Here is a 57465-nt window from a genome sequence, read left to right as displayed (position 1 = left end):
AGCAGGATCGAGGTTGTCGACCCGCCATACATCGCACCGTAATAGATGCCGGCGAAGAGAATGAAGGCTGCCGTCGGATCGACCTTGGTGGTGATCGGCAGGAGCAGGGCGATGGTCAGCGCCGGGCCGAGGCCGGGCAGAACCCCGATCGCTGTCCCGACCGCGACCCCGACAAGGCACCACATCAGGTTGATCGGCGTCAGGGCGATCGCAAAACCCTGGAGCAGCTGGGCGAGCGTATCCATCAGATCAGTCTTTCGATCATCCCGCTGCCGATCTGGTAGCCGAGCACCCGGTCGAAGCCGATATAGGCCACCAGCGCGAGCGCGAAGCCGATCAGGACATCACGGAGAAAGGCACGGCTGCCGAAGGCGCGCGCGGTGAAGCTGAAGACCACAGTCGACGCGATGATGAACCCGAATTGCGGGATCACCTGGGTTTCGCCGACGCGATATCCATCGATGAGGAAGAGGTTCATCCCCAGCCCGGCCAGCAGCCAGCCGAGGCCGCGCCAGTCGAAATCGATGCCGCGCTCATGCTCCCAGCCGCCGGTCAGGCCCTGAAGGGTCAGCAGCAGGCCGAAAAAGACAAGGCCGGCCGTGATCGCCCAAGGCACCACAGCAGGTCCGATCTTCGCATAGGCGGAGGAGGGAATGGCCGCCGTCGCGAAACCCACGACGACGGCAAACCCCACCATCCCGAGCCCGACCAGAAGTTCGGGCAGAGAAGGCTTCAGCACCATCGATCAGGCCGCGAGACCGAGATCTTTGAGAATGCCGGTAATGCGGGTGGTCTCGGTATCGATATACTTGGCGAAGGCATCGCCGCGCATATAGATGCCGGTCCAGTCGCGCTTGGTCAGTTCGGTCTTCCAGCCTTCCGAGATGACCAGCTTGTCAAACAGCGCGATCAGCGCATCCTGCTGGGCCTTGGTTGTACCGGGTGCGCCAAACACACCGCGCCAGTTGAACAGATCGACATCGACCCCGGCTTCCTTGAGCGTCGGGACATTGATGCCGGCCTGGCGCTTGTCGGCGGAGATCGCCAGCACGCGCAGCTTGCCGGCCTTCACCTGCTCGGCGAACTCGCCATAGCCCGAGACGCCGCAGGAAACCTGGTTGCCCAGGAGAGCCGCCGTGGCGGGACCACCGCCGGCATAGGCGACATAGGCCACCTTGCGCGGATCGACGCCAACCGCCTTGGCGATCATGCCGGCAAGGATATGGTCCGACCCGCCAGCCGAGCCGCCGGCCCAGGAAACCTTGCCCGGATCCGCCTTCAGCGCGGTGACAAGGTCACCCATCGTCTTGAACGGGCTCTCCGCCGGAACGACGACGGCGAGGAACTCGCCCGTCAGACGGCAGAGCGGAACGACATCGCTGAGTTTCAGCGGCGCCTTGTTGGCGATGATCGCCCCGACCATCACCATCCCGCCGATCATGATGGCGTTCGGCTGGCCCTTCTTGGTGGACATGAATTTCGGCAGGCCAACCACGCCACCGGCGCCCGGCGCATGCTCGAACTGGAAGTTGGCCATGATCTTTTCGGCCCGCATGACGCTTTCGATCGCGCGGCCGGTGCCATCCCAGCCGCCGCCCGGCGCTGCCGGTACGAAGATCTGCAGCGAAGTCAGGGCCTGGGCTTCGGCCGGGGTCAGCATGCCAAACGGAAGGGTTGCGGCGGCGCCGGCGGCGATACCCGATTTCAGGATTGTGCGACGAGTTGTCATGTCTTGGGCTCCCACATGTCTATAGTCTTGATTTGGCATCTTTTTCATATGCCCGCACCGCGTAGCGCCCGAACCTGTCACGAAACTGACAGACCGGATGCGTGTCGCGGTTGTCCCCCTGTCGGAAAGTCGCCGACAACGAGCTTTGCACCAGACTGGCAGACATTGGCAGGGGCGACAAGAACCCATCGGGAATATGTTTGGCTGCAGGGTGCGGATGCATGGATGCGGTTGTGATCCGCGCCCGCTCTCGTTAGAACGGCGCGGTCGGGCCGCTGGGCCCTGCCGTGAGGGAAGTGGATATCCGCATGACGAAGGCGATCGACGGGATCGGCCGCTTGCTGCTGGCCTCTGCCTCGCCGCGCCGGTTCCAGCTTCTGGAACAGATCGGCATCAGCCCCGACCATGTTCTCGCCACGTCGATCGATGAAACGCCGCGCCAGCGCGAAAGACCCCGGGTCTATGCAGAACGCCTCGCCCGGGAAAAGGCAGAGGCAGCCTACAAGGCGACGCGGCATGATCCGGCGATTTCGGCATGCCATGTGCTTTCGGCCGATACCGTTGTGGCGCTGGGCTCGCGCATTCTGCCCAAGACCGAACTGGCCGCCGAAGCCGCGCAATGCCTGCGCCTGCTTTCGGGCCGGGCCCATCGCGTCTATACCAGTGTCGTCGTCATGTTGCCTTCCGGCCGCCAGTCGCAACGGCTTGTCGAGGCCCGCGTCCGCTTCAAGCGCCTGTCGGGCGACGAGATAGACGCCTATCTCGCCAGCGGCGAATGGGAGGGCAAGGCCGGCGGCTATGCCATCCAGGGCATTGCCGGCGCCTTCGTCACCAAGATTATCGGCTCCTATTCGGCCATTGTCGGCTTGCCGCTCTATGAAACCGCGTCGCTTCTGGCCGGAACCGGGTACCCGGTCCATCTGCGCTGGCTCAATCAGGCGTGACGGCCATGGCGGAAGCGAAGGACCCGACCTTGATCCGTGCGCCGCGCTGCCCCATCTGCGAGCGTCTGACGATTCAGCAATTCCGGCCGTTCTGCTCGAAACGTTGTGCTGATGTTGATCTCTCGCGCTGGCTCAACGGCATCTATGCCGTGCCGGAGCGGGACGAGGACGAAGGCGACGGCCACCGTTCTGACGAACCCTATTCCTCCTGAACTCCCGCAAAGGACCTGAACATGCAGCGTCGCCCGCTTGGCCGCACCGGACTTGATGTTTCCCTCATCTGCCTCGGCACCATGACCTGGGGCCAGCAGAACACCGAGGCCGAGGGACATGCCCAGATGGATTACGCCCTCGACCGGGGCGTGAATTTCTTTGACACGGCCGAACTTTATTCCATCCCTCCGGCAGCAGAGACGCAGGGCTCGACCGAGTGCATTATCGGTTCGTGGTTCGCCAGCCGGAAGAACCGCGACAAGGTGATCCTTGCCACCAAGGTGATCGGCCGTTCCGACATGACATGGTTCCGCAAGGATGGCTCGAAGGGGCGCCTGATCCGCAGCCAGATGGAAGAGGCGCTCGATTCAAGCCTCAAGCGCCTTCAGACGGATTATGTCGATCTCTACCAGCTGCACTGGCCGGACCGGGCCATGCCCTGGGGCTCGAACCCGACGCGCTTCAACCCGGCAGACTACAGGACGTCTGGCGAGGAAACACCGTTCCATGAGGTCCTCGAGATCCTCGCCGGCTTCATCAAGGCCGGCAAGGTGCGGCATGTCGGCCTCTCGAACGAGAGCGCCTGGGGCACGATGCGCTTCCTCGCCGAGAGCGAGGCGAAGGGTCTGCCGCGCATGCAGTCGATCCAGAACGCCTACAACCTGCTGAACCGCACGTTCGAGACCGCTCTGGCCGAAATCTGGCTGCGAGAGGATGTCGGCCTGCTTGCCTATTCGCCGATCGCGCAGGGCTATCTTTCCGGCAAGTATCTTGACGGTGCCCGCCCGGCCGGCGCGCGCTCGACGCTTTTCAACCGGGGTCAGCGGTACGAGAAGCCGGGCGCCGAGGCCGCCGTGCGTGATTATGTCGGCCTCGCCCGCGAATACGGCCTCGACCCATCTGTAATGGCGAATGCCTTTGTCAATTCCCGGCCCTTCGTGACATCGAATATCATCGGCGCGACGACGATGGAGCAGCTCAAGCTGGCCATCGATTCCGAGGGCGTGACGCTGAGCCCCGAACTCCTCGGCAAGATCGACCTCATCCACCAGCTGCGCGGCAATCCCGCGCCCTGAACCCTGTCACGCCCACGCCGCCAGGGCCGCCTCCAGCGAGGGGTGGTCCGGCGGAAGGGCCATGTCGGATGGCGGCGCGGCAGAAAATCGCGGGGCGGCAGCCGGCTGGATGGCACCATTGGCCAAAATGAAGGCCCCGCGTGCCCGGTTATGGGGATGATCCGGCGCTTCTTCCAGTGTCAGCACCGGGGCGAGGCAGGCATCGGTTCCTGCAAAATGCGCAGTCCATTCGTCACGCGTCCGGGTGAGGAAGACAGCTGCAAACGCCGCGATCTGCTCCGGCCAGCGCGCCTTGTCCATCCGCTCGGCCTCCGGCAGCACCGGCAGTCCGAGGCCTTGGCATAACGCTGCATAAAAGGGGCGTTCCAGCGCGCCGACGGCAACAAAATGCCCGTCACGGCAGGCATAGGTCCTGTAGAAGGGCGCCGCGCCGTCGAGGATGTTGGCCTCGCGGCGGCCGGAATCCCAGCGACCCTGCGCAGCGAGATCGGAAAACATCGCCATCAGCGAGATCGTGCAATCGGAAATCGCGCAATCCACAACTTGCCCTTGCCCTGTCTGCCGCGCCCGCAGTAGGCCAGCGAGTATGCCCATGGCGAGATACAGCGCGCCACCGCCGAGATCACCGACAAGGTTCAACGGCGGCACGGGCCGTTCGGCCGGCCCGATCGCCGAAAGCGCGCCCGTTATGGCAATGTAGTTGATATCATGCCCGGCTGTCGGCGCGAGCGGTCCGTCCTGGCCCCAGCCGGTCATCCGCCCATAGATCAGGGCCGGATTTTCGGCCAGCAGCACCTCGGGCCCGAGGCCAAGCCGCTCCATGACGCCCGGGCGGAAGCCCTCAATCAATGCATCGGCCTGCCGGGCCAGCGCCTTGACCTGCGCGAGATCCTGCGGTGACTTGAGATCTGCCGTGACGCTGGTCCGGTTCCGTCGAACCACCTTGTCCGTCCACGGGTCAGCGCCGCCCGGCCGGTCAATCCGAAGGATGCGCGCACCCATATCGGCGAGCAGCATCGCGGCGAACGGGGCAGGGCCGATCCCAGCAAATTCGAGGATGCGGATTCCGGAAAGCGGAAGGGCTTTTCCCTTGTTCATCAGAAGCTTGGCTCCGGAAACGGAATCAGGTCCGCAACGTGTTGAATCGCCTCCTGAAGGCGATGAATCAGAATATCAGCAGGGCTTATGCAAGGCTGCGGGCGATCAGCATCCGCTGGATATCCGAGGCGCCCTCATAGATCTGGCAGACGCGGACATCGCGATAGATCCGCTCCACCGGGAAATCCGCCAGATAGCCATAGCCACCGAAAATCTGGATCGCGGTCGAAGCCACGCGTTCCGCCATTTCCGAGGCGAAGAGCTTGGCCATCGAGGCTTCGTTCAGCGCGGGCTTGCCGGATTCCCGCAGGGCCGCAGCATGCATCACCATCTGCCGGGCGGCATGGATCTGCACCAGCATGTCGGCCAGTTTGAAGGCGATGGCCTGATGCTCGAACAGCTTGCGGCCGAAGGTCTCGCGCTCCTTGGCATAGGCGGTTGCGGCATCCAGCGCCGCCTGCGCCATGCCCACGGCCTGCGAGGCAATGCCGATCCGCCCGCCCTCGAGATTGGACAGGGCGATCCGATAGCCTTCACCTTCCTCGCCCAGCCGGTATTCGGCGGGAATGCGCATATCCTCGAAGATGAGCTGGCATGTATCCGAGGCATGCTGGCCAAGCTTGTCCTCGACGCGCCCGATCGTGTAGCCCGGCGTATCCGTCGGCACGATGAAGGCCGAAATGCCCTTCTTGCCCGCATCGGGGTTTGTCACGGCGAAGACGATGACGACATTCGCGTTCTTGCCCGAGGTAATGAATTGCTTCGTCCCGCTGATGACGTAATGGGCGTTTCCATCCGCGCGGGCGCGGGTTTTCAGCGCGGAGGCGTCTGAACCGGCCTGCGGCTCGGTCAGCGCAAAGCCGCCGATCCATTGCCCGGAAGCCAGCGGTCGGAGGAACTGCTCCTTCTGTGCCGGCGTGCCGAACGTGGCAATCGGCTTGCAGCCAACCGAATTATGCACGCTCATGATGGTCGAGACCGAGCCATCTCCGGCCGCGATTTCCTCCAGAGCCATGGCATAGGCGACATCGCCTACGGCCGAGCCGCCCCATTCCTCCTCGACCAGCATGCCGAGAAAGCCCAATTCGCCCATGGCCGAGAGCGTCTCGCGCGGAAAGCGCTTCTCGCGGTCCCAATCGGCGGCGAAAGGCTTGATCTGCTCGCGCGCGAAATCGCGCGCCATGTCGCGGATCATGATCTGGTCGTCGGTCGGCAGCATGGAAGCCCTCTCGGCTGGCAGGATGCCAGGATCGAACATGGATGCCGGCGCGCTGACAAGTCTCCTGCCTGACAGAGCGGCGCGATTTCAGGGCTTCGGGCGCTGGAAGGTCTTCACCTCCGATACATCGCCACCGACAAAAGTGAGGCGGATCGTCGCGCTCTCGATATCCGGGCGGATCCGAAGGAAGGGGAGGGAATTCGATGGGATCGCATGCGGGTTGGCCTCGTCGCACGGCGGCAGCTCGATCGCCTGGGCCGGTGTGTCGCCATTGAACCCGATCTCCACCTTCCGGATCGCGCAGCGATAGCTCACGAGGTGGGTGTAGTAGAGCAGGTGCTGGTTATGCCCCGTCCCGAAGGCGAGCCAGCTGGTCGAGAACCGGTCGAGAATGTCGCGCATGCCCCGGATCAGGCTCTCGCGCGGGTCGAAGCGCTTCACGCTGACCGGGCTCGTGACACCATTGGCGTCGAGATAGCGCAGCGCGATATCCGTCGCGTTTTGGTTCGGCGGCATCTCGAAGCTCGGATTGGCCATCGGCTTGCCCGTGCGTGGATCGATATTCGCCAACATGCCGGTCGGCTTGAATTCCGACGCATTCCCCAGCTTGACCTCGATTCGGGAAGCCGCCTCGGGAACGGTGATGGTTGCGATCCACCCGGCATTGTGGCGCATGAAGATCAGGCCGGGCTGGTCGCGCCCGTCGGCGAAGAAGGCCTTGAGAACGGCCTCCCGCTTTTGGGCGCGTTCGATCCATTGCGCCAGAACGCTCTGGTCCAGGAAGAACGGCACCAGCTTGCCCTCGCGTTCGGCGAGCAGGAAACGCTCGGTGGCCGCCAACTCACGGCGCCGGTCATCGATCGTCTGCCCGTTCTGGCGGTCCTCGCCGAATTCCTGCGCGATAAGGGCATGGACGGGCGCGTAATCCGGGTTCGCTTCGGCAAAGGCGCCAAGGCGCGTCTGCCGCTCGACACCCTCGAACTGCAGGATATGGACCAGCGCTGCCGCCCGGCCCTTGCCCTTCGAGAGTTCAGCAAAAACTTCGCGCGCACCGGCCCGGCCATCCTGCGTGCGGATGAGGCTGGCCAGGCGCATCAGCGGATCGAGATGGTCTGTACCGAGGCCTGCAAAGGCGAGATAGTCCCGCCGCGCTGCCGCAGCTTCGCCGCGGGCCTCGAACGAGCGCGCATTATGATAGAGTTCCGGCGCCGTCTTTGGATCGCGGACGATCCCGCCGGATTTTGCCAGCCGGTCGAAAGCCTCGGCCGGCGTCAGGTTTTCCGTCACGACGACGCTTGCCTGTTGCTGCGGCTTCGGCGGTTCGGCTGATGGCGGAGGCGCTGCCGGAACGGGAGCCGGAACGGGCTGGGCGAGTTGCGGTGCAGGCGCCGGAGGGCTACCGCGGTCGCGCCCCATCAGGAAGGCGCCGGCCGCCACGCCGATGGCCAGGGCGGCCGCGCCGGCCACGAAGGCCCCGACGGGCAGGGTTGCCTTGTCTGCCTTGGGGGCCGACCGGGCAGCTGCAATGGCGGCCATCTTGTCGCGCGGGCCCATCTCGATCTGGAAGGCGTGGACGGGATGCGGCAGGTTCTTGACCTCGCGGCTGCCGAGATCGCGAAAGGGCACGGAGATCTTGTTCGTCACCGCCTCGTGCACGTTACGCGAGACGCAGATGCTCCCGGGTTCGGCAAGGCTCTGCAGCCGCGCGGCGATATTCACGCCATCACCCAGGAGGTCGCCGTCGCGCTCCACCACGTCGCCAATGGAGATGCCGATGCGGAAATGCATCTGCCGGCTGGCCGGGAAGGCCATGTTCCGTGTCCGCAGCGATTCCTGGATATCGATCGCACAGCGGGTTGCCTCGACCGCGCTCGGGAATTCGCACATCACGCCGTCGCCGGCCGTGTTGAAAATCCGGCCGCCGGCCCGCTTCACGAAATCATCGAAGACCGTGCGGTACGATTCGAGCCGCGCCAGCGTCTCTTCCTCGTCCTCCGAGATCAGGCGGGTATATTCGGCGACATCCGCCGCCATGATGGCTGTGATCTTGCGCTTCACGTTCCGCTGCTCCGCCATCGCCACATGTCATGGCGCTCAACGAGGGTTCAAGGTGCCACACCATGCGCCGGCGCACAAAGCGGTGCTGTGCGGCGGCGCACAGTTTCCTGCAGGCAAGCAGCCCCGGCCACCGCTGGCGTGGTTCGGCGCCCGGTTATGCACCCGTTTTGCCGGTTCGAACGGTTCATTCGCAGGTTCCGGAGAATCCGCTTGATTTTACCGGGGCAAAACGGTCGACTTGCGCTACCAACAGCCCGGCCGTTCTTCGCAGCGGCGGCCGGTGACAAGGGAGAGTTGTGATGAATCTTCGGAAATTTCTGCTGGCCGCCGGTGCGGCCATCGCGTTGTCGGTGGCTCTGTCGCCGGCTCATGCGGTGACACTTCGTTATGCCAATCAGGGCGACCTGAAGTCGCTCGACCCCTACACGCTCAACGAAACCACGGCGAATGCCCATCTTGGCCATGTCTATGAGGGCCTGACCTCGCGCGGCAAGGACCTGAAGATCGGCCCGGGACTGGCCGAGCGCTGGGAAGTGCTCGACGGTGCCAAGCGCTGGCGGTTCTATCTGCGCAAGGGCGTGAAGTTCCACAACGGCGAGCCCTTCACCGCTGACGACGTGATCTTCTCGGCGGAGCGCGTCCGCGCCAACGGCTCGAATTTCCAGACGCGCGTTCCCAAGGGCGCGAAGTTCGTGAAGATCGACGACCACACGGTTGAGGTCCAGCTCGAGGGTCCGAACCCGATCATGCATGCCCAGTGGGATACCTGGTACATCATGTCGAAGAAGTGGGCCGAGGCGAACAACGCCGTCACCCCGACGCCGGCTGCCGCGACCACACCGAGCCACGCCTCGCTCAATACCAACGGAACGGGCCCGTTCCGGATCGAGAGCCACCAGCCGGGCGTGAAGACCGTCTTCAAGGCGAACGCCGCCTGGTGGGGCAAGAAAGAGCACAATCTCGACGAGATCATCTTCACGCCGATTCCGAACGATGCCACCCGCGTGGCAGCGCTCCTGTCGGGTGAAGTCGATGTCATCGAGCCGGTTCCGGTGCAGGATATCGCCCGTGTGAATTCCTCCACCAGTGCAAAGGTTCTGGCCGGGCCGGAACTCCGCACGATCTTTCTCGGGTTCGACCAGATCCGCGATGAGCTCCTTGAATCGAACGTGAAGGGCAAGAACCCCTTCAAGGATGTCCGCGTCCGGCAGGCTTTCAACATGGCCGTCGACAAGGAGACCATCAAGACGCGCGTCATGCGCAACCTGTCGACCCCGTCGGCCTTGATGATTGCTCCGTCGCTTTTCACCCATTCGAAGGACTTCACCAGCCCGAAATTCGATCCGGAAGCAGCGAAGAAGCTCTTGGCCGATGCCGGCTATCCGAATGGCTTCGAAGTGGGGATGGATTGCCCGAACGACCGTTACGTCAATGACGGCCAGATCTGCCAGGCCGTCGTCGGCATGCTGGCCCGGATCGGCGTGAAGGTGAACCTGAATGCCCAGCCCAAGGCGCAATATTTCGCCAAGGTGCTGAAGTCGGGTGGCTACAAGACCTCGTTCTATCTGCTCGGCTGGACCCCGGGCACCTTCGATAGCCACAATGTCTTGCATGACATCCATGGCTGCCGTTCCGCTGGATCTCCGCGCGGCGAGGCCAATCTCGGCGGCTATTGCAACAAGAAAGTCGACGAGCTGACCGACAAGATCCTTGTCGAGAGCGATCCGGTGAAGCGCGACGCCATGATCAAGGAAGCCTTCCAGATCACGACCGGCGAGTTCGGCTATGTTCCGCTGCACCAGCAGGCCCTCAGCTGGGGCGTTTCCAACAAGGTCGAGCTGTCGCAGCGTGCCGACAACTCGGTCCTGCTCTACTGGGCGAAGAAGAACTGACCTGGTCAACCCGAGGGGCGGCCTTTTCCTGCCGCCCCTTTCTTTTTTGATCCAGGCCTTTCCGCAAGAATTGGAACCGTTGCATGCTCGCGTTCGTGATCCGGCGCATCATGCAATCGGCGGCCGTCATGCTGGCGGTCGCGCTGATTGCATTCCTGATGTTCCGCTTTGTCGGCGACCCGGTGAACCAGATGGTCGGCGTGGATACGCCGCAGGATGAGGTGGCGCGGCTGCGTGAATCCCTTGGCCTGAATGACCCCACCATTGTCCAGTTCGGGCGTTTCATCTGGAATGCCCTGCATTTCAATTTCGGTGTGTCCTATCAGTTCCGCCAGCCGGTGACGCAGCTTCTGGCAGAGCGGGCGCCTGCCACGCTGGAACTCGCCTTCACCGCTGCGGCTTTCGCCCTGTTTGTCGGGCTCATCATGGGTGTCTATTGCGCCCTGCGCCGGGATTCCTGGCTTGCCCAGATCTTTCAGGCGATCTCGCTGATCGGCGTCAGCCTGCCCACCTTCCTGATCGGCATCCTGCTGATCTACCTTTTCGCGGTCGTGCTCGGCTGGCTGCCGTCAAACGGACGCGGGCAGGTCGTGAAATTTGGCGACTGGTGGACAACCGGCTTTCTCACAACCTCCGGGTTGAGAGCCCTGATCCTGCCGGCGATCACGCTTGGTCTTTTCCAGATGACGCTGATCATGCGCCTGGTCCGGGCCGAGATGCTGGAAGTCATGCGGACCGACTATATCAAGTTCGCCAAGGCCCGCGGTCTTCGCACCCGGTCAATCCATTTCGGACATGCGCTGAAAAACACGCTGATCCCGGTCATCACGATTGCCGGGCTTCAGCTTGGCTCGATCATTGCTTTCGCCATTATCACCGAAACCGTCTTTAACTGGCCCGGCATGGGCCTGCTCTTCCTGAAGGCGGTGCAGAATGTCGATATCCCGATCATGGCGGCCTATCTCATGCTCATCGGCTTCCTTTTCGTCCTCATCAACCTGCTGGTCGATCTGACCTACGGGCTGGTGGATCCGCGCCTGCGCATCGCGATGAGGAGCTAAGTCATGCCCACACCCACGCCCGAGGAGGTGAAGGGGCTGGTTGGCGGCGGCGCCGGCTCGCCCGTGATCCGCAAGATCCTCGATTCCGATATCCTCCATAGCTTCCGCTCGTCAAAGCTCACCATGGTGGCGGCGACAATCGTCTTCCTGTGCTTTTTCGGTGCCCTCTTCGCACCGTTGATCGCGCCGTTCGACCCGTTCGATCCGGCCAAGGTGTTTCTCTCGGATGCCTCGATCCCGCCGGTATGGCAGCAGGGCGGGGACCCGCGCTTCGTGATTGGCACGGATGATCAGGGCCGCGACATGTTCTCCGCCATCCTCTACGGGCTGCGCGTCTCGCTGGCCGTCGGCGGGCTCGGCGTGCTGCTGGCTGCAGTCATCGGCATCACCCTCGGCCTCGTGGCGGGCTATATGGGTGGCCGGATCGACGCGATCATCATGCGCATCGCCGATGTCCAGCTGACGTTCCCCGCCATCCTCATCGCCCTGCTGATCGATGGGGTTGCGCAGGGCCTGTTCCGCGGCCTCCCGCGCGAGCAATCGGCCATTCCGGTGCTGGTCATCTCGATCGGACTCTCGTTCTGGGTGCAATATGCCCGCACGATCCGGGGCTCCACGCTGGTCGAGAAGAACAAGGATTATGTGCATGCCGCCCGGCTGGTTGGCCTGCCGGCGCCCATCATCATGCTGCGGCATGTTCTGCCGAACGTGATCGGGCCGGTTCTTGTCATCCTGACGATCAATCTCGGCCTCGCCGTGATCACCGAGGCGACCCTGTCCTTCCTCGGGGTCGGCCTGCCGCCGACCCAGCCCTCGCTCGGCACGCTGATCTCGATCGGCAACAGGTACCTGTTCTCCGGCGATTGGTGGATCGTCGCCTTCCCGGGCGCCACCCTCGCCATTCTTGTGCTGGCGGTGAACCTGCTGGGCGACTGGCTGCGCGATGCGCTCAACCCCAGGCTGAGGTGAGAAATGACCGAACCCGTCATTTCCGTCCGTGACCTCCGGGTCGAATTCGTCACGCGCAAGGGCATCCTCCGCGCGATCGATGGCGTCTCCTTCGATATCATGCCCGGCGAGGTTCTGGGCGTGGTCGGTGAATCCGGAGCCGGCAAGTCCGTCACCGGTTCGGCGATTATCGGCCTGATCGAACCGCCCGGCCGCATTGCCGGCGGCGAGATCCGCCTGCATGGCCAGCGAATCGACAATCTCGACCCGGAATCCCTGCGCCGCATCCGGGGCCGGAAGATCGCCATGATCTTCCAGGATCCGTTGACTTCGCTCAACCCGCTCTACCGGGTTGGCGAGCAACTGGTTGAGACGATCCTCACCCATACCGATCTCGGGCCCGCAGCGGCCCGCGCCCGGGCGATCGAACTCCTCAACGAGGTCGGCATTCCCGCGCCCGAGCGCCGGATCGACGGCTATCCGCATGAATTCTCCGGCGGCATGCGCCAGCGCGTGGTGATCGCGCTTGCCCTCTGCGCCGAGCCGGATTTCATCGTGGCGGACGAACCCACAACCGCGCTCGATGTGTCGGTTCAGGCCCAGATCATCGCGCTCATCCGCAAGCTCTGCCGCGAGCGCGGCACCGCCGTCATGCTGGTCACGCATGATATGGGCGTGATCGCCGAGACTGCGGATCGCGTGGCGGTCATGTATGCGGGTCGCGTCGCCGAGATCGGCCCGGTTCGGGATGTCGTCAAGCACCCGCTCCACCCCTATGCGAAGGGCCTGATGGGGGCCATCCCCACGCTCGAGGCCGAGGCGGATCGGTTGGTCCAGATCCCCGGATCGATGCCGCGCCTGTCGAATATCCCGCAGGGTTGCGCCTTCAATCCGCGCTGCGACCGCGTCTTCGACCGTTGCCGGGTCGAGCGTCCGGATCCGGATATTCCGCGTTTCGGGCTGGAAGGGGAGGCCCCGCTCATGCCCGGTCACCGCGTCGCCTGCCATCTTTATACCCGGAACCCTGTCGAGAACGCCTCATGATGGCGCAAACGAAGCCCAGTGAAACCTTTGTCGAAGTGCGCGATCTCAAGCGCGTCTTCGATGTCTCGCGCCCCTGGCTCAACCGGGTGATCGAACGCCAGCCGAAGGCTTTCCTCAAGGCCGTGGATGGCCTGTCCTTTGATATCCGCAGGGGCGAGACCTTTGCCCTTGTCGGGGAATCCGGCTCCGGAAAGTCCACCGTGGCCCGGATGGCCGTGGGGCTCCTGCCGGTCACTGCCGGTTCGGTGCTGATCGACGGCGTGTCGATGACGGATGTGAAGGACAGCCAGACGCGGCAGCAGTTGCGCAAGCGGATCCAGATGATCTTCCAGGATCCCTATGCCAGCCTCAACCCGCGCTGGCGCGTCGAGCGGATCATTGCAGAGCCGATCCACGCTTTCGGCCTGCTGAAGGGCGAACAGGTGACGGCCCGTGTCGGCGAGTTGCTCACGCTGGTCGGCCTCCACCCGGATGATGGCCGCAAATATCCGCATGAATTCTCGGGAGGCCAGCGCCAGCGCATTGCCATTGCCCGCGCGCTTGCCTCCAGCGCTGAATTCATTGTCTGCGACGAACCGACTTCCGCGCTCGATGTCTCGGTCCAGGCCCAGATCCTGAACCTGATGCGGGACCTGCAGAAGGAATTCGGCCTGACCTATCTCTTCATCTCGCATAACCTGGCCGTGGTACGGCATATGGCCGACCGGATCGGTGTGATGTATCTCGGCAGGCTGGTTGAGATCAGCGAGGGCAAGCGGCTCTTCTCGGCGCCGCGCCATCCCTACACGCGCATGCTTCTGGATGCCGTGCCTGACCTTGGCATGACCGGCCGTCAGCGCCAGATGGTGGCCGGGGAGATCCCGAATCCGATCAACCCGCCTTCGGGCTGCACCTTCCATCCGCGCTGCCCGCTCGCCAACGAGCGGTGCAAGCGCGAACCGCCGGCAATGCTTGACGGTGTTGCCTGCCATGCCGTGCAGGAGGGCAGGGTTTCCTGACTGACCTGCCGGGCGGTTAAGCTGACCAGTCAGTCAATGAATTTTGGCCCGGTTATGCTGCCGTCCGGGCCTTGGCAAGTTCGGTCCAGAACTGCATCCCGTAGGGCAGGACATCATCGTTGAAGTCATAGGCGGGGTGATGGAGCCCCGCACTGTCGCCGTTCCCGATGAAGACATAGGCGCCGGGCCGTTCGATCAGCATGAAGGAGAAATCCTCTCCGCCCATCATCGGCGCCACCTGCTCGTCAACGAATTCCTCGCCGAGCGCTTGGCGGGCGATATCGGCGGCATACCGGGTTTCCTCCGGATGGTTGATCGTGGCGGGATAGCCGCGCTCATAATCCACCGCGGCTTCGGCACCGAAGGTCCGGCACACCCCGGCGACGATATCCCGCAGCCTTTGCTCGGCGAGGTCGCGCATGCCCGGCTCCAGCGTCCGGACGGTGCCGGTCAGCTGGGCGCGCTGCGGAATGATGTTGAAGGCGCTACCGGCATGGAACATCGTGGCCGAGACGACGACCGATTTCAGCGGGTCGGCATTGCGCGAGGCGATGCTTTGCAGGGCCGTGACGATATGCGCGCCGACCAGCACCGGATCGACACCGAGATGCGGCGCGGCCGCATGGGCCCCGCGGCCCTCGATATCGATGATGAACCGGTCCGCCGCTGCCATGATCGGGCCCGGGCGAAGGGCGATCTTGCCCGGTGGCATGCCCGGCATGTTGTGCATGCCGTAGACCTCTTCGATCTTCCACCGCGTCATCAGCCCGTCCTCGACCATCGCCTTGCCGCCGGCTCCGCCTTCTTCAGCAGGCTGGAAGATCACGATGACGGTGCCCTCGAATTCCCGCGTGGCGGCGAGATGCTTGGCCGCACCCAGCAGCATAGAGGTATGGCCATCATGCCCGCAGGCATGCATTTTCCCCGGAACGGTCGAGCGATGGGGGAGGTTGGTTTCCTCCTCGATCGGCAGGGCGTCCATATCCGCCCGCAAGCCGACAACGCGGCCGCCGGCGCCGGTGCGGCCATGGATCACCCCGACCACGCCGGTCTGCCCGATCCCCTCGACCACCTCGTCGCAGCCGAAGGCCCGCAGCTTGTCGGCCACGATCTTCGCGGTGCGATGCACCTCGTAGAGGATCTCGGGATGGGCGTGGAAGTCACGGCGCCACGAGGAAACCTCGGACTTGAGCGCCAGGATGCGGGGGTCGATGCTCATCAGGTCATTCCCGGAAAGACAATGTTGTTGTCACCTTAGCGCCCGGAGCGGTCGCGCCAAGCCTTGAATTGCCACAGCACGGGCTTTCCTGGGGTCGGACCCCATTTCCTGATTGCGACGCACCGCGGCATGGTTGAAAACAGGGGCAACCCAGCGGCACGATTGCAGCCGTCGCACCCCATTCAAAGGACATTCCCTTGGCTAGCCCCGATGATTCCTGGACCGCCCGCAGCCTTGCTGTGCAGGCGATGGGCAAGATCGACGAACCGACCCGCGGCGTGGTTCCGCCAATCCATGTCACCACGACTTTCATCCGTGACCCGGACAACCAGTATCGCACCGGTAACATCTATGGCCGGCCGGACAACGAAACGGTTCGCGAAGCGGAATCCGTCATCGCGATGCTCGAGGATGCGCGCTCGGCCATGGTGTTCGGCTCCGGCATGTCGGCCGCTGTGGCTGTGTTCCTTGCGCTGAAGCCGGGCGATCATATCGTTGCGCCGAAGGTGATGTATTGGGCGCTGCGCAACTGGCTGATGAAGGACGCCGCCGAATGGGGCCTCGTCACTGATTTCGTCGATACCGCCGATCTCGCCGCCGTCGAGGCCGCCATCCGGCCCGGCATGACACGCCTGATCTGGCTGGAAACGCCTGCCAACCCGCTCTGGACGATCACTGACATTGCCGGCATTGCCGAAATCGCCCGTCGCCACAGCGTGCGGGTCGCGGTGGATTCCACCGGCGCAACGCCGATCCTGACGCGGCCGCTCGATTTCGGCGCCGATATCGTGATGCATTCGGCCACGAAATATCTCAACGGCCATTCCGATGTGCTGGCCGGCGCCCTCGCAACGCGGGCCGAGGATGATTTCTGGGCCCGCATCCGGCGTGTCCGCGCGATCCAGGGCCTGATCCTCGGACCGTTCGAGGCCTTCCTGCTCATCCGGGGCATGCGAACGCTGGGCCTTCGCGTGAAGGCGGCCTGCGAGAATGCCATGGCATTGGCCACGCGCTTCGCGAACCATGCCGACGTGCATGACGTGCTCTATCCCGGCCTGCCGAGCCATCCCGGCCACGCACTGGCAGCGCGCCAGATGACCGGTGGCTTCGGCGGCATGCTCTCGATCCGCCTGCGCGGCGGCGAGGCGCAGGCCGTTGCAGCGGCAGGCAGGGTGCGGCTCTGGAAGCGGGCGACCTCGCTGGGCGGCGTCGAGAGCCTGATCGAGCACCGCGCCTCGATCGAGGGCGAGGGCACACCATGCCCGACGGACCTGCTGCGCCTCTCGACCGGGATCGAGGATGTCGAGGATCTCTTCGCCGATCTCGATGCCGCGATCCGGGCCGCGCGGGGCTGATTTCAGACCGAGGTGACGCGCTGGCCCACCAGGGCCAGCCGCAGCCGCGACGAGACGAAATCGATCAGTGCCACCGTGGCCAGCACCATCAGGATGATGAAGGCCACCCGATCCCACTCGAAGGTCCGGATCATCTCGGCGAGATGCAGGCCGATCCCGCCGGCGCCGACAATCCCGATGATTGTTGCCGAGCGCGTGTTCGACTCGAAATAATAGAGCGTCTGGCTTATCAGCACCGGCAGCACCGCGGGGATGATGCCGAAGCGCACGGCGTGCAGGCTTGACCCGCCGGTCGAGATCACACCTTCCGAAGGCTTCCGGTCGACGGATTCGATCGCTTCCGAATAGAGCTTCGAGAAAGAGCCGATATCGCTCGTCATGATGGCGAGCACGCCCGCAAACGGGCCGAGCCCCACGACGTTGATCCAGATCAGCGCCCAGATCAGCGTGTCAACCCCGCGGATCGAATCCGAGAAGCGGCGCGTCATGAACTGGACGATCCGGTTGGTCATCACGTTGCGCGCCGCCAGGAACCCGATCGGGAACGAGATGATGGCCGCCAGCAGCGTGCCGAGGAAGGCGATCGCCACCGTCTCCGCCAGGGCCTTGCTGAACGTCGCAAGCTGCGTGCCGGGGGAGGGCGGGATCATCAGACCAAGGAAGGTGCCGAGCTGCACAAGGCCGCTGCCAAGACGGGCGAAGGAGAATTCGAGGCGGGTGATCGCGAGGATCGTCAGCGCCACCAGCAGGCCCATAATGGCCCAACCAATGACCTGCTCCCGGCGCGAACCGGCCATGATCGAGGGGTGGCGGGCCGAAATGGCGGCACGGTCGGGGAAGAGGTCACGCGAGGGGGTCATCGGCCCTGCTCCATGGTGGTGAGACGGTGGCGCAGGCGTTCCGTTCCGATATCGATGATCATCACGGTAGCGATGATCATCAGCAGGATCGCCGAGACGTCGGAATAGTAGAACTTCCGGATCGCCTCGATCAGGTCCTGCCCGATGCCGCCGGCGCCGACAAAGCCCATGACGGAGGCGCCGCGCACATTGATCTCAAAGCGGAGCAAGGCGTAGCTCGCGAAATTCGGAAGAACCTGTGGCAACACGCCATAGCGGATCGATTGCCAGCGTGTGCCGCCGCTTGCGATGATGCCCTCGACAGGCTTCATGTCGATGTTCTCGACAACTTCGGAGAAGAGCTTCCCGAGCGCGCCGATCGTGTGGATCATGATCGCCAGCACGCCCGGCACCGGGCCGAGACCGAAGGCGACGACAAAAATCAGTGCGAAGACGATTTCCGGAACGGTCCGGCAGAATTCAAGGTAGCGCCGGGCGGCAAAGCGGATGCCGGCCTTCGGCGTGAGGTTGATGGCGGCGGAAAAGCAGATCAGGAACGCGAAGATTGCCCCGAACAGGGTGCCGAGATAGGCGATCAGCAGCGTATCGACGAGCTGCTTCCCCCATTTCCAGAAGCCCCAGAACCATTCCCCGATATCGGAGAAGACCAGCGCGCCGTTATCCAGATAGAAGATCCGGCCGAAATAGCTGGTGAACTTCCCGATATTCTCGAACAGCACGCCCGGCCGGACTTCGGCGACAAAGCCGGACAGAAGCACGGCGAGTGCGAGAATGACGGCACCGATCAGGGTCATCTGCCGGCGCTTTGCAAGCTCCTGACGATACCCTGCAGAAAGCAGCTCGATCTGGTGATCGGGAAGACGGATCGTGGACTGGGTCATGGAAGGCGTCTCTCTCGGGGCAGAGATCGGACGGGCCAACCCGTCACGAAAACTGCCACGCCCATCGGGCGTGGCAGCGTCAGGCGGGCGCGAGGAAGGGCTTACGAGCCCTTCTTGCGCAGGTTGTCGACGAACTTCTGCAGTTCGATCGTCACCTGGTAGTCATTGTGCTTGGCTGGAGCAAAGCCGGGCGACTTGCCGTCCGACAGCTTCTTGAAAGCATCCGGCGCCTTGGTCGGAGCATCGAAGAAGGCCTTGGCAATCGCGGCCTTGAGGTCCGCCGGCATGTTCGTCAGGACGGCATAGGGCGAGCCCGGGATCTTGTCCGAACGGAACACGATCTTGAAATCTTCCTTCTTCACCATGCCCTTGTTGGCCATGCGCGCGAAGTTGGAATCCTCATCCGAGTTCCACCAGTTGAAAGCAACGTCGCAAGTGCCCTGCTGCACGGCCAGGATCGCATTCTCGTGGCTGCCGGCATTGACGACCTTCGAGAAGAACTTGGCAGGCTCGATGCCCATCTTGCTCATGGCGAACATCGGCACGTTAAAGCCGGACGTCGAGTTCGGATCGACGAGGCAGAGATTCTTGCCCTTGAAGTCTTCAAGCTTGGTGCCGGCGAACGACGACTTTGTATAGGCAACGGCGTAATAGCCGGTCGAGCCGTCGAAGGCGCGCATAGTGGCGAAGGCATCAACGCCGCCATTCGAGACGGTGTGGGCGCGGATGTAGGAGGACGGGCCGTAATCGCCGATATGGATCGTGCCGCCGCGCTGGCCTTCGATCACTGCCGCATAGTCAGCGGCGATGCGGAGCTTCACCGGAACGCCAAGTTCCTTGGAGAGATACTCCATGAACGGGCCAAAACGCTCGGTCACGCCCGAGGCATTCTCGGCCGGAACGGTCGCGTAGACGAGTTCCGGATACTTGGCTTTCCAGTCCTGCGCGAAAGCGCCGGTGGTCATCACGGTGCCGGCCACGAGGGCGAGCGTAAGGCGACGGGTCAACGTCATTTTCAATCTCCTGATGGAACGGATAGGAAGGATCACGAGCCCTTCTTGCGAAGGTTGTCGACGAACTTCTGGAGTTCGATGGTCGATCCGAAATCGGCATGCGAGGTCGGAACGAAACCTTTCGACTTGCCCTGGAACATCATGTCAAAGGCAGCCTTGTTTTTGGTCGGCATATCCATGAACGCCTTCCGGATGGCGGCCTTGAGATCCGGCGGGAGTGAGGCCGTCATGACATAGGGGTAGCCGGCGATCTTGTCCGACTTGAAGATCAGCTTGAAATCGTCCTTCTTGACCATCCCCTTGGTGGCCATGCGCTGCAGGTTGGAATCGTCATCCGAATTCCACCAGTTGAACGCAACATCGCAGGTGCCCTGCTGGACGGCGAGAACAGCATTCTCGTGGCTGCCGGCATTGACGACTTTAGCAAAGAACTTCGCCGGTTCGATGCCGACCTTGCTCATGGCAAACATCGGTACGTTGAAGCCCGAGGTCGAGTTCGGATCGACGAGGCAGAGATTCTTGCCCTTGAAATCTTCCAGCTTCGAGCCGGCATTCGAGGACTTGGTGTAAGCAACCGAATAGTATCCGGTGTTGCCGTTGGCATCGAGCGGCGTCACGAACGCTTCCACACCGCCGTTGGTAACCGTGTAGGCGCGGATATACGAAGACGGGCCATGCTCGGCGAAGTGAATGTTGCCAGCCTTGTGGCCTTCGATCACCGCCGCATAGTCGCTCGCGATGCGGATGGTGACTTTTACGCCAAGTTCGCGGCTCATGTACTCGATGAAGCCCTTGTGCTTTTCCAGCGTGCCGGAGGCATTTTCTGCCGGAACTGCAGCGAAGATCAGTTCGGGAAACTTGGCCTTCCAGTCCTGCGCAAACGCGCCGGTCGTCATCACGGTGCCGGCCACGAGGGCAAGCGTAAGGCGACGGGTCAACGTCATGTTTCTCTCCTGTTGGATAGGGTAGGGGCAGTCAGTCAGGCGGCGGCCGCTGCGGCAGTGTGCTGCAGGCCGGTAATCGGCTGGGAAGCGGGAATCATGGTCATGGCCTCGTCCGCTTCCAGTCCGTAAAGTTCGCGCGCGGCGCCTTCGGTCAGGCTGTCCGGCGTGCCATCAAACACCACGCGGCCCTGCGCCATGCCAACAAGGCGGCCGCAATAATCCTTGGCAATGTCGAGATCATGCAGGTTGCAGACGATCGTGATGCCGAAATCCTTGTTAAGGCGCAGCAGGGCATCCATCACGAGGCGCGTGTTGCGCGGGTCGAGCGAGGCGATCGGCTCATCCGCAAGAATGATGTCCGGCTCCTGCACCAGGGCGCGGCAGATGGCGACGCGCTGCTGCTGGCCGCCGGAAAGGCTCTCGGCACGCTGGCCGGCGAGGGCGGTCATGTCGAACTGGTCAAGTGCCGAGATCGCGATGGCCTTGTCCTCGGCGCGCCACATTTTCAGCAGCGAACGCGGTTCCGACATGTGGTTGAGGCGGCCCATCAGCACATTGGTCAGAACGTCCAGCCGACCGACAATGTTGAACTGCTGGAAAACCATGGCGCAGCGCATGCGCCAGGCACGCAACTCGGCGCCCTTGAGCTGGGTAACGTCGCGCCCGTTCCAGCGGATCGACCCTTCCGAAGGGTCCAGCAGGCGGTTGATCATGCGAAGCAGCGTCGACTTGCCGGCTCCGGACCGGCCGATCACCCCGACAAAGCTGCCGGGCTCGATCGAAAGTGACACATTGTCCACGGCGCGGTTCGCACCGAAACGTCGGGTCACCGAGTGCAGTTCGAGCATGGCCACATCCCTCTTGTTGAAGAAGCGCTAGCGGCGACATGCAACAGGCAGATGAAGAGCCGGCTTGTCATGAAACCGGGAGTGGCGCCCTCAGAGGTAGTCCACAGCCCTGTTTGCGAAGACGGCAGAGAGGCGGCCGATCTCGGCGGCATTCCCGGCATTGGCGGTGCCTCGCTGCGCGCGATAGGCGATGCCCTCGAAGATCGCCGCCCATCGGAACAGCGCGAATGCCATGTGGAAAGGCTGCAGGCTCAGGCCATGCGGGCTGGCCCGGCGGTAGGCCTCCTCGAACTCGGCCTGTCCGGGCAAGCCGAGCCGCGCGAGATCGAGCCCGAGCAGACCGCCATATTCATCCGGCGCGGTGACATAGGCCATCGAGAAATGCGCGAGATCCGCCAGAGGGTGGCCGAGTGTCGCCAGCTCCCAGTCAAGGATGGCGATCACGCGCGGCTCTTTCGGATGGAACATCATGTTTCCGATCCGGAAGTCGCCATGGACGATCGACTGCACCTCGCCGGGCGGGATATGCCGAGGCAGCCAGTCGATCAGCCGGTCCATCGCGGCGTCTTCGCGGGTGCGGTTCTCCTGCCATTGCCGTGACCAACGGCTGACCTGGCGAGCGAAATAGTCGCCTGGACGCCCGAAATCGCCGAGCCCCACGGCCTGCGGTTGCACCGAATGCAGGGCCGCCAACGCCTCCGCGACCGAGAGAACCATTGCCTGTCGGTGCCCGGCCGGCACGCCGGGCAGGGTGCAATCATGGAAGACACGGCCTTCCAGCCGTTCCATCAGGTAGAACGGTGTGCCGATGATCGCCCGATCCTCGCAGAAATGCAGCGCCTCGGGCACCGGAACACCGGTTCCGTCCAACGCGCGCAGCACGCGGAACTCGCGATCGATGGCATGGGCCGAGGGCAGCAGGATGCCCGGCGGCTGCTTGCGCAGCACAAGCCGCCGTTCGGGAAAGGTCACGAAATAGGTCGGGTTTGACTGCCCGCCCGAGATCCGCTCGACCTGCGGCAGGCCGGAACAGCCCGGCAGTACCTGCCAGAGATAGGCGGCGAGCGGCTCGACAGCCCAGTCGCCCGCGCTCATCGGAGTTTTTCCCCAGCCACTGGCCAATGCCAGAAATCCGGGCCCTCCTCGGCGAGGAAACGGTTGAGCACCATGCGATGGACCTCGTCCGCCCCGTCGACCAGCCGCGCCTGGCGGGCATAGCGGTAGATCCACTCAAGGACGGTATCCTTCGAATAGCCGCGCGCGCCGTTGATCTGGATGGCGATATCCGCCGCCTGATGGAGCGTATTCGCTGCCTGGATCTTCGCCATCGAAACTTCTTTCCGGGCGAAAGAGCCATGGTCGAGCGCGAAGGCGGCCTTCATCACCAGCAGCCGGCCGATCTCGATCTGCATGGCAAGGCCGCCCAGCATCAGCTGGATGCTCTCGCGATCGGCCAGCCGGACGCCGAAGCCGGTCCGCTCCCGGGCATAGGCGGTTGCGATCTCGACACAGCGCTTCGCCAGCCCGAGCCAGCGCATGCAATGCGTCAGCCGCGCCGGGCCCAGGCGGATCTGCGTCACCTTCATTCCCTGGCCCTCGCCGAGCAACACGGCGTCGGCGGGGATATGCAGCCCGTCGAAGACCAGTTCGCAATGGCCGCCATGTTCTTCCGGACCCATGATCGGGATGCGGCGCTCGATCTGCCAGCCCGGCTGGTCCTTGTGGAACAGGAAGGCGGTCAGCCCGTAGCGTGGATCATCCGAACTGCGCGCGATCAGGATGAAATGGCTCGCTTCGCCCGCGCCGGTAATGAACCATTTCCGGCCATGGATCCGCCAGGAGCCGTCCGGCTGCTTTTCGGCCCGCGTCTGGATCATCTGCGGGTCGGAGCCGCCCCCGGGATGGGGCTCCGTCATGGCGAAGGCGGAGCGCACCGCGCCGGAAACGATCGGCGCCAGCCAGCATGCCTTCTGGGCCGGGGTACCGATGGCCTCGAGCACCATCATGTTCCCGTCATCCGGCGCGGCGGAATTGAAGACCACCGGCCCGAAGATCGAGCGGTTCATCGCCTCGTAGCAGACCGCCATACCCATGCGGCCGATTCCAAGCCCGCCGCTCTCGGGTTTCAGTTGCAGGCACCACAGCCCCTCGGCCCGCGCCCTGGCGCGCATCGTTTCCAGCACCGGCAGCGCGATATTCTCATGGGCATCATAGCTGGCAGGATCTGCCTCCAGCGGCACGAGGTTCTCCGCGACAAATCCGGCAATGCGCTGGCGCAGCCGGTCGAGTTCGGGGCTGATCGTGAAATCCATCGTTCTTCCTCAGAGCGGGGCCAGCAGATGGCCGCCATCGACGGCCAGCGTCGTGCCGGTCATGTAGGCACCCGCCGGTCCGGCGAGCAGGAGCAGGGCACCGTCAAGATCGGCCATCTGGCCGAGCCGCCGCTGCGGAATGCGCTTGATGATCGCCTGCCCGGCCTCGGTGGCGAAGAAATCGCGGTTGATGTCGGTCTCGACATAGCCAGGGCAGAGCGCATTGACGCGGATGCCGAACCGCGCCCATTCGAGGGCCATCGACCGCGTCATCTGGACGAGGCCGGCTTTCGATACCGCATAGGGGCCGACCTGGCCGGTCACCCCGAGCCCGAGGATCGAAGCGATATTTACAATGCTCGCCGGCGCGCTCCGGCCCCGGGCAAGCCGCGCGAACCCCGTCGCCACCCGGTAAGCGCCCTTGAGATTGGTGTCGAGGATGCGCTCGAACGCATCTTCCGAAACCGAGAGCCATGGCGCGGTTTCGGCAATGCCTGCATTGTTGACAAGGATATCGAGCGGGCCGATCGCGGCCTCGGTTTCGCCAAGCGCCTGTTCGACAGACCGCGTGGACCGCACATCGAGCGTGACGGCAACGGCCTTGCCGCCCTGATCGGCAATCTCGGCGACAATGCGCGCACAATCCTCGAGGCGGCGGGCCGCGACCGCAACCGCTGCGCCGTTCAGCGCGAGAACCCGTGCGAAATGCGCGCCCAATCCGCCGGAGGCGCCCGTGACGAGAGCCTTCCGGCCTGCAAGCGATGCCATGTCGTTTCCACCTGTTTTGGCGGAAGGTTAGGCAGTTCGCGCGCTTATGGCCAGTGGCTCGATGCGCTCAGCCGGCGGCAAAGCCCGATCGCTGGGCCCAGCCCGTCATCCGCTTCTCGACCCAGGCCGTAATCGCATACATCGCGACCCCGAGCACGGCGAGGGCGATCAGCGCGGCAAAAAGCAACGGCACGTTGAAATCGGCCGAAGCCCGGGCCATCAGGTTGCCGATCCCGTAGCTTGATGCGTTGTATTCGGCGATGACCGAGCCGACATAGGCGAGGGTTATCGCCACTTTCAGCGACCCGAAGAAATAGGGCATCGAGCGCGGCAGGCCGACCTTTGTCATGATGTCGAGCTTTGAGGCACCGAGCGCCTTGAGCACATCCTCGACCTCGGGCTCGATCGTCGCGAGGCCGGTGGCGACATTGACGACAATCGGGAAGAACGAGATCAGGAAGGCTGTCAGCACCGCGGGCAACCAGCCGACGCCGAACCAGATCACCAGGATCGGCACCACTGCCACTTTCGGGATCGCGTTGAACCCGACCAGCAGCGGATAGGTGCCGGCATGGACGATCTTCGATGAGCCGAGCGCCAGCCCGAGCAGCAGGCCGAAGACAACGGCCAGCACGAATCCGGCAAACGTCATCCACAAGGTGTGGAAGGAGTGGAAGCTCAGTTGCGACCGGTATTCCCACATCGCCGCGCCGATCTGCATCGGCGAAGGCAGCACGAAGCTGGAAATGCCGAAAAGACGGCAGGCCGCTTCCCAGAGCAGGAAGAAGCCAATCGTGAAAACCCAGGGCGCCAGGGCGATTTTCTGTTTGTTGGTCATCCCGGCCTCCCGTTAGTGCACGCCCGAGCGCGCATCCTTGATATGGCTGCGCAACTCGTGGACGATATCGGCGAATTCGGGCGAATAGGTCACCTCGAGATCGCGCGGGCGGGGCAGGGTGATCTCGCGTTCGGCGATGATGCGGCCCGGTCGGGCGCTCATGCAGAACACCTTGTCGGCGAGGAACACCGCCTCGCGCAGGTCATGCGTGACGAGGATGACGGTGAATTTCCGCGCCGCCTGAAGGTCGCGGATGACGCACCACAATTCCTCGCGGGTAAAGGCATCGAGCGCTCCGAATGGCTCGTCCAGCATCAGCAGGCGCGGCTCATGGATCAGTGCACGGCAGAGCGAAGCCCGTTGCTGCATCCCGCCCGAGAGCTGCCAGGGGAATTTCGGGCCGAAGCCGCCGAGGCCGACGGAAGCCAGAAGCGCCTCCGCCTTCTCGGTATAGGCCGCCTTTTCGCGACGGAGGCGTGACCGGTGCGGCTCGACGATTTCGAGCGGGAGGAGGATATTGTCGAGCGTTGTGCGCCAGGGCAGCAGCGTCGGGTTCTGGAAGGCCATGCCGGCGATCTTCACCGGCTTGCTCACCGCCTGCCCGTCCACCCGCACGCTGCCGGCACGGGGAAATTGCAGCCCCGTGGCGAGCTTCATCAGCGTCGATTTTCCGCAGCCGGAAGGACCGACCACCGCCACGAATTCGCCTTCGCGAACCGAGAGCGTCAGGTCTTCCACGGCGAGAACGCCGCCTTCACCACCATAGACGTGCTGGACCTTGTCCAGCGCGATGAATGCTTCGCCCACGCGCGTTCCCCCCGGCTGCGATCTGGTCTGAGGCCGGCCGGCTTACTTGATGGCCCGGTCAGCCTTTGCCGGCAAGTATTCCTCGGTGAAGAGGTCCGCCATCTTGGGCTGGCTCTTGAACGGGGCCACCAGCGCGATCTGCGCCATAGCCCGTTCGAAGCGGCCGGCATCGATGCCGCCAAGCCCGTTCGCGAGGACATAAGGCGTCAGGATGTTCTGAGCGAGCAACATGTTGAGCCGCTCAAGCTCAACATCCTTCTTCGCGACGTCGTTGCGCTTGAGCACGCTGTCGACCGCCGTCGCCGGGTCCTTCACCACATCGCGCCAGGCCTTGGTGAAGGCGCGGATGAACTTGCGGATGGCTTCAGGGTTCTCCTGCTGGATCTTGGGCGAGGCCATGATCACGTTGCCGTAGAGTTCGACGCCGTAATCGCTCATCAGCATGCTGACGATATCGCTCTCCGGCACGCCGCGCGCCTTGAGATTGATGACCGACGAGATCGAGAAGCCGAACACGGCATCGACTTCGCCGGTCGCCAGCATCGGCTCGCGGACCGGGAAACCGACATTCTCGAACTTCATCTTCGAAGCGTCGATCTTGTTGACCGCTTTGAAGATCGGCCATTGCGCATAGGCCGCATCGGCTGCCGGCGCGCCGAACTTCTTGCCGTCCAGGCTCTTGATGTCGGCCGTGATGCCCTTGGACTTGCGCCCGATAATGGCGAAGGGCGGGCGGTCATAGACCATCATCACGCCCTTGACGTTGACGCTGGGGTTCTCGTCGCGGAAGCGGATGAGCGAATTGACGTCGCCGAACCCGAGATCATAGGTGCCGGAGGCCACACGCGGAATGGCCTCGCGCGAGCCGTTGCCGGTATCGACCGTGACGTCGAGACCCTCGGCGGCGTAATACCCCTTGTCGAGGGCCAGCAGGAAAGCGGCGGAGGGGCCTTCGAAGCGCCAGTCCAGCGTGAAGCGGATCTTGGTCTGGGCCTGTGCGGTGGCGGCGCCAGCCCCGGCAAGGGCGAGGGCAGCGAGGCTGCCGGTCACGAAACGGCGGGAAACGAAACGGGAAAGAAGAGTCACATCGGGCTCCATGATGGTGGTTGCGTAGGCGACCGGCGCAAGACGAAGCAACGGTCATGCCGTCCGCGAGGCCCTGCTTATGAGGGAGCTTAGCTAGGTCGTGCCCAAAGAAAAGGCGAACGGCTGAATTCCACAGCATTCATGCCGCCAACAGGCGGGAAAAGAGGCAGTCCGTCCTTCACCTAGCCACGTTCGCGCGGGTCGAACGCGTCACGCAGCCCGTCACCGAGCAGGTTGAAGGACAACACGGTGATAAAAATGGCGATGCCGGGCCAGATCGCCATCCAGGGCGCATTGGTCAGGAAGCGCTGCGCCGAGTTCAGCATCGAACCCCAGGACGGGGCAGGGGGCTGTTGGCCAAGACCAAGAAAGGAGAGGCTGGCTTCAGCGATCACCGCCATGGCAATGGTCAGCGTGATCTGCACCAGCAGCTGTGGCATGACATTCGGCAGAATATGCTTCACTGCGATCCGCCAGCGCGGATTGCCGACGGCCCGGGCACTCTCGACATAATCCTCCACCTTCACGGCGAGAACCTGTCCGCGCGTCAGCCGGATGAAAATCGGCGTGGCTGTGATGCCAATCGCGATCATCGCATTGGTGAGGCTTGGCCCGAGAAAGGCCGCAAGGGCGATGGCGAGGATCAGGAACGGGCTCGCGAGCATCGCATCGGTGATGCGCGAAAGGATCGTGTCGATCCAGCGCGGTCCGTATCCCGCCAGCAGGCCGAGCGGCACGCCGAGTGCGACGGCGATTCCCACTGAAACCACCCCGGCGGCCAGCGAGGCCCGCGTTCCATAGATGATGCGGGAGAGAAGATCGCGCCCGACTTCATCTGTCCCGAACCAATGCAGCGCCGAGGGCGCCTTGCGCACGGCGGCCCAGCTCTGCCGGGTCGGGTCGAACGGCGCAATCAGCGGCGCGAAGACCGCGATGATCACCAGAGCCACGATCACCACGAGCCCGAACATCGCCGCCTTGCGGGCGCGCAGCCGTCTCCAGGCCCGCCGCAGCGGTGTTTCCGGTTGACGGGCCGGTGCGAGGGCGGGCGCGACGGCACTCATGCTCGGAGCCTCGGATTGACGAGGATGTAGCCGATATCCGCGAGTAGATTCAGGATGATATAGGTGGCGGAAGTCACAAGCACCACGCCCTGAACCACCGCATAATCCCGGTTGAACACGGCATCGACGATCAGCTTGCCGAAGCCGGGAATGGTGAAGATCTGCTCGGTCAGAACCGCACCGGACAGGAGCGTTCCGAATTCGAGCGCCCCGAGCGTGATCACGGGCGTGAGGGCGTTGCGCATCGCATGCGCGAGGATGACACGCTTCTCGCCGAGCCCCTTCGCGCGGGCAGTGCGCACATAATCCGAGGACAGCGCCTGCAACATGGCCGCACGGGTATGGCGCATCAGCACGCCGGCGATCGAATTGCCCAGCACGAAGGCCGGCATGATCGTGGTCTTGAGCGATTGCCACGGATCCTCGAACGGGCTGACATAGCCCGAGGCCGGCAACCAGCCGAGATGGACGGAGAACAGGAAGATCATCAGGATGCCGAGCCAGAAATTCGGCGTCGAAATCCCCCAGAGCGAGATCACGTTCACGAGATAATCCCATGCCGTGCCCTTCTTGACGGCGGAGATGATCCCCGCCGGCACCCCGATCAGGATCGCGATCAGCATCGCCATCGTAGCAAGCTGCAGCGTGACCGGGAGTTTCTGTGCCACGAGGCGCGAGACCGGCTCCTTCAGGCGCATCGACTCGCCAAGATCACCGCTCACTACGCCCTTGATCCAGTAGACATATTGCAGCGGGATGGGTTGATCGAGCCGATATTGCTTGCGGATCTGCTCGATCACCTCCGGGTCGCGCTCTTCCCCGGCCATGATCGTGGCCGGATCGCCCGGCAGCAATTGCTGCAGCCCGAAGATCATCATCGAGACGATGATGACCGTCGGAACCAGTTGCAGCAGCCGCCGGGAGATCAGCGCGAACATCGGCTCAGCCCTTCACCTTCAGGCCGACCACGCGGACAAGGCCATCCGGCATCTGGCGATAGCCTTCAAGCCGGTCACGATGGGCGATGATCACCAGCCGATGGTAGAGATACACGATCGGCAGGTCCTTCGAGAGCTGGCTTGCTGCCTTCTGGTAGGCGGCCATCCGGTCAGCCATCGCGTTCTTCGTCCGGGCTTCGACGAGCGCAGCGTCGACGACAGCATTGGAATAAGCCGAATAATTGTTCGGCGCGCCGGTGCTGGCGAAGGAATGGATGTTGCCATCCGGGTCGGTCCGGCCCGACCAGGCGAGGATATAGGCCTGGTAATTGCCGGCTTCGGCTTCCTTCAGCGATGTCGCGAATTCCGTCACGCGGATCTTGATATCAAAGCCCGCTTCCGCCGCCATGGCCTGCATGACTTCCGCCACCTGACGGGTTTCCGGGTTATTCGGCACCATCAGGTCCACAGGCACCGGCAGTTTCACGCCGGCATCGGCGAGAAGCTTCTTCGCCTTGGCGACATCGCGCTTCGGCACCGGAATGCTCTTCTGGTAGAAGGCATTGTCCGGGTTCACCCACTGGTTGCCAGGCTTGAATTCGCCGTTGAAGACCACCTGGACCAACGCCTCGCGGTCGATCGCCGCCTCCAACGCCTGCCGGACGCGGGCATCCGAGCCAAGTGGGCCCTTCGCAGCCTCGCCCTTGCCGACATTGATCGTCAGGCCCTGATAGCCCAGCTCATAGGCCGTCGCGACCTTCAGTCCGCGAGTGGAGCGGATGTCCTTGAGGTCGGTCGCCAGCGCGCGTTCGATCAGGTCAAGCTGGCCGGATTTGAGATTGGCCAGGCGCACGGTTGAATCCGCGATCGGAACATAGGTGATCCGGTCGATCGAGACATTGGCCTTGTCCCAATAATCGGTGAAGCGCTCGACGACGATCCGGTCCTGCTGGACGCGTTCGACGAATTTGTAGGGCCCTGCGCAGACCGGCTTCTGGCCGAACTTGTCGCCGGCTTCCTTGGCTGCCTTCGGCGAGACCATCATGCCGGATCGGTCGGTCAGCTGGGCGATAAGCGGCGAGAACGGCGTCTTGAGGTTGATACGGATCGTCAGCGGATCCACCACCTCGACGGAAGCGACCTGGCTCAGCTCGCCACGGCGGAAGGAACCCTGCATGGTCCGGTGCCGGTCGATCGAGAATTTCGCGGCTTCGGCATCCAGCGCCTCGCCATCATGGAACTTCACACCCGGCCGCAGCTTGATCGTGACAGTCTTGCCGTCGGCCGAAGTGTCGTGGCTGAGCGCGAGTTGCGGAACGACGGACAGCTTCTCGTCGATATCGAACAGCTTGTCGCAGATTGAGGAGAAGACGATCCGCCCGACATAGGTCCGGGCGAGGGTCGGATCGAGCACATCCGGGTCCTCGGCCAACCCGATACGAATCTGGGACTGGGCGAAAGCAGGGCCGGCCAGAGCGGGAACGGAAAGCAGGGCGATGAGCCCGAGGCGCAGGCTTGTCTTCATGTCAGGTCTCCGAAGGGTCAGGGGCGATCAAGGCACGGTTTGTCCCGGCCTCGAAGGCCGAGAGCAGGCGGGAAAGACGCGGATCCGGGTCGGTCTCGCGCGGGAGAAGCTCCGGATCGAGCGGGATATCCTTGGCGAAATGGCAAGCAACACGGTGGCCAGCTTCGCCGGACAGCACGGGGATGGCCGTGCGGCACTGCTGCTGTGCATGCGGGCAACGACGATGCAGATGGCAGCCCGGCGGTGGGTTGAGAGGGCTCGGCACATCGCCCTCGAGCACAATCCGCCGGCCCCGGCGCGTGGCGCTCGCCATCGGGATCGCCGAAAGCAGGGCATGCGTGTAGGGGTGGAGCGGCCTCGCAAACACGGCATCGGCCGGGCCGATCTCGACGATCCGGCCGAGATACATCACCGCCACGCGGTCAGCGATATGCTTTACCACAGCAAGGTCATGGCTGATGAAAACCATCGCCAGCCCAAGCCGGCGCTGCAGGTCGCGCAACAGGTTGAGGATCTGCGCCCGGATCGAGACATCCAGTGCCGAGACGGGTTCGTCGCAGATGATCAGGCGCGGTTCGCTGGCCAAGGCCCGGGCGATCACGACACGCTGCCGCTGCCCGCCGGAGAATTCATGCGGATAGCGTGCCGCATGCTCCGGCCGCAGCCCGACAGTTTCCAGCAGGCTCGCCACCCGCTCCGCCCGCTGGCCGGGCGGCACGATCCCGTGCAGCAGCAGGGGCTCGGCAATCGCCTCGCCGACGGACATGCGCGGATTGAGCGAGGCGAACGGATCCTGGAAGATGATCTGGATCTCGCGCCGCAGATGCCGCATGGCATCATCATCCAGCGCCAGCAGGTCGCGGTCATTGAAATGCAGCGAGCCGCCGCTGGGCTCGATCAACCGCATCAGCATCCGGCCGAGTGTCGATTTGCCGCAGCCGGATTCCCCGACCAGCGCCAGTGTTTCCCCGGCTTCCAGCGCAAGATCGACGCCATCGACCGCCTGGACATGCGCCGTTGGCTTCCCGAACACATTGGTCCGGGCGACGAAGCGCTTGGAGAGGCCGCGGGCATCGAGCAGGGCATTCATGCGGCAAGCTCCTCCAGCGGCGCCTTCCAGCAGCGGGAGAAGCGATCAGGGCCGATTGCCGCAAGAGGCGGGGCCTCGGCCCGGCAACGTGCATCGGCGAAGGGGCAGCGCGCGGCGAAGCGGCAGCCCGGCGGCGGGTCGCTCATATCGGGCACGGCGCCGGAAATCGCCGCCAGCCGCTCCTTGCGGTGGTCGAGCCGTGGGATCGAGCCCAGCAGACCGAGCGTATAGGGATGCTGCGGCAGGGTGAATAGCGCCCCGACGCTGGCCCGTTCAACCACCTGGCCCGCATACATGACGAGCACTTCGTCCACCACTTCGGCCACGACGCCGAGATCATGGGTGATCAGGATCACCGCCGCGCCTGTCTCGCGACGAAGATCCTGAAGAAGCTCGAGAATCTGCGCCTGGATCGTCACGTCGAGCGCAGTGGTCGGCTCGTCGGCGATCAGCAATTCCGGATCGCAGGCCAGCGCCATGGCGATCATCGCGCGCTGGCGCATGCCACCCGAGAGCTTGTGCGGGTAATCGGCCGCCCGCGCCTCCGGCTCGGGAATACGCACCTTGCGCAGCATCTCCACCGCATGGGCCCAGGCCGCCTCCCGGCTCCATCCGCGATGGCGGACCACCGCTTCGGCAATCTGGTCGCCGATCCGGTGCGAGGGATTGAGCGAGGTCATCGGCTCCTGGAAAATCATCGCCATCCGGTTGCCCCGCAGGTCGCGCAACCGGTCAGCCGGAGCATCGAGCAGGCTGTCCTCCCGGAAGCGGATCCGGCCGCCGATCCGCGCCGCACCCTTCTGGAGCAGGCCCATCACGGCCAGTGACGTCACGCTCTTGCCGGAGCCGGATTCGCCAACAATGCCGAGCGTGCGTCCGGGTTGCAGGTCGAAGCTGAGCCCGTCGACCGCAAGGATCCGGCCACCATTTGGGGTGCCGAAGCTGACGGTCAGGTTCTCGACCTGCAGAAGCGCGCTCATCCCTGCGCCTCCGCGGCAATCGACTGTGCGATAAGCCGTTCGATGTCGTCCCGGTTGGTCACGCCGGACGGGTCACCCCGCCGGGGCATGACCTTTCGGTAATGAAGGTAGCGCTCATGGGCGACGCGTTCCAGCCGCTCCAGCTCGGCGAGGGGATCGGCATGGTCATCGACGCGAAGATCGAACAGGGCATATTCCTCGTCATCATGGATCAGCAGCGCGGCGGATTGCTTCCCGCGCTTGTCACCGCCCGCGGCCTCGCCGGCCTTCAGCGCGGCGATCAGCCGTTTCGCGAACGGCAGGTCAGTCCGGCCTTCGAAGACGCGCGCCGTTTCGGCGATCACCTCCGGCCCGGCCAGCATGTTGCCGGCCACAGAGAACGTCTCGCGGACGAGATGCCCGCACCAGGGCACGCAATCCGCCCCGGTATATGCGGCAATCCGCCCGGCATGATCCCGGATATGCGCTTGCCGCTGGCCCCGGCCTTCATCCTGCGCGGTCAGGATGTCGAGCGCCTGCTGCGCGGTCGCGCCGGCCCGGAGCAGCGCCATCCCGCGCAAGCCATAGAACGGGTTGACGAAGGCCTGGCTTGCGATGGCCCCCGTCCCGGTTTCGATGAAGGGCACGCGGGCCCCGACCGCGAAGGCACAGGTCGAGACGGCAATGCCGATCTGTCCGGTAGTCGCATCCTTGGCAATGATGGACCAGGTCATCCGTGCCTCCTACCGGCCAGCCGCATAGCCCTGCATGCCCCGCGGATTGGCGGCGGCGCGCAGAAACTCCCCGTCCTGCGAGGCCGCAACCAACCGCCCCTCGGACCATTCCGGTCCGATCTCGACGATATGGCCGCGCCGTTCCAGCTCGGCGATGGTAGTTTTCGAAACGCGGGATTCCACAACGATCACCCCCGGCCGGGCCGTACGCGGCCAGAACGAGGTCGGGAAATGCTCGGTATGCCAGGCCGGGGCGTCGATGGCTTCCTGCAGGTTCATGCCGGAATGGACATGCCTGAGGAACATCTGCGGAATCCATTGGTCCTGCTGGTCCCCGCCCGGCGAACCCCAGGCGAGATATGGCTTCCCGTCGCGCAGGGCCATGGTGGGCGAGAGCGTGGTACGCGGCCGCCGGCCCAGGCCGAGCGCCGCGGGATGGCTCTCGTCCAGCATGAACATCTGGGCGCGCGAGCCGAGGCAGAACCCGAGTTCGGGAATGACCGGTGAGGATTGCAGCCAGCCGCCGGAGGGAGTCGCCGCGATCATGTTGCCATGACGGTCGATAATGTCGAAATGCACGGTATCGCCGCGAGTGATGCCATTGGGCTCGACCACCTCGCCGGCGCCATGGCCGGTATGGATATCGCCCACCGTCGGTTCCCCCGCGCCCCCGGCACTGACGGCCTGACGCGGCCCGGTAACGGCCTTCACCGCCATCGCGCCGCCGAAACCGGGAATGACTCCCGGCCGCTGCTCGTGTGAGGCCCGGTCGGTGATGAGGGTCCGCCGCTGGACATTGTAGGCGTCCGAAAGAAGTGTCCCGAGCGGCACCGTCACATGGTCGGGATCGCCGAGGAAGGTATCGCGGTCGGCAAAGGCGAGCTTGGCGGCCTCGACCTGGAGATGGATGAAATCCGGTCCGGCCGGATCGAGCCCGTCAAGATCGAAGCCCTTGAGCAGGGCCAGTTGCTGCAAGGTGGCAATCCCCTGGCACCACGCGCCAGGCTTCTGGACCGTATAGCGCCCGTACTGGTATTCGGCCGGCCGTTCGACGCTGGCCTTCCAGCGGGCCATGTCATCCCCGTTGAGCACGCCGCGATGGGCACGGCCTGAAACATCCATGACGTCCTGGGTCCGGCAGAACAGGTCGATCGCCTCGGCAATGAAGCCCTGCGACCAGATCTTGCGCGCCCGCTCGATGACGGCCTCGCGGCCACCGCCGCCGGCTTCGGCCTCGCGCAGCAGGCGCTCGTAGGTATCGGCCAAGGCAGGGTTCCGGAACCGGCTGCCGGGAAGGGGCAATCGACCGCCCGGCAAATAGAGATCAGCGGAGGTCTTCCAATGCTCGCGGAACAGCGCTTCAACGGTCCGGATCGTCGCCACGATCCGCTCGATCAGCGGATAGCCGTGCCGCGCATAGGAAATCGCGGGCTCAAGCACCGCCCGAAGCGACATCGTGCCGTAGTCGCGCAGGAGGAGCATGTAGGCGTCGAATGTGCCCGGCACGCAAGGGGCCAGCAGCCCTGTGCCGGGAACAAGGTCCAGCCCCAGCGCCCGGCAATGCGCGATGGTCAACCCGGCCGGCGCCACGCCTTGGCCGCAGATCACTTCCGTCTGCCCCTTGCCGGCAGAATGGACCATGATCGGCACGTCACCACCGGGCCCGTTGAGATGTGGTTCGACAATCTGCAGCGTGAAAGCCGTTGCCACGCCGGCATCGAAGGCATTGCCGTCGCGCTCGAGGATTCCCATGCCCACCGCCGTCGCGATCCAGTGGGTCGAGGCCACGACCCCGAAGGTCCCGGTGATTTCCGGCCGCGTGGTGAAGCGGGCGGGATTGATGAAACTCATGGCACGGGGTCCTTCACAAACGGCAAGGCTGGCGAAACCCGGGTCCGGGCGGTCGGAACCGCTGCGGAAGCGGGGGGAGATAAGGCACGATCACGATCGGACAATATTCGTTATACATAATTATCTTGCAATCCCGCCTTGGTCGGCGCAGTGGCGCGCGATCTCGGCATGGGTGGCGAACCAGCAATCGCCCTTGGCTTTGGCGGCACGGATCAGCTCCTCGAGAATGAAGAGGCGTGAGCGGTAGCCGGTAACATGCGGATGCATGGTCAGCAGGAAGAGCCCGTTTTCTGCATAGGCACCTTCGAATTCGCGCAGGAAAATGTCGAGCACGGCCGTCGGCGGCGTGTAGGGCCGCAGCGCCTGGAAGCGGTTCATGTTGAAATAGGGCGCATCATCGCGGATCCACTCGACGGGCAGTTCCACGATCCCCGTCGGCTTCCCGTCTTCCAGCAATTCATAGGGATCATTGTCGGCCATCAGCGAGGAATCGTAGAGAAGGCCCAACTCCCGCTGGATCTTCAGCGTCGCCGGCGAGAAATCCCAGGACGGCGTCCGCATCCCCTCCGGACGCATGCCGGTAATTGTGGTCAGGGTATCTGCGGCCCGGAAATGCAGGTCGCGTTCGACAGGCTCCGGCAGGACCGAATTCAGCTCGTGGATCCAGCCATGCAGGCCGATCTCGTGTCCTTCGGCCACCACGCGGCGCTGCTCGTCCGGATAGAGCAGGGCGGCCACGGCAGGAACGAAGAACGTGGCCGGCACGTTTTCCCGGCGCAGGATCTCGAGGATCTTCGGCACGCCGACGCGATTGCCATATTGCCCCCAGGACATCCGCCCGACAGAAATGCCGCCGTCACGCAGTTCATTGGTCTCGTGGTCACTGTCAAAGGACAGGGCGACAGCGCAGCGCTTGCCGCCGGGCCATCGCGCCGGCTTCAGCGAACGGCCTGCCCGGACCTGATTGACCCGACGGCGCCATTCCGCCTCGCTCCATTCCCAGGGTTCCATGCGTCACGTCTCCAGCGGAAAATGACAGGCCACATCGCGCGACCCGGTAATGGCGGTACGGGGAGGCACGGCTTCCCGGCAGATCGGCTGTACTTTCGGACAGCGCAGATGGAAATGGCAGCCCGGCGGAGGCGCAAGCGGCGAGGGCAGCTCACCGGAAATCGGCCGGAAGGTCACCAGTTCGTCCGAATCGGTAACGAGCTTCGGGATGCTGTCCAGCAGCGCGCGGGTATAGGGATGTGCAGGCGCGCGGTAGATCGCCTCCGTCAGCCCCTGCTCGACGATCCGGCCGAGATACATGATAGCGATCCGGTCTGAGATGTGGCGCACGATGCCGAGATCATGGCTGATGAAGAGCATCGTCAACCCGAGATCGCGGCGCAGCTTGAGGAACAGGTTGACGATCTGCGCCTGGATCGACACGTCGAGCGAGGCAACGGGCTCGTCGCAGACCAGCATGTCCGGCTGCATCGCCAGCGCGCGTGCAATGGCGATCCGCTGCCGCTGGCCGCCCGAAAACTGGTGCGGGAAACGATCGGCCGCATCCTTGGGCAGCCCGACGGCCGTCAGCCAGGTCTCGGCATAGGCCCGCGCGCCGGATCGTGTCACGAGCTCATGCGCGATCGGCCCTTCGCTGATCGTCTCGCCGATGCGGATGCGGGGATCGAGCGAGGCGAACGGATCCTGGAAGATCATCTGGATCCGTGTCGTCCGCTTTCGGCCGTCCAAGCCAAGGATCGGCTCGCCATCCAGCGTCACGGTGCCATCATTGGGCGCGTGGATGCCGGCGATCATCCGACCGAGGGTCGATTTCCCGCAGCCGGATTCACCGACAAGGCCGAGCACTTCGCCCTTGCTGATCTCGAGCGAGACCCCGTCAACCGCATGCACCGTCCGCGTTTCGATCGGCTGGCCCAGCCGGACGGCGATCTTCTCGCCCAATGAAAGCCGGGGCGAGAAACGCTTGGAAACGGTGCGGACATCGATCAGCGCGCTCATGCCGGGATCTCCCCGAGCGGATGGTGGCAGCGATGGCTGCGGCCGGTTCCGGCGGCCACAAGGTCAGGCGTCACGCTGCATTCCGGTGTCCGGTAGCTGCAGCGCGGCTGGAAGGCGCAGCCCGGTGGCAGGTCAAAAAGCGAGGGGGTGGAGCCGGGAATCTGCACGAGATCGGTACCCGGCTCGGCGCGGGCGGGCAGGGAGGCCAGCAGACCCGCCGTATAGGGATGGCGTGGCTGGCGCAGGACCGCCGCGACAGGACCTTCCTCGATGATCCGGCCTGCATACATGACCAGCAGGCGGCTGGCGATGGACGAGACGGTTGCGAGATCATGGCTGATCCAGATCATCGCCGTGCGCATTTCCTCGGCGAGGCTGCGCATTTCGGTCAGGATCTGCGCCTGGATCGACACATCAAGCGCCGTGGTCGGCTCATCGCAGATGATGAGCCGCGGCCGGTTCAGCAGCGCGATGGCAATGGCCACGCGCTGGCGCATGCCGCCGGAAAACTGGTGCGGATGGGCATCGAGCCGCCGTGCTGCGTCCGGAATCCCCACCCGGTTGAGGACGGCGGCAGAACGCTCGCGCGCGGCAGCCTCGCCGATCCGCTCATGCGCCTCGAGCGCCAGCCGCATCTGCATGCCGATCGTGAGGACCGGGTTCAGCGTCGCCGACGGGTCCTGGAAGACCATCGAGATCTCCCGGCCACGGATTTTCCGGAGATCCGAAGGCGGCAGGCCAACCAGCTCGCGGCCCATCAGCTTGACCGAGCCACCGGTGATCCGGCCGGGCGGATCGATGAGACCGAGCAGCGAAAAGCCGGTGACGCTCTTGCCGGAGCCGGATTCGCCAACGAGGCCGATGATTTCGCCCTCTTCCAGCGAGAAACTCACCCCGTCCACCGCCTTGAGCGGTCCGTTTCGGGTGGCGAACTGTGTTTTCAGGTCACGGACCTCGAGGAGCGGATTCATCGGCGCAACCTCGGATTGAGCTGATCGCGGATCTGGTCGCCGACGAGATTGATCGCGACGATCAGGATGATCAGCGCCACGCCGGGATAGATCGAAATCCAGTATCGGCCCGAGAGCATGTACTGGAAGCCATTGGCGATCAGCATGCCAAGCGAAGGCTCGCTGACCGGCAGGCCGAGCCCGAGGAACGAAAGCGTCGCTTCGAGAGCAATCGAATTGGCGATCTGCACCGTGGCCACAACGATCAGCGGCGGCATGCAATTCGGCAGGATATGGCGGAACACCACCCGGCGCGGGGAGAGCGGCGTCGAGAGGGCTGCCTCGACATACTCCTTCGAACGCTCCGCCGAGGCCGCGCCATGCGCCGTGCGGGCGAAATAGGCATATTGGGCCGTCACCAGCGCGGCGATCAGCGGCCCTTTGCCCTGTCCCAGCAGGGCCGCCAGTACCAGCGCCAGCAGGATGGCTGGGAAAGAGAGCTGCAGATCGATGATCCGCATGATCAGCGCCTCGATCCGCCCGCCGAAATAGGCGGCGAACGTGCCGAGCGTCGCTCCGATGGCAAACGCGATCGCCCCGGCAAGGATCCCGATCTGGATCGAGATCCGCAGCCCGTAGAGAATGGCCGAAAGCAGGTCACGCCCCTGCGCGTCAGTGCCGAGCCAATGCGTGAAGCCCTTCGAGCCGACAAAGCCCGGCGGGCGTCGTGCATCGGTCAGCACGAGGGTGGCGAGGTCATAGGGATTCTGCGGCGCAATCAGCGGCGCAGCCAGGGCGATCAGGACAATGATGATCACAACGCCGAGCGCGATGACGGCCAGGGTGTTGGCGCGGAAATCATCCCAGAAGCGGGCGAGGGGCGTTGTCGCGCTCATGTCGCTCTCCTTGTCCGCAACCGCGGATCCAATGCGGCGTAGGAGAGGTCGACCAGCAGGTTGATGACGATGAAGAAGAACGCGACCAGCATCAGGTAGGCGACCATGACGGGGCGGTCGAGCGAGGAAATGGAATCGATGATCAGCTTCCCGACTCCGGGCCAGGAGAAGATTGTCTCCGTGACCACGGCGAAGGCCATGGTTGAGCCGAATTCGAGCCCGAACACGGTCACGATCGGGATCGAGATCAGCCGCAGCACATGTCGCCGGAGGATGGTGAACTCGCTTTCGCCCGCCGCCCGCGCAAAGCGCACCGTGTCGGACAGCATGGTCTCGCGTGTTCCGGCCCGCGCCAGCCGGACCATCATCGCGAATTTGAACAGCGAGAGATTCAGCGCCGGCAGCAACAGATGCAGCCAGCCATTCGCGGTCAGCAGGCTCCATTCCACGCCGAACAGCATGGCCGTCTCGCCGCGGTTGCCAGCGGGCAGCCAGCCGAGCTGGACCGCGAAGGTGAAAATCAGCACGAGGCCGATCCAGAAGGTCGGCACCGAGAAGCCGAAGATCGATACGGTCATGATGATCTTGGCCAGCACGCTGTCAGGCCGGTAGCCGGCATACATGCCCAGCGGAACGCCGAGAAAGGTCGCGCCGAGCACGGCGACGAGCGTCAGTTCCAGCGTCGCCGGAACGCGCGAGGCGATGAGGTCGAGCACCGGCATGTTGTAGATGAAGGAGCGGCCGAAATCGCCGCGGATGAGCCGCGCGAGGAAGTCGAGATATTGTTTCCAGAGCGGCTGGTCGAGCCCGTAGGCCCGGATGGCCTCTTCGCGGATCTGCTGCGTGGCATCGGGCGAGATCAGCACGTCGATCGGGTTCCCGACCGCATAGACGCCGATGAAGACCAGCGCGGAGATGACCAGCATCACCACCAAGGCCTGCAGCAGGCGCTGGATCATGAAGCCGAGCATCAGGCCCAGCCCTCGGTGATCAGCGCCCGCGTCTCGGCAATGGCGACCGCCCAGATTGCCAGCATATCCGCGTCGGAACGCTGGTAGAGCCCGCCGTAATTGCCGTCCCCCAGCAGCGCCTTCTTCGCGCCGGGGTCGAGCGCGGAGAAGCGGCCCATATCCATCATCGGCTTCTGGTGGCCAGGCATCGTTACGCCCGGCAGGCGCGTCCAGGGAAAATTCTCCATCCAGGAGGCATGGCTCGCAACGGGATCAATCGCCTTCACCTTGGCGAAAGTCTCCGGAGCGTTCCACCAATTGTGCCATTTCACCTGGCAGCCCCGGTTCAGGTCGAGCCATTCCAGCACGGCACCATGGGCAGGCGAGTTGCCGCCATGCCCGTTGACGATGACGATGCGCCGGAAGCCGGACCGCACCAGCCCGTCGAGGATATCCGTCACGACGGCAATCCAGGTCGAGAGGCGCAAAGTCACAGAACCGGGATACTCGACGAAATTCGGCGTGAACCCGTAGGGTTGGACCGGAAAGACGGGGATGCCGCTCTCCCCGACCGCTTCCACAGCCACGCGTTCCGCGAGGATCGCATCCACCGCGAGACTGAGATAGGCGTGCTGCTCGGTCGAGCCGAGCGGCAGCACCGCCCGATCATCGGTGCGAGCCCGAGCTTCCGCCTGCATCCAGTTCATGTCCGCAATGCGCATGGCTTATTCCATCTCCGCGCCGGTTTGCAGCTCCGCTTCGGCCCCTGCCTCGCCGCGGAACATGGCGAGCACTACCTTCGCGAGCAGCATGGAGAGCATCTCGCGCTCGACGAGACTGAGCGGAGCAAGCATTTCCTGTTCCAGCCCGGCGAAGCGGGGCAGGGCCTCGTCATAGACGGCGCGTCCGGCATCGGTCAGTGTCAGGATTTGCGACCGGCGATCGTCGCCATCTGTCCGACGGGCGACAAAGCCGAGGCCGATCAGCCGGTTGACCGCGCGGCTGAGCGTGTTCTTGGGGAAAGCTGTCGAGGACGCGATCTCGCTAGCAGTGACACCATCCTGGATCGCCAGGCTGTAGATCACGACGAATTCGACGCGGGAAAGATCGAAACGCTCTTTCACCCAACCATAAAGCGGCACATTGTAGCGCAGGGCAAGGTAGTTGAACCGGGCTGCAAAACCGCACGGGTTCTTCCAGAGGCGCGCATGCGTGAAGGCATCGAGCCTCTGGCGGTTGAGCAGGTCCGCACCATTCTCGGCCGAGCCGAACGGAACCACGTTGCCGATTTCATCATTCTGCTTCGCCGGCAGGCGACGTGCCGTTTTGTCGCGCATAAACTGGTTCCAAATCGAACGGTTCAGATCATCCAGACCCACTATACGGGCAAAAAACAGTTCCACAAGGAATTGACGGGGGCGAATTCGTCACGTTCAATGCCGGTTCAGGCGTCCCGCCAGGGGCGAGGACGCATCAACAAGGGAGACCGCCATGCGTCCGCTCGTTTATGCCCTTTTCTGCGCCACCGCCTTGTCGAGTGCCGTGCCGGTCCTGGCCCAGACCCTGACGATCGGTGTCCGCGGCGGGCCGGATTCCATCGACCCGCATTTCACCGCCACCGGCACGCATGCCGAGGCCCTGAAGCATGTCTTCGATACGCTGGTCTGGTCGGGCGACGGGCTTGAACTGGAGCCGCGCCTTGCGACCAGCTGGAAGCCGATCAACGACACGACCTGGGAATTCAAGCTGCGCCCCGGCGTTAAATTCCATGATGGCTCCGACTTCACGGCCGAGGATGTGAAATTCTCGATCGAGCGCATCCCCATGGTCGCCGGGCCAAACCCGACCACGATCTATGTCCGGCGCGTCAAGGAGACGAAAATCATCGACCCGCTGACGGTTCATGTCGTCACCGATGGCGCGGCTCCGACGCTGCCGAACGATTTCATCCGCCTCTTCATTGTCTCGCACAAGGCGGCAGCAGGCCTGACCAAGGAATCCGCGAATGCGGCCTTCAATTCCGGGAAGGCCGCCGTCGGAACCGGTCCCTACAAGTATGTATCGTGGCAGCCGAAGGGTGATCTCGTGCTCGATCGGTTTGACGGCTATTGGGGCCCGAAGGAACCGTGGGCGCGCCATGTCCGCAAGGAGATCGCCAATGATGCCGCCCGCGTCGCGCAGCTCAAGGCTGGCCAGCTTGACCTGATCACCCGCGTTCCGGCTACCGATGTTGCAGCGCTGAAGCGCGATTCGAAGATCGACGTCCAGATCATTGATACGGTTTATGTTTTCAACGTCGAATTGGATATGCGCGAAAAGGCGCTGAATGTGACGGCGAAGGATGGTTCGGCGCTGCCGAAGAACCCCTTCCTCGATATTCGCGTCCGTGAAGCCATCGACCTGGCCATTGACCGCAACGCCCTCGCGGAAGTGGCGATGGAAGGCCTTGGCAAACCTGTGAACCAGATGGTGACGCCGTCGATCTTCGGCTTCAACAAGACGCTCCCGGCGCGGGAATACAACCCCGCCAAGGCGAAGCAGCAACTCGCGGCAGCCGGCTATCCGAACGGCTTCAAGATGCAGTTCTCCTTCACGAAGGACCGGCTGCCGGGCGATACGCAGGTCGGAACCTCGATCGCGCAGATGCTCGCGGCGATCGGAATCGACGCAACGCCGAACGCCCAGCCGGCGGCGGTCTTCTTCCCCGCCCGGACGCGCGGCGAGTTCTCGGCCTCAATGTCGGGCTGGGGCACGCTCACTGGTGAGGCGCACTACACGCTCTCTTCGCTCGCCCATTCGAATGATCCTTCCAAGAAGATGGGGGCCTTCAACGTCCTCGGCTACAAGAACGGCGAGATGGACAAGCTGCTCCAGATCGCCGCGGTCGAGATGGACGAGGGCAAGCGCCGCAAGGCCCTTGAGGATGCGAATGCGCTTGTCCTGAAAGATCGCCAGCGCCTGCCGATCGTCGCGGTTGGCTCGGCCTGGGCGATGCAGAAGGGCAAGGTCACCATCAAGGCGCGCGTCGACGAGGATACGCTCGCCATGAATATCAAGCCCGCGAAGTAACGTGGCGGGCGAAGCAGCAAGCAGCCGGCCCCCGATCCTGATCTGGGGTGCCGGCGCCATCGGTGGCACGCTCGGCGCCTATTGGGCGCGGGCAGGCCTGCCGGTCACCATGGTTGACATCGTCGTCGAGCACGCCCGGGCCTGCTCGACGACAGGTCTTTCGATTACCGGACCGGTCGAGGAATTCCGGCAGGTTGTGCCAACCGTCACACCGGAGGCCTTGACCGGCACCTGGCCGATCATCGTCCTGGCGGTGAAGGCCCATGCCACCGAGGCCGCCCTGGTCAAACTCGCGCCGCATCTTGCGCCGGATGGCTATGTCCTCTCGGCGCAGAACGGGCTGAACGAAATCGCCATCAGCCGGATCATCGGCGCGAAACGCACGATGGGCTGCTTCGTGAATTTCGGAGCGGACTGGCTCGCCCCGGGAGAAATCCTGTTCGGCAACCGCGCGGCGGTGGTTGTTGGCGAGATCGACGGTTCGGTCCAGCCACGCACGCAGCAGATGCATGAATGGCTGCGCATCTTCGAGCCGGCTGCCGTGCTGACGGACAATATCTGGGGCTATCTCTGGGGAAAGCTGGCCTATGGTGCCATGCTTTTCGCCACCGCACTGACACCGGACTCGATGAGCGCGAACTTCGCCGATCCGCGCCGCGTCCCGGTTTTCGTGGCTCTCGGCCGCGAAGTGATGGCCGTGGCCCGGGCGCGCGGCGTGAAGCCAGTCGGCTTCAATGGCTTCGATCCGGAATGTTTCGCGCCGGGTGCCCCGGCTGGGCAGGCGGAATCCTCGATTGCCGCCCTCTCGGAATTCAACCGCCACACCGCCAAGACGCATTCCGGCATCTATCGCGATCTGGCGGTGCGCAAGCGGAAGACCGAGGTCGATCCTCAAATCGGCATCATTGCCAGCCTTGCGAGGGAGGCGGGCATCGAAACCCCGGTCCTCGCTCGGCTGGTCAGCCTCATCCACGATATCGAGGACGGGCGGAAACCGATGGCCTTCGAGACGTTCGCCGAACTCATCCCGCTGGCAGGAGGGGCCTGATGGAGATCCGCCTCGATGGCCGCGTTGCCTTGGTAACCGGTGCCGCCCAAGGGATCGGGCAGGCCATCGCCCGGGCGCTGAAGGAAGCGGGTTGTCTTGTTGTTGTGGCCGATCGGAACGGGGAAGGCCTTACCGCTTTCGCGGTTGCAGAAGCCATGATGCCGATCGTTCTGGATGTCAGCCGGCGCGAAGCAGCGCATGATGCCGTCCATTCGATTGTCGATCATCAGGGTCGTCTCGACATTCTGGTCAACGCCGCCGGTGGTGTGCGCGGGCAGGTGGGCGGCCCTGTCGAGGCCGTGACCGAGGAAAGCTGGCGTGTGCTGTTCGAAGCCAATGTCGACGGCGCGTTCTGGCTCTCGCAGGCTGCGTCCCTACCCATGTCCGCGCAAGGCTGGGGGCGGATCGTCAATATCGCGTCGGGTGCCGGCCTGCGCCCGAGCCTGACCGGTATTCAGGCCTACACGGCGGCCAAACATGCGCTTGTAGGGCTGACGAAGCAACTGAGCCAGGATCTGGGACCCAAAGGCATCACCTCGAATGCCGTTGCCCCCGGCTTCGTCCGGTCAAACCCGGCTACCGAACGGCAATGGCAGAGCTATGGCCCGGAAGGGCAGGCGCGGCTGGTTCAGGGCATCCATACCCGCCGGCTTGGTACGGCCGAGGACATCGCCCATGCCACGCTGTTCCTCGCCTCGGAACAGGCGGGCTGGATCAGCGGTCAGATCCTGTCGGTCGATGGCGGCCGGAGCTGACCTTGCCAAAGGAAAGGGCAGCGCCCCCGAAGGAATCGCTGCCCTGATGGTATGATCGACCCGAAACGATCAGGCTCAGGCGGCGGCGCGCCGGGCTTCCTGGTTGATGCGTGCTGCGATGGAGGCGAGGATGCCATCCGCCGCGTCATTGTCGACCTGGCAGGTGCCGGCGGCATGGTGGCCACCCCCGCCATGGTCGAGCATCAGCTCGCCGACATTGGTCGGGTTCGAACGGTCGAAGATCGATTTGCCGAAGGCCAGCACCGTGTTCTGCTTGGCACGGCCCCACATGACATGGACCGAGATCGAGGCCTGCGGGAACAGCGCATAGACCATGAACCGGTTCGAGGCGTAGATCGTCTCCTCGCCGCGAAGATCGAGAATGGCCAGCGTGCCGTCGATGCGGGTGCAGCGCTTGATCTGCTCGCGCGAGAGCGCCTGATGCGTCTTGTAGAGATCGACGCGCTCCTTGATGTCCGGCAGCTCGAGGATCGTCTCGATCGAGCTGTGATTGCGGCAGGCATCGATCAGCAGCATCATCAGCTGGTAATTCGAGATCCGGAAGTCGCGGAACCGGCCGAGCCCCGTGCGCGCATCCATCAGGAATGAAAGAAGTTCCCAGCCGCGGGCATCAAGCACATCATCGCGTGTGAAGCGGGCCGCATCGGCTTTGTCGACGGCGAGCATCATGTCCGGGTTGATCCGCGGGAATGCCTCGCGGCCGCCGAAGAAATCATAGACAACCCGCGCCGCCGACGGCGCGTTCACATCGATGATGTGGTTCGCGGCCTTGTCAGCATTGCGCTTGCCTTCGCTCGCATGATGGTCGAACGCGGCATAGATGCCCGGCACATAGGGAAGGTTGGTCGAGATATCCGACGCGCCGACAGCGATCTTCCCATCCTGCATGTCCTTGGGGTGCACGAACTCGATCTCGCTGACCAGGTCGATCTCCTTCAGCAGCGTGCCGCAAACGAGGCCATCCATGTCGCTGCGGGTGATCAGGCGGAACTTGCCGGCGGGGCAATCCATCTGGATCTGCTCTTTGGTGATCGGATCGGCCTTCATTGTCGGTGTCATCCCCTGAACGCAAATTGGAAACAGGCGTAAGGCTACCGCAAGAAAGCAAAGCTTTCCCTAAGGCCTATCGTAAACGAAGGCCGGAAGGCACTTGTCGGGTGATCGGGGAGAAATGAATGGTGCCCGGGGCCGGAATCGAACCAGCGACACTGCGATTTTCAGTCGCATGCTCTACCAACTGAGCTACCCGGGCCTGCGCAGCGGTGCTAGCCCGACGCGAGAGCCGTGCTTTTAGAAAATGGCGGGGAACCTGTCCAGCCCTTTCATGGTGATTTTGTCCGAATGTTTTGGCTGCGTCAGCCAAGGGGCGGGAACGGCGTGGAATCCGGCGGAAAACCCTGGGGTTGCACGGTTTCCCCGCGCAGGGCCGCTTGCCAAGCAGGCTTGCATCGCTAGGCTTGCATGAAACGTCTCTTGATCTGTCAGGAAATGGCTCGATGCAGTCGCTTGCCGCGATCCCGTTCTTCAAGGATGCCAGTGATCTCGATTTGAAGGGCTTCGAGCGCCGCTGCGTCTGGAAGCGCGTTGAGGAGGGGCAGATCCTCGTCGATTTCGAGGATCAGTCGAGCGATGTCTATTTCCTCGCGGCCGGGGATGTCCGCATCCAGATCCGCACAGCCGGCGGCAAGGAAGTGATTCTCGCGGATATGCGCGCAGGCGAATACTTTGGCGAACTTGCCGCGATTGACGGGATTGCCCGCTCGGCCAATGTCTCGGCTCTCACGCGCGCCGAGATCTGTATCATCAGTGCCGGCGTGTTCCGCGAGATGATCGCCGCATCGCGCATTCTCTCGGACAAGCTGCTGCGCCTGCTGGCGGCCCGGGTGCGGGACCTGAATGTGCGCCTGCTCGAACACACTGTCCTCGATATCCGGCACCGCCTCTATGCGGAACTGCTCCGGCTTTCGGCGCCCCGCCCCAATGCTGCGCCGGCGCGCGTGATTTCGCCGCCGCCGGTGCATCACGTTCTTGCAGCACGCGTCGGGTGCCGCAGAGAGCAGATCACCCGGGAACTCGGGGCCATGAAAACGGAAAACCTGATGGAGCGGACCCGGGGCGCGCTGGTCCTGCTCGATCCGGACACGCTTCGCCAGCGGATTGCCCAGGCGATGCGCGAAGCCGGCTAGGAACGGTTCTGCAGCAGCCGCAGGTCTGGCCGGACGGAGGGCGCCAGCAACGGCCCTTCGAGCCGGAAAGCATAGAATTCGCTTGGCAGGGGCGGCTCATCGATCCGGCGACGGAGCACCACGATCATCTGGTGGCGCTGGGCTGCGAGATCCATCACGCCTTCGAGCATCGCCGTCACGCGCGGCGACAGAAAACTCGATCCAACCGGTTCGACCTTGCCCTCGCGGATAGCGAAATTGGCGCGCAGCATCTCGAAGCTGGTCTTGCCGGCGAGGGCCAGGAGCAAGGCCGCATCCTGACGCGCATCGGTTGCGCGGGTAAGAAGTTTCGCGAGATCGATCCCGGTCACATCGCCGTTCTTGATGTCGATGGCAGCAGTCCCGTTCAGCGCGCCGGCAAGGGCGGAAACGGAGGCCCCCTTGGCTTCTGCCTGCACAACCAGCGTTCCCTCGCCGGTCAGGCGGTTGAACCCGAAGGCGCGCTCCATGAAGCGCCCGAAATCGATGCGCTCGGCGGAGGCCTGCAGGCGCAATTCCTGCTGCCTTTCGGGATTGTCGATCAGGGAGACGCGGGCCTTGACCATGCCCTCACCGAAGCGGCTGTCGACGATGGCCATTTCCGTCCGGCCCTGCCGGGTCAGGACCGAGAGCGCCACATTCGAAAGGACGACATTGCCCAGTTTGAATTCGCGCGTGGAAAGCCGGATGTCGAGGTCGATGATCGGAAGCGGGTTAATCGCCAGCGCCTCGCCGGACCAGCTGCCATCGGGCCGCCGGAGGCGCTGGAAAGCCGCATGGGCTGCCGTGCCATCCACCAGGTCTCCGGCAAGGGTCGCGGAGAGGCCCCAGCGTCCGTTATTCTCGCGAAGGGCGGCGATGCCGTTGAGTTGCTTTCCGCCCCGGACGATCCGAAGTGCTTCCAGCGCAACGCCACGGGGATCCAGCGCCATGTTCGACGAGATCGTCATCGGCGGATCATTGGAGCCCTGCCGCCCATTCGGTCCACCCAGCCGGCTTTCCAGCTTGCCTCCCAACTGTGCCTCCGCCCGCCCGATCAGGGCCAGGTCCGGATCACGCCGCATGGAACCGGCAAAGGTCAGGCGGGAGCCGAGAGCACCGATCTGGATCGTCGCGGCGCCTTGCTTGTCCTTGGCCAGCGCGCGCCGGGTTGGCAGCGATGCCGTGAGCGAGTAGCCGTCCTCGATGCCCGCCTGGGTCAGGTCGATATCCAGCCGCCCACGGCCGGCGAGGTAGCGGAAACGCCCGCGAATGGCCTCGAATGCAAGGTCCTCGCCCTTCGGTCCGGCACGGGAAAGCGTAATCCGGGCCTCTTCCACCGCAATCCTGAAGCGCCTGAACCGCGTCGATTGCCCGAACAGCCCGATTGTCTGGTCAAGCAACTCCGTAACGCTTCTCGGCGAGCGGAAACGGGCATCGATAGCGCCGATATCAACCCGGATATCCGGCTTGGACAGGCTCAGCGAGGGGCCGTCGATCGATCCGTCCATGAGATCGAACAGGTCAAACTGGATGATCGCCTGCGGGGCGCGCAATTCGCCATCGCCCGCCATGCGCCGGACGACAATTTCGTCATAGACGATCTTCGGTTTTGGCCACATCACGTGGCGGCGTTGGCCAAATCGCAAGGTCAGCCCGAGATCCTGCTCGTACCGCGCAAGGATGGCCTGCTCGATGGCGGCGTAGTCCCGCGTCAGGATCAGCGTTGCCAGCCCGGCCACGGCCAGAATAGCGGCGACGCCAAGGCCGATGGCCATGCGGCGCAGCAGGGCCTTGTAGCGGACGAGGAGGGTCAGAAACCCGGGCATGCGGCGATTGGCTCCGCGGCGAGCGCGGCTGAGCGCGCGAAAGGGACCCGTCTAGGGCTGGACGGGAAACCCCGCAGCCATCTTCTAGCAAACCCGCAGGAGGCAGGTCAAAGGCTGAAACGCAACAGGCCGGGCATCGAGGCCCGGCCCGCCGCAAGACGCATGTAGGATCACAGGGCCGAGACGAAATCGGCTTCGGTCTTGGACGTGATCTCGTCGAGCGTGACACCTGGGGCAAGCTCGAGCAGGCGCATCGGCTCCTTGCCGGTGCGATCGATCGAGAACACGCCGAGATCGGTCACAACCATGTCGACCACGCCCGCGCCGGTAAGCGGCAGGGTGCAGGCCTTGAGCAGCTTCGATTCACCCTTCGCCTCGTGCTCCATGACCACGACGACTTTCTTGACGCCGGCGACGAGGTCCATCGCGCCGCCCATGCCCTTGACCATCTTTCCGGGGATCATCCAGTTGGCGAGATCGCCGTTCTGGGCCACCTGCATCGCGCCGAGGATCGACAGGTCGATATGGCCCCCGCGAATCATCGCGAAGCTGTCGGCCGACGAGAAATAGCTGGTCGTCGGCAGTTCGGTAACGGTCTGCTTGCCGGCATTGATGAGATCGGGGTCTTCCTCCCCCTCGTAGGGGAAGGGACCCATGCCCATCATGCCATTCTCGCTCTGCAGCTGGACGCTCATGCCCTCGGGGATGAAATTCGACACCAGCGTCGGGATGCCGATGCCGAGATTGACGTAAAAGCCGTCCTTGAGCTCCTTCGCGGCGCGGGCGGCCATTTCTTCACGGGACCATGCCATGATCTGTCTCCGGGGCTCAATGCTGCGGGGCGGGGTGCGGACGGGTGGTCCGGTTCTCGATCCGCTTCGGCGCGTTCGGAACATGGACGATCCGCTTCACATAAATCCCCGGCGTATGGATATTGTCGGGGTCGATCTCGCCGGCCGGGAACAGGTGCTCCACCTCGGCGATCGTCACCGTCGCAGCGGTGGCCATCATCGGGTTGAAGTTCCGGGCGGTCTTCCGGTAGACGAGATTGCCTTCCGTATCGCCCTTCCAGGCATGGACAAGCGCGACATCAGCCCAGAGTCCGGTTTCCATCACGTATTTCCGGCCCTTGAAATGCGGGTCATTCGGAAATTCGCGGATTTCCTTGCCTTCTGAGACCAGCGTGCCCACGCCGGTCGCGGTGAAGAAGGCTGGGATACCGGCGCCCCCGGCGCGGATGCGCTCGGCCAAAGTGCCCTGCGGGTTGAACTCGAGTTCGAGCTCTCCGGAAAGATATTGCTGCGCGAACAGCTTGTTCTCGCCGACATACGAGCTGATCATCTTCCGGATCTGCCGCGTCTCGAGCAGCTTGCCGAGATGGATCCCGTCCACCCCGGCATTGTTCGAGATCACGGTGAGATCCTTCACGCCCGCCTCGCGGATCGCCTCGACCAGCGTCTCGGCAACGCCGCAGAGGCCGAAGCCGCCCGCCATGATCGTCATTCCGTCCTTCAGGACACCCGCCAATGCGGCCTTGGCATCCGTGTAAACCTTGCTCATCCAGCCACTCCTCCCGAATGGAGGGCAGGGTGTGCCCCCGCCATCGAATTCTGTTGACGGCGAAGTCATAGAGAAGAGCCGCTGCGTTGCAAAGCGCGTGTTGCGGCTTCCCGCGTTTGTTCGGAGACCGGCAGCCCGCTCAGCCCTTGCGGATAAGGATCAGCGCCGCGAGGCCGCTCAGGGCAAGGATCGCCAGCGATTCCAGCGCTGCATGCTCGAAAACCCCGGCGCTGGCCTGGGCATAGGCTCGCGTGGCGAGGGTCTCGAAATTCAGCGGCCGCATCAGCAGGGTTGCCGGCAGTTCCTTCACCGTGTCGATGAAGACGAGCATGGCCGCAATCAGCAGCCCCGGCGCCATGGCCGGCACATGGACGCGCCAGGCCAGCCGGAAGTCGCTCATGCCATGGATCCGCGCAACCCAGTCGATCGACCGTGGCAGCCGGTCAAGCGCCAGCATCGACTGCGTAACGCCGATACCGAGAAAGCGGACAATGAGGGCAAAGGTGATGCCTGCCATCGTTCCCGACACGGCCAGAGAGAGACCGGCGATACCGGCCAGTCCGTCCGCCCAGCGCATGATCGGGAAGATGGACAGCACGAGAACCGTACCGGGCACGGCATAGCCGAGGGTCGAGAGGCGGCCGGCATTCCGCAGCCCGGGCACGATCCGGATGCCGATCGTCACAAGGGCACCCGCCGCCACGACAGAGCCGGCCACCGCGACACCCAGTACGAGGCTGGACAAGGCAGCGTGCAGCAACTCGGCATCGGCGCGTTGCTGCGCCGCATACTGGATGGCCCGCCAGATCAGGAACCCGGTCGGCAGCAGGAAGCCGAGCAGGACCGGCAGTCCAGCGACAAGCACGGCGAGAAGCCCCGGAATCTTCCGCAGAGGAATGCGGGACGGGCGGGCGCCCCCTCGCGTGGTCACCGGTTGCCGCCGTCCGTCCTGCTTTCGCGTGAGAAACAGCAGGAACCCCACCATAACCAGCAGCAGCGCGGCCAGCCGGACGGCGCCAGGAAGGTCGCTGCGGTTGAGCCAGTAATCCCGGATGGCCACCGAAAAGCTCGAAACGCCGAGGAATTCGGTCGCGCCGATATCATTCAGTGTTTCGAGGCTGACAAGCACCAGCCCGGCGACAAGCGCAGGAATGGCGATCGGGAGTCCGACCCGGAAGAACAGCCGGGGCCCGTGCGCACCGAGCAGGCGGGCAGCATCGATGATGTTTCGGCCCGAGCGGGTGAAGATGATGCGGCAGCCGAGATAGACATAGGGCGACAGCACGAGGCCCAGCACGAAGATGGCACCGCCGAGGGTGCGTATGTCGGGAAACGCGTAGTCAGCGGCGGTGCGCGCCCCCGTTACCGCGCGGTACGCGGTCTGGACCGGACCGAAAAAGTCGAGAAGGTCAACGGCGACATAGGCGGCAAGATAGGTCGGAAAGGCGAGCGGCAGGGCCAGCCCGATCTCGAGCCAGCGCCGCAGGGGAAACTCGTAGATCGAAACCAGCCAGGCCGAGAGCAGCCCGATGGACCCCGCCACCAGGGCGACGCCTAGCAGAAGCTGGCCCATTTCCTTCACGGTGTGCCATTGCGTGGGCGAAAGCCCCGGGGTCGTCAGAGCCGCGCCGGTCATCAGACTGGAAAAGCCGATCCCCGGCAACCCGACCAGAACGACAAGCAACCCGATGACCATGGCCATGGGCTGCCAACGCAGACGAGGCCGGGCAGGGCCGGCCTCGTGCGGAAGGAGGGTTGATGGAGCCGTATTCATCGGCAGGGCATGAACCTGTCAGCTCTGCGGGCCGAGATCGTAGCCGACCTTCTCGACCAGCTCCGAAGCAGCCTTGCGGTTCTTCGCGACATCATCGAGCGAGACAGAGTCAACCCGCAGCTTGCCGAACCCGGCAATGAAGGGCTCGACGGAGACGCCTTCCACGACCGGATATTCAAAGTTGTTGGCCGCATAGAGTTGCTGGGCCGCCGGGCTGACCAGCCATTCGGCCAGCCTGATCGCCTCGGCCCTGTTCTTGGCATGCTTGGTCAGCACGAGGCCGGACATGTTCATATGTGTGCCGCCATTCTGGAAATTCGGCATGACGACGCGGATCGCATCGACCCAGGCCTTCTGGTTCGGATCCTTATTCATCAGGCCCACATAATACATATTCGCGACACCGACATCGCAGATGCCTGCTGCAATGTCCTTGGCAACATCACGATCGCCACCGGAGGGCTTCTTGGCAAGATTGGCCCGGACGCCTTTCAGCCAGGCCTCGGCCTTTTCGGGGCCCATATGGGCAATCGCCGCCGAGATCAGGCCGGTATTGTAGGCATGGGTGCCCGGTCGGGTGCAGACCTTGCCCTTGAAGCGCGGATTGGCCAGATCCTCATAAGTCAGGGTCGGATCCTTCACGCGATCCTTCGAGGCATAGATCACGCGGGCCCGCGCCGACACGGCCACCCATGAACCATCGGCCGCGCGAAGCGTCTTCGGCACGGCCTTCTCGAGAGCAGGCGTGACGATGGGCTGGGTGATGCCCAGCGCGACAGCCTGCGTCAGTGTGGAGACATCGACCGAGAGCAGGAGATCCGCCGGGCTGCGCTCGCCTTCCGACTGGATGCGCTCGGCCAGCCCCGAGCCGGCGAAAACGAGATTGACCTTGACGCCGGTTTCGGCGGTGAACCTGTCGAGGATCGGCTTGATCAGCCCGGGCTCGCGATGCGTGTAGAGGTTCACTTCCTGCGCGGCGGCGGCGAGGCCGGAAGCGAGCAGGGTGGCACCGGCGAGCAGAGTCAGGCGAAGGGAATGCGTCATCGTTTTCTCCATGCCGGCGGGGTCAAGGCCCGCCGTAGGGTTCAAAAGGATGAGCGTGTCTAGGGCGCCCTTTGGGGGCTCGTCAACAAAAATCCGTTTAAAAACATGAGTTTAGAAGAAGTCTAAACTGGAGATGTTCCAAGCCTTCGGTGCTTCCCGTTGAATCCGCCACGGTTTCGGCTTCAGTTCAGAACCACCAGACCGGGTGTCCTGCGGACCACAGGAAGAATGGAGCGCCCTTCGGCGGTACGGGCCTGCAACTCGACAAACCCCTTCGGATGGCCGATCGGCGAAGGATTCGGCACATCACCCCGCACCTTGCGATCTGCCGTCTGGAGATCGGCGATGACACGCGCCCGGACGGAAGACGGTGCCAGGGGCGAGAAGGCGCCACGCACGGAGGCAACCTCCATGGCCCGGATGATCGTGATTTCGCGCGGTGACGAAAGCCGCTTGACCGCCTCGCCGAAATTGCGTGGCTGGTAGGGGAACCGGCTGGCCCCGTCGAAATGCTGGGCGCCCGAGCCGGTCATGATGACATCGCCCCGCTTGAGGGTCAGGTCACGGTAGAAGGCATTCGCGGATTGCGTGCTCCCCATCGGGCGGCAGGAACAGGCCTGGCTGACCTGCCTCTGATAGCGGAAGGCAGTCGGCAGGCGGGTATAGGGCGCGCCACCTCGGGAAAGCGCCGCCAGGTCCCTGGCGCCGGCAGGCAGCGTGTACAGGGCGGTTTCCGCACCGGGACAGGCGGAGCGGCAGACAACTTCCTGCACCTGTTGGCCGACGCCGGTTTGGCCGATAGGGAAGGCGAATCCGTCGCAGAGGCGGACGCAGTAATTGGTGGGCATCGGCATGCCTTGGCCGAGCCCACGTGCCTGGAGCTTGATCCGGGGTCGCGGCGTGCCGGCGGGAGCCTCGCCCGCTTTCGGCGGCCAGAGCGGATTGACGGCCGGAACCGGCTCGGAAATCACGGCATTGCGGGGCAGGGCAGCACTCGGCAGCACAACCGTCGGTCGGGCTGCCACCTGGGCAGCCGGCGGCATTGGCCGGCTCACCGCCGTGGCGCGAGGTTCAGCAGGAGCCGGAACGGGCGGGCGGGCAGCAACCCTGAGGACTTCCAGCTTCTGCATCTCGCGGGCGCGGCTGACTTCAACCAGCGCGCGTTCCGGACGCACCAGCAAGGGTTCCACGGCAGCGCGAACGGGACGGTTGATCTCGCTGACCATCCGATGCAACCGCGGGTTATCAGCAGCCTTGACGAGAAGCGTCCCGGTGCCGACCGCAACAACCACACCGGAGGCCAGGACAGCCGCCTTGCGTGTCGTCCACAGCGTGTGATTCGAACCGGATGGGGGAAACAGAATCATGACGCAACGCAACTCCCTCGACGCATACCCGCCGGCCCGGTTTGGATAACGCCCGGTTATCCAAGCCCGTCCCTGTCCCGGAATTCAAGGAAAAAGTGTCTCATTTCGAAACAGTTTTTCCGTTCCCGGGACAACCGGCACTCGTTTGGAGAAGGCTGCGCAAACCCCTTGCCAAAGGGGCAGCTTCGAGAGTAGAAGGCGCTCTCTCGCGGGCGCCTGCGCCCGCCCTTCCATGGCAATGCGTCAGAGCGCCATGGCGGTGGGGGATAGTTTAACGGTAGAACAGCGGACTCTGACTCCGTTAGTCTTGGTTCGAATCCAGGTCCCCCAGCCAGATTTTTCACAAGCCGTTGATTTATATAAGCTTTGCCTTCGCGGGCAGGGCGCCGGGAATCGCAGTGTCATACAGGCGTGTCACACCGAGGTGAGACACCATGACCGGCATCCCCCACGTGATCCGACGCGGCGCCATCTATTACTGGCGCCGGCGCCTTCCGCCGTCGGCCTGTTGCAAGCCACGGTTGATCACCCTTAGTTTGAACACAGCCAATCCACGGATTGCCCGGCAACGCGCGGCTCATCTGACCGCGAAAAGCCAGCAACCCTTCGAGAAAGTGCGCTGCGGGATGCTCACCGACACGGAATTCAAAGCAATTATGCGCTTCGCCGCGATCAAGATCGAGGAGGACTACAGGAAAGACCATCTCGAAAACCTGGTGGCAGGGGCGGTGCCGCGGAAGGACATTGGCGCCATGGCCGTTGACGAGCAGGCCCGTGTCGCTTCGGAATTTAACCGTCGACGGGCAAGATTTGTCCCCCTTGGCGCCCTGACAGGCCAAGAGAAGACGGCGTTCCTTGCAAGCGGCTGGACCGAGGCAATGATCCGGGCGCTTGATGCCAAGCTCGCTTTTGCCGCGGAATTTTCGACACTTGAACTCGAAAAGCCCGCGTTTGAAACGATTGCGAAGCAAGCCGGGATCACGCGCACACTCTCTGATATCGAACTCTACCAGATCCACCAGGCTGTGGCCCGGGCGCGCGCGGTTATCCTCAAGCGCTTTGCGGAAGAGGCGGATATCGACACCGCTGCGGATGAGGCCGTCATCTTTACCAGCAATCCCACACCTTTCGCCGCGCCGGGACCTGCCGCAATCCAAGCGCCCCAGCCGATTGCGCCTCATCCCGCTGCGCTGCCAGCACCCGCGGCCGTGCAGACCCCGTTCGCGGACATCCATACCAAGCTGGTTGCGGAAAAGGAGAAGTCGAAAGACTGGACCCCCAAAACCGCCCGACAAGCGGAGTTCATCTTCAAGCTGTTTTTCGATTTTTTGACGGTACGACAGAACAAGACCTGCTTTGAGCAGATCGGGCAGGTTGACCTCGATGATTTTTCGACCCTGTTGCTGGGCCTCAATCCCCGGCACGGCAAGAGCGCCGGGGATCAGGAACTCTCCGGCATGGACTATGTCGAGAAGTACTCGGCGCCGCTCTCTGACCATACGGACGTCATGGCCCGCGTCACGCTCAACCGTCACTGGGGTTTCATTGAGCAGGTTATGGCCCGGGCCCGGCGGCGCGGGGTCAAGCTGAATGAACTCGATTTCAGCCCCTTCTATAAAAAGAGGACCAAGCGTGCGCGAGACGATCGAGAGACACCGCCGGTCGATTCAATCCAGGAGTTCTTCAAGCTTCCGATCTTCACCGGTTGCCAGGGGTTTGACTTGCGCAAGCGGAAAGGCGAGCGCCCAATGTATGTCAAGGGGGACCATATCTTTCATCGCGCGGCGTATTTCGGGCCAATGATCGCGCATTATCATGGGTTCCGGCGCGAGGAATTCTGTGGCCTTGCGATCAAGGATATCGAAGTTAAGGGTGCGGAGTCTTGTTTCGTGATCCGGGACAATGAATTCCGGCGATTGAAGAATCATGCCTCGAAACGCAAGCACGTCATTCATCCCGAGCTGATCCGGCTGGGTTTTCTTGACTATGTCGAGCGGATCAAAGCGCTTGGCTATGACAGGGTGTTCCCGGAGCTCGTTTCGCCGAGTACCAATGTGGTGGCTGGCGAACGGCTCTATGATGAATTAAAGCCAGGCTTTGAGGCGACAAATCTCGTCACCCACAAGTTCCGACACTTCTTCGGATCCGATCTCAAAAAGCAAAAGGTCGACGAAGAAAGCCGGGCGGATTTGCTGGGACACTCAGTCGGCTCGGAAACGGCTGACCGCTACAGCGACGCCCTTTGGGGCGCTGAGCAACTTGAGTTGCTGGAGAAGGTGCAGAATGTCACCGCCCATCTCAAGCGGGGGGAGATCCGGCTTCTGCCATCGGTTGCCGGGCGCAAACCGCGCAGGTTCAGGGGAAGCCGGTCAGGACGTTAGGGCAGGGGCAGCAGCAAGGCCCGGACCTACTCTTTCGCCGCCCAACGCTTGATGCTGCCGGTCTTACGATCGCCGAAGAGAGGCTGGCGATGATGCCGGCATGGGCTCTCTCCGGATCGAGAGCCAAAAACCGGTGTCAAGGTGAGGCATGAGCGAAGCCAGAAAAAGCGAGGGTTGAGCCCATCTTGACTTGTGACCTGCCACTGAGATTTTCCTCCACATGGAGTTAGAGTCCGGCCCTGCTGAGGACGGACTG

53 protein-coding genes and 2 tRNA genes (1 of these 55 only partly in view) are annotated in these 57465 nt (G+C 63.8%); 15 read left to right on the top strand and 40 right to left on the bottom strand.

The features are described 5' to 3' along the window. The 3 genes in view from P0652_RS14770 to P0652_RS14760 are tightly spaced (at most 6 nt apart) and all read right to left on the bottom strand, a layout consistent with a single transcriptional unit that may run on beyond the window. Positions 1–245, bottom strand: the start of a protein-coding gene (locus P0652_RS14770) for a tripartite tricarboxylate transporter permease (RefSeq protein WP_284179620.1). 1255 nt of this gene lie to the left of the window's left edge; only the first 245 of its 1500 coding nucleotides appear in the window; its start codon is at positions 243–245; its stop codon lies off the left edge, out of view. Further along, the gene (locus tag P0652_RS14765) at positions 245–739 is read right to left on the bottom strand and encodes a tripartite tricarboxylate transporter TctB family protein (RefSeq protein ID WP_284179619.1); all 495 of its coding nucleotides are present in this window, start codon (positions 737–739) and stop codon (positions 245–247) included. The genes P0652_RS14770 and P0652_RS14765 overlap by 1 nt, the downstream gene beginning before the upstream one ends. A 6-nt stretch (positions 740–745) precedes the next feature. After that, entirely contained in the window at positions 746–1729 is a 984-nt protein-coding gene (locus tag P0652_RS14760) for a Bug family tripartite tricarboxylate transporter substrate binding protein (RefSeq protein WP_284179618.1), read from the bottom strand. A 308-nt stretch (positions 1730–2037) separates the two neighbouring features. Here P0652_RS14760 and P0652_RS14755 point away from each other — a divergent pair, with 308 nt between their 5' ends. Genes P0652_RS14755 through P0652_RS14745 form a run of 3 tightly spaced genes read left to right on the top strand, consistent with a single transcriptional unit; the run spans position 2038 to position 3962 of the window. Continuing rightward, entirely contained in the window at positions 2038–2673 is a 636-nt protein-coding gene (locus P0652_RS14755; protein ID WP_284179617.1) for a Maf family nucleotide pyrophosphatase, read from the top strand. 5 nt (positions 2674–2678) lie between these two features. Further along, positions 2679–2885, top strand: coding sequence for a DNA gyrase inhibitor YacG (locus tag P0652_RS14750; protein ID WP_284179616.1), 207 nt, complete (start codon positions 2679–2681; stop codon positions 2883–2885). Positions 2886–2906: 21 nt separating this feature from the next. Continuing rightward, the gene (locus tag P0652_RS14745; RefSeq protein WP_284179615.1) at positions 2907–3962 is read left to right on the top strand and encodes an aldo/keto reductase; all 1056 of its coding nucleotides are present in this window, start codon (positions 2907–2909) and stop codon (positions 3960–3962) included. A gap of 6 nt (positions 3963–3968) precedes the next feature. Here P0652_RS14745 and P0652_RS14740 read toward each other — a convergent pair whose 3' ends face one another. The 3 genes from P0652_RS14740 to P0652_RS14730 form a co-directional block, all read right to left on the bottom strand. Further along, positions 3969–5060, bottom strand: a complete 1092-nt coding sequence (locus P0652_RS14740; protein WP_284179614.1) for a CaiB/BaiF CoA transferase family protein — start codon at positions 5058–5060, stop codon at positions 3969–3971. Positions 5061–5145: 85 nt separating this feature from the next. Continuing rightward, on the bottom strand, positions 5146–6279 hold the full coding sequence (locus P0652_RS14735) for an acyl-CoA dehydrogenase family protein (RefSeq protein WP_284179613.1): 1134 nt from the start codon (positions 6277–6279) through the stop codon (positions 5146–5148). A gap of 87 nt (positions 6280–6366) precedes the next feature. Next, entirely contained in the window at positions 6367–8337 is a 1971-nt protein-coding gene (locus tag P0652_RS14730; protein ID WP_502947536.1) for an adenylate/guanylate cyclase domain-containing protein, read from the bottom strand. 299 nt (positions 8338–8636) lie between these two features. On the opposite strand from P0652_RS14730, the gene P0652_RS14725 reads away from it, so the two are divergent. From P0652_RS14725 to P0652_RS14705, 5 genes are all read left to right on the top strand, one after another. Beyond that, positions 8637–10229 (top strand): ABC transporter substrate-binding protein, encoded by a 1593-nt coding sequence (locus tag P0652_RS14725; protein WP_284179611.1) that lies wholly within the window; start codon positions 8637–8639, stop codon positions 10227–10229. Positions 10230–10312: 83 nt separating this feature from the next. After that, positions 10313–11290: an ABC transporter permease gene (locus P0652_RS14720; protein WP_284179610.1), complete on the top strand. Its 978-nt coding sequence runs from the start codon at positions 10313–10315 to the stop codon at positions 11288–11290. Between the two features lie 3 nt (positions 11291–11293). Continuing rightward, positions 11294–12259: an ABC transporter permease gene (locus tag P0652_RS14715; protein WP_284179609.1), complete on the top strand. Its 966-nt coding sequence runs from the start codon at positions 11294–11296 to the stop codon at positions 12257–12259. A 3-nt stretch (positions 12260–12262) separates the two neighbouring features. Then, on the top strand, positions 12263–13282 hold the full coding sequence (locus tag P0652_RS14710; protein WP_284179608.1) for an ABC transporter ATP-binding protein: 1020 nt from the start codon (positions 12263–12265) through the stop codon (positions 13280–13282). Then, positions 13279–14280 carry an ABC transporter ATP-binding protein gene (locus P0652_RS14705; protein WP_284179607.1) on the top strand — a complete coding sequence of 334 codons (1002 nt, stop codon included), beginning with the start codon at positions 13279–13281 and terminating at the stop codon, positions 14278–14280. The genes P0652_RS14710 and P0652_RS14705 overlap by 4 nt, the downstream gene beginning before the upstream one ends. Positions 14281–14332: 52 nt before the next feature. On the opposite strand, the gene P0652_RS14700 is transcribed toward P0652_RS14705, so the two are convergent. Further along, the gene (locus tag P0652_RS14700) at positions 14333–15499 is read right to left on the bottom strand and encodes a M20 aminoacylase family protein (RefSeq protein ID WP_284179606.1); all 1167 of its coding nucleotides are present in this window, start codon (positions 15497–15499) and stop codon (positions 14333–14335) included. Between the two features lie 197 nt (positions 15500–15696). Between P0652_RS14700 and P0652_RS14695 the strand changes: the two genes are divergently transcribed. After that, positions 15697–16854: a trans-sulfuration enzyme family protein gene (locus P0652_RS14695; RefSeq protein WP_284179605.1), complete on the top strand. Its 1158-nt coding sequence runs from the start codon at positions 15697–15699 to the stop codon at positions 16852–16854. A 2-nt stretch (positions 16855–16856) separates the two neighbouring features. On the opposite strand, the gene phnE (P0652_RS14690) is transcribed toward P0652_RS14695, so the two are convergent. The 25 genes from phnE (P0652_RS14690) to P0652_RS14570 form a co-directional block, all read right to left on the bottom strand. Further along, a complete protein-coding gene (gene phnE / locus P0652_RS14690) occupies positions 16857–17714 on the bottom strand; it encodes a phosphonate ABC transporter, permease protein PhnE (protein ID WP_284179604.1) in 858 nt (285 codons plus the stop codon). Beyond that, positions 17711–18595: a phosphonate ABC transporter, permease protein PhnE gene (gene phnE / locus P0652_RS14685; RefSeq protein WP_284179603.1), complete on the bottom strand. Its 885-nt coding sequence runs from the start codon at positions 18593–18595 to the stop codon at positions 17711–17713. Before phnE (P0652_RS14685) ends, phnE (P0652_RS14690) begins: the two co-directional genes overlap by 4 nt. Positions 18596–18696: 101 nt before the next feature. Further along, positions 18697–19608 (bottom strand): phosphonate ABC transporter substrate-binding protein, encoded by a 912-nt coding sequence (phnD, locus tag P0652_RS14680; RefSeq protein WP_284179602.1) that lies wholly within the window; start codon positions 19606–19608, stop codon positions 18697–18699. A gap of 32 nt (positions 19609–19640) precedes the next feature. After that, the gene (gene phnD / locus P0652_RS14675) at positions 19641–20552 is read right to left on the bottom strand and encodes a phosphonate ABC transporter substrate-binding protein (RefSeq protein ID WP_284179601.1); all 912 of its coding nucleotides are present in this window, start codon (positions 20550–20552) and stop codon (positions 19641–19643) included. A gap of 35 nt (positions 20553–20587) precedes the next feature. Continuing rightward, positions 20588–21400, bottom strand: a complete 813-nt coding sequence (phnC, locus tag P0652_RS14670; RefSeq protein WP_284179600.1) for a phosphonate ABC transporter ATP-binding protein — start codon at positions 21398–21400, stop codon at positions 20588–20590. A gap of 90 nt (positions 21401–21490) precedes the next feature. Beyond that, the gene (locus P0652_RS14665; RefSeq protein ID WP_284179599.1) at positions 21491–22495 is read right to left on the bottom strand and encodes a phosphotransferase family protein; all 1005 of its coding nucleotides are present in this window, start codon (positions 22493–22495) and stop codon (positions 21491–21493) included. Continuing rightward, positions 22492–23712, bottom strand: coding sequence for an acyl-CoA dehydrogenase family protein (locus P0652_RS14660; protein WP_284179598.1), 1221 nt, complete (start codon positions 23710–23712; stop codon positions 22492–22494). Before P0652_RS14660 ends, P0652_RS14665 begins: the two co-directional genes overlap by 4 nt. A 9-nt stretch (positions 23713–23721) precedes the next feature. Continuing rightward, a complete protein-coding gene (locus tag P0652_RS14655; protein ID WP_284179597.1) occupies positions 23722–24480 on the bottom strand; it encodes an SDR family NAD(P)-dependent oxidoreductase in 759 nt (252 codons plus the stop codon). 67 nt (positions 24481–24547) lie between these two features. Beyond that, positions 24548–25318 (bottom strand): ABC transporter permease, encoded by a 771-nt coding sequence (locus tag P0652_RS14650; protein WP_284179596.1) that lies wholly within the window; start codon positions 25316–25318, stop codon positions 24548–24550. 12 nt (positions 25319–25330) lie between these two features. Further along, complete coding sequence (locus P0652_RS14645) at positions 25331–26125, bottom strand: ABC transporter ATP-binding protein (RefSeq protein ID WP_284179595.1); 795 nt, start codon at positions 26123–26125, stop codon at positions 25331–25333. Between the two features lie 42 nt (positions 26126–26167). Then, positions 26168–27211, bottom strand: coding sequence for an ABC transporter substrate-binding protein (locus tag P0652_RS14640; RefSeq protein WP_284179594.1), 1044 nt, complete (start codon positions 27209–27211; stop codon positions 26168–26170). Between the two features lie 182 nt (positions 27212–27393). Continuing rightward, positions 27394–28275 (bottom strand): ABC transporter permease, encoded by an 882-nt coding sequence (locus tag P0652_RS14635; protein ID WP_284179593.1) that lies wholly within the window; start codon positions 28273–28275, stop codon positions 27394–27396. Continuing rightward, a complete protein-coding gene (locus P0652_RS14630; protein WP_284179591.1) occupies positions 28272–29213 on the bottom strand; it encodes an ABC transporter permease in 942 nt (313 codons plus the stop codon). Before P0652_RS14630 ends, P0652_RS14635 begins: the two co-directional genes overlap by 4 nt. A 4-nt stretch (positions 29214–29217) precedes the next feature. Continuing rightward, on the bottom strand, positions 29218–30738 hold the full coding sequence (locus P0652_RS14625; protein WP_284179590.1) for an ABC transporter substrate-binding protein: 1521 nt from the start codon (positions 30736–30738) through the stop codon (positions 29218–29220). Position 30739: 1 nt separating this feature from the next. Further along, positions 30740–31828 (bottom strand): ABC transporter ATP-binding protein, encoded by a 1089-nt coding sequence (locus P0652_RS14620; protein WP_284179589.1) that lies wholly within the window; start codon positions 31826–31828, stop codon positions 30740–30742. Beyond that, positions 31825–32808 (bottom strand): ABC transporter ATP-binding protein, encoded by a 984-nt coding sequence (locus P0652_RS14615; RefSeq protein WP_284179588.1) that lies wholly within the window; start codon positions 32806–32808, stop codon positions 31825–31827. The genes P0652_RS14620 and P0652_RS14615 overlap by 4 nt, the downstream gene beginning before the upstream one ends. After that, complete coding sequence (locus P0652_RS14610; RefSeq protein WP_284179586.1) at positions 32805–33521, bottom strand: DUF1028 domain-containing protein; 717 nt, start codon at positions 33519–33521, stop codon at positions 32805–32807. The genes P0652_RS14615 and P0652_RS14610 overlap by 4 nt, the downstream gene beginning before the upstream one ends. Positions 33522–33530: 9 nt before the next feature. Next, positions 33531–35372: a gamma-glutamyltransferase family protein gene (locus P0652_RS14605; protein ID WP_284179585.1), complete on the bottom strand. Its 1842-nt coding sequence runs from the start codon at positions 35370–35372 to the stop codon at positions 33531–33533. Positions 35373–35492: 120 nt separating this feature from the next. Beyond that, the gene (locus P0652_RS14600) at positions 35493–36383 is read right to left on the bottom strand and encodes a polysaccharide deacetylase family protein (protein ID WP_284179584.1); all 891 of its coding nucleotides are present in this window, start codon (positions 36381–36383) and stop codon (positions 35493–35495) included. 3 nt (positions 36384–36386) lie between these two features. Further along, a complete protein-coding gene (locus tag P0652_RS14595) occupies positions 36387–37382 on the bottom strand; it encodes an ABC transporter ATP-binding protein (protein ID WP_284179583.1) in 996 nt (331 codons plus the stop codon). Next, positions 37379–38353, bottom strand: a complete 975-nt coding sequence (locus tag P0652_RS14590) for an ABC transporter ATP-binding protein (RefSeq protein WP_284179582.1) — start codon at positions 38351–38353, stop codon at positions 37379–37381. Before P0652_RS14590 ends, P0652_RS14595 begins: the two co-directional genes overlap by 4 nt. Further along, complete coding sequence (locus tag P0652_RS14585; RefSeq protein WP_284179581.1) at positions 38350–39228, bottom strand: ABC transporter permease; 879 nt, start codon at positions 39226–39228, stop codon at positions 38350–38352. Before P0652_RS14585 ends, P0652_RS14590 begins: the two co-directional genes overlap by 4 nt. Beyond that, positions 39225–40199, bottom strand: a complete 975-nt coding sequence (locus P0652_RS14580) for an ABC transporter permease (RefSeq protein WP_284179580.1) — start codon at positions 40197–40199, stop codon at positions 39225–39227. The genes P0652_RS14585 and P0652_RS14580 overlap by 4 nt, the downstream gene beginning before the upstream one ends. Then, positions 40199–40900, bottom strand: a complete 702-nt coding sequence (locus P0652_RS14575; protein ID WP_284179579.1) for a creatininase family protein — start codon at positions 40898–40900, stop codon at positions 40199–40201. Before P0652_RS14575 ends, P0652_RS14580 begins: the two co-directional genes overlap by 1 nt. A gap of 3 nt (positions 40901–40903) precedes the next feature. Further along, entirely contained in the window at positions 40904–41515 is a 612-nt protein-coding gene (locus P0652_RS14570; RefSeq protein WP_284179578.1) for a MarR family winged helix-turn-helix transcriptional regulator, read from the bottom strand. 154 nt (positions 41516–41669) lie between these two features. Here P0652_RS14570 and P0652_RS14565 point away from each other — a divergent pair, with 154 nt between their 5' ends. The 3 genes from P0652_RS14565 to P0652_RS14555 are packed head-to-tail and all read left to right on the top strand — an operon-like array spanning position 41670 to position 45050. Further along, entirely contained in the window at positions 41670–43247 is a 1578-nt protein-coding gene (locus tag P0652_RS14565; protein WP_284179577.1) for an ABC transporter substrate-binding protein, read from the top strand. A gap of 1 nt (position 43248) precedes the next feature. Continuing rightward, entirely contained in the window at positions 43249–44295 is a 1047-nt protein-coding gene (locus tag P0652_RS14560) for a ketopantoate reductase family protein (RefSeq protein WP_284179576.1), read from the top strand. Further along, positions 44295–45050 carry an SDR family NAD(P)-dependent oxidoreductase gene (locus P0652_RS14555; RefSeq protein ID WP_284179575.1) on the top strand — a complete coding sequence of 252 codons (756 nt, stop codon included), beginning with the start codon at positions 44295–44297 and terminating at the stop codon, positions 45048–45050. The genes P0652_RS14560 and P0652_RS14555 overlap by 1 nt, the downstream gene beginning before the upstream one ends. A 75-nt stretch (positions 45051–45125) precedes the next feature. Here P0652_RS14555 and P0652_RS14550 read toward each other — a convergent pair whose 3' ends face one another. Both P0652_RS14550 and P0652_RS14545 read right to left on the bottom strand, forming a co-directional pair. After that, positions 45126–46118 (bottom strand): exopolyphosphatase, encoded by a 993-nt coding sequence (locus tag P0652_RS14550; protein WP_284179574.1) that lies wholly within the window; start codon positions 46116–46118, stop codon positions 45126–45128. Between the two features lie 129 nt (positions 46119–46247). Further along, a tRNA-Phe gene (locus P0652_RS14545) sits at positions 46248–46323 on the bottom strand. Positions 46324–46567: 244 nt separating this feature from the next. Between P0652_RS14545 and P0652_RS14540 the strand changes: the two genes are divergently transcribed. Further along, positions 46568–47257, top strand: coding sequence for a Crp/Fnr family transcriptional regulator (locus tag P0652_RS14540; protein ID WP_284179573.1), 690 nt, complete (start codon positions 46568–46570; stop codon positions 47255–47257). Here P0652_RS14540 and P0652_RS14535 read toward each other — a convergent pair. The 6 genes from P0652_RS14535 to P0652_RS14510 all read right to left on the bottom strand — a co-directional run bounded on the left by P0652_RS14535 (position 47254) and on the right by P0652_RS14510 (position 54828). Beyond that, a complete protein-coding gene (locus P0652_RS14535) occupies positions 47254–49083 on the bottom strand; it encodes an AsmA family protein (protein ID WP_284179572.1) in 1830 nt (609 codons plus the stop codon). The two genes, P0652_RS14540 and P0652_RS14535, sit on opposite strands and share 4 nt — an antisense overlap. 170 nt (positions 49084–49253) lie before the next feature. Beyond that, positions 49254–49895, bottom strand: coding sequence for a CoA transferase subunit B (locus P0652_RS14530; protein ID WP_284179571.1), 642 nt, complete (start codon positions 49893–49895; stop codon positions 49254–49256). Between the two features lie 16 nt (positions 49896–49911). Further along, positions 49912–50643: a CoA transferase subunit A gene (locus tag P0652_RS14525; RefSeq protein WP_284179570.1), complete on the bottom strand. Its 732-nt coding sequence runs from the start codon at positions 50641–50643 to the stop codon at positions 49912–49914. Between the two features lie 139 nt (positions 50644–50782). Further along, positions 50783–52345, bottom strand: coding sequence for an ABC transporter permease (locus P0652_RS14520; protein WP_284179569.1), 1563 nt, complete (start codon positions 52343–52345; stop codon positions 50783–50785). A gap of 90 nt (positions 52346–52435) precedes the next feature. Then, positions 52436–53461, bottom strand: coding sequence for an extracellular solute-binding protein (locus P0652_RS14515; protein ID WP_284179568.1), 1026 nt, complete (start codon positions 53459–53461; stop codon positions 52436–52438). Positions 53462–53643: 182 nt separating this feature from the next. Then, positions 53644–54828 (bottom strand): DUF2865 domain-containing protein, encoded by a 1185-nt coding sequence (locus P0652_RS14510; protein WP_284179567.1) that lies wholly within the window; start codon positions 54826–54828, stop codon positions 53644–53646. A gap of 260 nt (positions 54829–55088) precedes the next feature. Between P0652_RS14510 and P0652_RS14505 the strand changes: the two genes are divergently transcribed. Beyond that, positions 55089–55162, top strand: a tRNA-Gln gene (locus tag P0652_RS14505). 100 nt (positions 55163–55262) lie between these two features. Beyond that, on the top strand, positions 55263–57209 hold the full coding sequence (locus P0652_RS14500) for a DUF6538 domain-containing protein (protein ID WP_284179566.1): 1947 nt from the start codon (positions 55263–55265) through the stop codon (positions 57207–57209). Positions 57210–57465 lie beyond the last annotated feature (256 nt).

Source organism: Rhabdaerophilum sp. SD176, from assembly GCF_030143245.1.
Classification (GTDB): Bacteria; Pseudomonadota; Alphaproteobacteria; order Rhizobiales; family Beijerinckiaceae; genus Rhabdaerophilum.
This window is presented reverse-complemented; position numbering and strand designations above follow the sequence as displayed.

Coding starts and splice junctions, on each gene's coding strand:
- P0652_RS14610 (WP_284179586.1), bottom strand. CDS start 33,521: ATGACCTGGTCCATCATTGCCAAGGATGCGACTACCGGACAGATCGGC.
- P0652_RS14715 (WP_284179609.1), top strand. CDS start 11,294: ATGCCCACACCCACGCCCGAGGAGGTGAAGGGGCTGGTTGGCGGCGGC.
- P0652_RS14615 (WP_284179588.1), bottom strand. CDS start 32,808: ATGAGCGCGCTTCTGCAGGTCGAGAACCTGACCGTCAGCTTCGGCACC.
- P0652_RS14750 (WP_284179616.1), top strand. CDS start 2,679: ATGGCGGAAGCGAAGGACCCGACCTTGATCCGTGCGCCGCGCTGCCCC.
- P0652_RS14555 (WP_284179575.1), top strand. CDS start 44,295: ATGGAGATCCGCCTCGATGGCCGCGTTGCCTTGGTAACCGGTGCCGCC.
- P0652_RS14520 (WP_284179569.1), bottom strand. CDS start 52,345: ATGGCCATGGTCATCGGGTTGCTTGTCGTTCTGGTCGGGTTGCCGGGG.
- P0652_RS14745 (WP_284179615.1), top strand. CDS start 2,907: ATGCAGCGTCGCCCGCTTGGCCGCACCGGACTTGATGTTTCCCTCATC.
- phnE (WP_284179603.1), bottom strand. CDS start 18,595: ATGACCCAGTCCACGATCCGTCTTCCCGATCACCAGATCGAGCTGCTT.
- P0652_RS14500 (WP_284179566.1), top strand. CDS start 55,263: ATGACCGGCATCCCCCACGTGATCCGACGCGGCGCCATCTATTACTGG.
- P0652_RS14565 (WP_284179577.1), top strand. CDS start 41,670: ATGCGTCCGCTCGTTTATGCCCTTTTCTGCGCCACCGCCTTGTCGAGT.
- P0652_RS14530 (WP_284179571.1), bottom strand. CDS start 49,895: ATGGCATGGTCCCGTGAAGAAATGGCCGCCCGCGCCGCGAAGGAGCTC.
- P0652_RS14510 (WP_284179567.1), bottom strand. CDS start 54,828: ATGATTCTGTTTCCCCCATCCGGTTCGAATCACACGCTGTGGACGACA.
- P0652_RS14725 (WP_284179611.1), top strand. CDS start 8,637: ATGAATCTTCGGAAATTTCTGCTGGCCGCCGGTGCGGCCATCGCGTTG.
- P0652_RS14740 (WP_284179614.1), bottom strand. CDS start 5,060: ATGAACAAGGGAAAAGCCCTTCCGCTTTCCGGAATCCGCATCCTCGAA.
- phnC (WP_284179600.1), bottom strand. CDS start 21,400: ATGCTCGAACTGCACTCGGTGACCCGACGTTTCGGTGCGAACCGCGCC.
- P0652_RS14735 (WP_284179613.1), bottom strand. CDS start 6,279: ATGCTGCCGACCGACGACCAGATCATGATCCGCGACATGGCGCGCGAT.
- P0652_RS14755 (WP_284179617.1), top strand. CDS start 2,038: ATGACGAAGGCGATCGACGGGATCGGCCGCTTGCTGCTGGCCTCTGCC.
- P0652_RS14605 (WP_284179585.1), bottom strand. CDS start 35,372: ATGAGTTTCATCAATCCCGCCCGCTTCACCACGCGGCCGGAAATCACC.
- P0652_RS14570 (WP_284179578.1), bottom strand. CDS start 41,515: ATGCGCGACAAAACGGCACGTCGCCTGCCGGCGAAGCAGAATGATGAA.
- P0652_RS14720 (WP_284179610.1), top strand. CDS start 10,313: ATGCTCGCGTTCGTGATCCGGCGCATCATGCAATCGGCGGCCGTCATG.
- P0652_RS14600 (WP_284179584.1), bottom strand. CDS start 36,383: ATGGAACCCTGGGAATGGAGCGAGGCGGAATGGCGCCGTCGGGTCAAT.
- P0652_RS14705 (WP_284179607.1), top strand. CDS start 13,279: ATGATGGCGCAAACGAAGCCCAGTGAAACCTTTGTCGAAGTGCGCGAT.
- P0652_RS14625 (WP_284179590.1), bottom strand. CDS start 30,738: ATGAAGACAAGCCTGCGCCTCGGGCTCATCGCCCTGCTTTCCGTTCCC.
- P0652_RS14575 (WP_284179579.1), bottom strand. CDS start 40,900: ATGCGCATTGCGGACATGAACTGGATGCAGGCGGAAGCTCGGGCTCGC.
- P0652_RS14540 (WP_284179573.1), top strand. CDS start 46,568: ATGCAGTCGCTTGCCGCGATCCCGTTCTTCAAGGATGCCAGTGATCTC.
- P0652_RS14515 (WP_284179568.1), bottom strand. CDS start 53,461: ATGACGCATTCCCTTCGCCTGACTCTGCTCGCCGGTGCCACCCTGCTC.
- P0652_RS14650 (WP_284179596.1), bottom strand. CDS start 25,318: ATGACCAACAAACAGAAAATCGCCCTGGCGCCCTGGGTTTTCACGATT.
- phnD (WP_284179601.1), bottom strand. CDS start 20,552: ATGACGTTGACCCGTCGCCTTACGCTTGCCCTCGTGGCCGGCACCGTG.
- phnD (WP_284179602.1), bottom strand. CDS start 19,608: ATGACGTTGACCCGTCGCCTTACGCTCGCCCTCGTGGCCGGCACCGTG.
- P0652_RS14580 (WP_284179580.1), bottom strand. CDS start 40,199: ATGCTCGGCTTCATGATCCAGCGCCTGCTGCAGGCCTTGGTGGTGATG.
- P0652_RS14525 (WP_284179570.1), bottom strand. CDS start 50,643: ATGAGCAAGGTTTACACGGATGCCAAGGCCGCATTGGCGGGTGTCCTG.
- P0652_RS14655 (WP_284179597.1), bottom strand. CDS start 24,480: ATGGCATCGCTTGCAGGCCGGAAGGCTCTCGTCACGGGCGCCTCCGGC.
- P0652_RS14620 (WP_284179589.1), bottom strand. CDS start 31,828: ATGAATGCCCTGCTCGATGCCCGCGGCCTCTCCAAGCGCTTCGTCGCC.
- P0652_RS14760 (WP_284179618.1), bottom strand. CDS start 1,729: ATGACAACTCGTCGCACAATCCTGAAATCGGGTATCGCCGCCGGCGCC.
- P0652_RS14710 (WP_284179608.1), top strand. CDS start 12,263: ATGACCGAACCCGTCATTTCCGTCCGTGACCTCCGGGTCGAATTCGTC.
- phnE (WP_284179604.1), bottom strand. CDS start 17,714: ATGACCCCCTCGCGTGACCTCTTCCCCGACCGTGCCGCCATTTCGGCC.
- P0652_RS14660 (WP_284179598.1), bottom strand. CDS start 23,712: ATGGATTTCACGATCAGCCCCGAACTCGACCGGCTGCGCCAGCGCATT.
- P0652_RS14630 (WP_284179591.1), bottom strand. CDS start 29,213: ATGTTCGCGCTGATCTCCCGGCGGCTGCTGCAACTGGTTCCGACGGTC.
- P0652_RS14585 (WP_284179581.1), bottom strand. CDS start 39,228: ATGAGCGCGACAACGCCCCTCGCCCGCTTCTGGGATGATTTCCGCGCC.
- P0652_RS14635 (WP_284179593.1), bottom strand. CDS start 28,275: ATGAGTGCCGTCGCGCCCGCCCTCGCACCGGCCCGTCAACCGGAAACA.
- P0652_RS14665 (WP_284179599.1), bottom strand. CDS start 22,495: ATGAGCGCGGGCGACTGGGCTGTCGAGCCGCTCGCCGCCTATCTCTGG.
- P0652_RS14700 (WP_284179606.1), bottom strand. CDS start 15,499: ATGAGCATCGACCCCCGCATCCTGGCGCTCAAGTCCGAGGTTTCCTCG.
- P0652_RS14535 (WP_284179572.1), bottom strand. CDS start 49,083: ATGCCCGGGTTTCTGACCCTCCTCGTCCGCTACAAGGCCCTGCTGCGC.
- P0652_RS14595 (WP_284179583.1), bottom strand. CDS start 37,382: ATGAGCGCGCTGATCGATGTCCGCACCGTTTCCAAGCGTTTCTCGCCC.
- P0652_RS14590 (WP_284179582.1), bottom strand. CDS start 38,353: ATGAATCCGCTCCTCGAGGTCCGTGACCTGAAAACACAGTTCGCCACC.
- P0652_RS14550 (WP_284179574.1), bottom strand. CDS start 46,118: ATGAAGGCCGATCCGATCACCAAAGAGCAGATCCAGATGGATTGCCCC.